Annotated in this window: 60 protein-coding genes and 1 tRNA gene (2 of these 61 cut by a window edge); 34 read left to right on the top strand and 27 right to left on the bottom strand. The window is 69.1% G+C overall.

Annotated features, from left to right (window positions below):
- From AC52GN_RS15725 to AC52GN_RS15715, 3 genes are all read left to right on the top strand, one after another.
- Window positions 1-514, top strand: the 3' portion of a protein-coding gene (locus AC52GN_RS15725; RefSeq protein WP_338577575.1) for a creatininase family protein. The gene continues 266 nt to the left of window position 1, outside the view; the window shows 514 of its 780 coding nt (coding positions 267-780); the start codon falls outside the window, past its left edge; the stop codon is at window positions 512-514.
- Between the two features lie 29 nt (window positions 515-543).
- Window positions 544-1,008 (top strand): phasin family protein, encoded by a 465-nt coding sequence (locus AC52GN_RS15720; protein WP_291780298.1) that lies wholly within the window; start codon window positions 544-546, stop codon window positions 1,006-1,008.
- A 72-nt stretch (window positions 1,009-1,080) separates the two neighbouring features.
- Window positions 1,081-1,239 carry a hypothetical protein gene (locus AC52GN_RS15715; RefSeq protein WP_496527686.1) on the top strand — a complete coding sequence of 53 codons (159 nt, stop codon included), beginning with the start codon at window positions 1,081-1,083 and terminating at the stop codon, window positions 1,237-1,239.
- A gap of 203 nt (window positions 1,240-1,442) precedes the next feature.
- On the opposite strand, the gene AC52GN_RS15710 is transcribed toward AC52GN_RS15715, so the two are convergent.
- The 3 genes from AC52GN_RS15710 to tsaD are packed head-to-tail and all read right to left on the bottom strand — an operon-like array spanning window position 1,443 to window position 4,002.
- Window positions 1,443-1,832, bottom strand: a complete 390-nt coding sequence (locus tag AC52GN_RS15710; RefSeq protein ID WP_496527685.1) for a Rieske (2Fe-2S) protein — start codon at window positions 1,830-1,832, stop codon at window positions 1,443-1,445.
- Window positions 1,832-2,830: an NAD(P)H-dependent glycerol-3-phosphate dehydrogenase gene (locus AC52GN_RS15705; RefSeq protein WP_496527684.1), complete on the bottom strand. Its 999-nt coding sequence runs from the start codon at window positions 2,828-2,830 to the stop codon at window positions 1,832-1,834. The genes AC52GN_RS15710 and AC52GN_RS15705 overlap by 1 nt, the downstream gene beginning before the upstream one ends.
- A gap of 41 nt (window positions 2,831-2,871) precedes the next feature.
- Window positions 2,872-4,002 (bottom strand): tRNA (adenosine(37)-N6)-threonylcarbamoyltransferase complex transferase subunit TsaD, encoded by a 1,131-nt coding sequence (gene tsaD, locus AC52GN_RS15700; RefSeq protein WP_496527683.1) that lies wholly within the window; start codon window positions 4,000-4,002, stop codon window positions 2,872-2,874.
- Window positions 4,003-4,055: 53 nt separating this feature from the next.
- Between tsaD and hemC the strand changes: the two genes are divergently transcribed.
- From hemC to AC52GN_RS15685, 3 genes are all read left to right on the top strand, one after another.
- Entirely contained in the window at window positions 4,056-5,000 is a 945-nt protein-coding gene (gene hemC, locus AC52GN_RS15695; RefSeq protein ID WP_496527682.1) for a hydroxymethylbilane synthase, read from the top strand.
- 4 nt (window positions 5,001-5,004) lie between these two features.
- The gene (locus tag AC52GN_RS15690) at window positions 5,005-5,700 is read left to right on the top strand and encodes a uroporphyrinogen-III synthase (protein WP_496527681.1); all 696 of its coding nucleotides are present in this window, start codon (window positions 5,005-5,007) and stop codon (window positions 5,698-5,700) included.
- Window positions 5,701-5,747: 47 nt separating this feature from the next.
- Window positions 5,748-5,823, top strand: a tRNA-Thr gene (locus AC52GN_RS15685).
- 63 nt (window positions 5,824-5,886) lie between these two features.
- Here the strand turns inward: AC52GN_RS15685 and AC52GN_RS15680 are convergent.
- Both AC52GN_RS15680 and AC52GN_RS15675 read right to left on the bottom strand, forming a co-directional pair.
- Window positions 5,887-6,111, bottom strand: coding sequence for an oxidoreductase (locus AC52GN_RS15680; RefSeq protein WP_312219700.1), 225 nt, complete (start codon window positions 6,109-6,111; stop codon window positions 5,887-5,889).
- A 107-nt stretch (window positions 6,112-6,218) separates the two neighbouring features.
- On the bottom strand, window positions 6,219-7,481 hold the full coding sequence (locus AC52GN_RS15675; RefSeq protein ID WP_496527680.1) for a Glu/Leu/Phe/Val family dehydrogenase: 1,263 nt from the start codon (window positions 7,479-7,481) through the stop codon (window positions 6,219-6,221).
- A gap of 243 nt (window positions 7,482-7,724) precedes the next feature.
- Between AC52GN_RS15675 and metK the strand changes: the two genes are divergently transcribed.
- Both metK and AC52GN_RS15665 read left to right on the top strand, forming a co-directional pair.
- Complete coding sequence (metK, locus tag AC52GN_RS15670; RefSeq protein WP_496527679.1) at window positions 7,725-8,924, top strand: methionine adenosyltransferase; 1,200 nt, start codon at window positions 7,725-7,727, stop codon at window positions 8,922-8,924.
- Between the two features lie 197 nt (window positions 8,925-9,121).
- Window positions 9,122-10,351, top strand: a complete 1,230-nt coding sequence (locus AC52GN_RS15665) for an argininosuccinate synthase (protein WP_496527678.1) — start codon at window positions 9,122-9,124, stop codon at window positions 10,349-10,351.
- A gap of 22 nt (window positions 10,352-10,373) precedes the next feature.
- On the opposite strand, the gene AC52GN_RS15660 is transcribed toward AC52GN_RS15665, so the two are convergent.
- Window positions 10,374-11,702, bottom strand: a complete 1,329-nt coding sequence (locus AC52GN_RS15660) for a PQQ-dependent sugar dehydrogenase (RefSeq protein ID WP_496527677.1) — start codon at window positions 11,700-11,702, stop codon at window positions 10,374-10,376.
- A gap of 117 nt (window positions 11,703-11,819) precedes the next feature.
- On the opposite strand from AC52GN_RS15660, the gene AC52GN_RS15655 reads away from it, so the two are divergent.
- The 4 genes from AC52GN_RS15655 (at window position 11,820) to AC52GN_RS15640 (ending at window position 14,258) form a co-directional block, all read left to right on the top strand.
- Entirely contained in the window at window positions 11,820-12,290 is a 471-nt protein-coding gene (locus tag AC52GN_RS15655) for a translation initiation factor IF-2 (protein ID WP_343829980.1), read from the top strand.
- 92 nt (window positions 12,291-12,382) lie between these two features.
- On the top strand, window positions 12,383-12,928 hold the full coding sequence (locus AC52GN_RS15650; RefSeq protein ID WP_496527676.1) for a hypothetical protein: 546 nt from the start codon (window positions 12,383-12,385) through the stop codon (window positions 12,926-12,928).
- Window positions 12,929-12,982: 54 nt separating this feature from the next.
- Window positions 12,983-13,615 carry a LysE family translocator gene (locus tag AC52GN_RS15645; protein ID WP_312219695.1) on the top strand — a complete coding sequence of 211 codons (633 nt, stop codon included), beginning with the start codon at window positions 12,983-12,985 and terminating at the stop codon, window positions 13,613-13,615.
- Between the two features lie 88 nt (window positions 13,616-13,703).
- On the top strand, window positions 13,704-14,258 hold the full coding sequence (locus tag AC52GN_RS15640; RefSeq protein WP_343829982.1) for a CC0125/CC1285 family lipoprotein: 555 nt from the start codon (window positions 13,704-13,706) through the stop codon (window positions 14,256-14,258).
- Window positions 14,259-14,402: 144 nt separating this feature from the next.
- Here the strand turns inward: AC52GN_RS15640 and AC52GN_RS15635 are convergent, their stop codons facing one another.
- Window positions 14,403-15,143, bottom strand: coding sequence for a DUF6065 family protein (locus AC52GN_RS15635; protein ID WP_343829983.1), 741 nt, complete (start codon window positions 15,141-15,143; stop codon window positions 14,403-14,405).
- Window positions 15,144-15,233: 90 nt separating this feature from the next.
- Here AC52GN_RS15635 and AC52GN_RS15630 point away from each other — a divergent pair, with 90 nt between their 5' ends.
- The 7 genes from AC52GN_RS15630 (at window position 15,234) to AC52GN_RS15600 (ending at window position 20,978) form a co-directional block, all read left to right on the top strand.
- Window positions 15,234-15,788, top strand: coding sequence for a prolyl-tRNA synthetase associated domain-containing protein (locus AC52GN_RS15630; protein WP_496527675.1), 555 nt, complete (start codon window positions 15,234-15,236; stop codon window positions 15,786-15,788).
- A gap of 38 nt (window positions 15,789-15,826) precedes the next feature.
- Window positions 15,827-16,060, top strand: coding sequence for a ParD-like family protein (locus AC52GN_RS15625; protein WP_496527674.1), 234 nt, complete (start codon window positions 15,827-15,829; stop codon window positions 16,058-16,060).
- A complete protein-coding gene (gene map / locus AC52GN_RS15620; RefSeq protein WP_496527673.1) occupies window positions 16,057-16,827 on the top strand; it encodes a type I methionyl aminopeptidase in 771 nt (256 codons plus the stop codon). Before AC52GN_RS15625 ends, map begins: the two co-directional genes overlap by 4 nt.
- A 128-nt stretch (window positions 16,828-16,955) precedes the next feature.
- Window positions 16,956-18,722, top strand: a complete 1,767-nt coding sequence (locus AC52GN_RS15615; RefSeq protein ID WP_496527672.1) for a hypothetical protein — start codon at window positions 16,956-16,958, stop codon at window positions 18,720-18,722.
- Window positions 18,723-19,111: 389 nt separating this feature from the next.
- Window positions 19,112-20,011, top strand: a complete 900-nt coding sequence (gene trxA, locus AC52GN_RS15610; protein ID WP_496527671.1) for a thioredoxin — start codon at window positions 19,112-19,114, stop codon at window positions 20,009-20,011.
- Between the two features lie 10 nt (window positions 20,012-20,021).
- On the top strand, window positions 20,022-20,681 hold the full coding sequence (locus AC52GN_RS15605; protein WP_291780372.1) for an LON peptidase substrate-binding domain-containing protein: 660 nt from the start codon (window positions 20,022-20,024) through the stop codon (window positions 20,679-20,681).
- Window positions 20,682-20,783: 102 nt separating this feature from the next.
- Complete coding sequence (locus AC52GN_RS15600; RefSeq protein WP_003166576.1) at window positions 20,784-20,978, top strand: Trm112 family protein; 195 nt, start codon at window positions 20,784-20,786, stop codon at window positions 20,976-20,978.
- Window positions 20,979-21,063: 85 nt separating this feature from the next.
- Here the strand turns inward: AC52GN_RS15600 and AC52GN_RS15595 are convergent, their stop codons facing one another.
- Complete coding sequence (locus AC52GN_RS15595) at window positions 21,064-22,317, bottom strand: UbiH/UbiF/VisC/COQ6 family ubiquinone biosynthesis hydroxylase (RefSeq protein ID WP_496527670.1); 1,254 nt, start codon at window positions 22,315-22,317, stop codon at window positions 21,064-21,066.
- Window positions 22,318-22,590: 273 nt separating this feature from the next.
- Between AC52GN_RS15595 and AC52GN_RS15590 the strand changes: the two genes are divergently transcribed.
- From AC52GN_RS15590 to xth, 3 genes are all read left to right on the top strand, one after another.
- Window positions 22,591-24,978 (top strand): FtsK/SpoIIIE family DNA translocase, encoded by a 2,388-nt coding sequence (locus AC52GN_RS15590; protein ID WP_496527669.1) that lies wholly within the window; start codon window positions 22,591-22,593, stop codon window positions 24,976-24,978.
- 273 nt (window positions 24,979-25,251) lie between these two features.
- A complete protein-coding gene (locus AC52GN_RS15585; protein ID WP_496527668.1) occupies window positions 25,252-25,893 on the top strand; it encodes a LolA family protein in 642 nt (213 codons plus the stop codon).
- A 248-nt stretch (window positions 25,894-26,141) separates the two neighbouring features.
- Entirely contained in the window at window positions 26,142-26,939 is a 798-nt protein-coding gene (gene xth / locus AC52GN_RS15580; RefSeq protein ID WP_496527667.1) for an exodeoxyribonuclease III, read from the top strand.
- A gap of 7 nt (window positions 26,940-26,946) precedes the next feature.
- On the opposite strand, the gene AC52GN_RS15575 is transcribed toward xth, so the two are convergent.
- Window positions 26,947-28,353 carry an SLC13 family permease gene (locus tag AC52GN_RS15575; RefSeq protein ID WP_291780386.1) on the bottom strand — a complete coding sequence of 469 codons (1,407 nt, stop codon included), beginning with the start codon at window positions 28,351-28,353 and terminating at the stop codon, window positions 26,947-26,949.
- 99 nt (window positions 28,354-28,452) lie between these two features.
- Between AC52GN_RS15575 and AC52GN_RS15570 the strand changes: the two genes are divergently transcribed.
- A complete protein-coding gene (locus AC52GN_RS15570; protein WP_496527666.1) occupies window positions 28,453-29,361 on the top strand; it encodes a hypothetical protein in 909 nt (302 codons plus the stop codon).
- Between the two features lie 7 nt (window positions 29,362-29,368).
- Here AC52GN_RS15570 and AC52GN_RS15565 read toward each other — a convergent pair whose 3' ends face one another.
- The 4 genes from AC52GN_RS15565 to AC52GN_RS15550 form a co-directional block, all read right to left on the bottom strand.
- Window positions 29,369-29,491 (bottom strand): hypothetical protein, encoded by a 123-nt coding sequence (locus AC52GN_RS15565; protein WP_256375772.1) that lies wholly within the window; start codon window positions 29,489-29,491, stop codon window positions 29,369-29,371.
- 95 nt (window positions 29,492-29,586) lie between these two features.
- Window positions 29,587-30,528, bottom strand: coding sequence for a transcriptional regulator GcvA (gcvA, locus tag AC52GN_RS15560; protein WP_496527665.1), 942 nt, complete (start codon window positions 30,526-30,528; stop codon window positions 29,587-29,589).
- A gap of 7 nt (window positions 30,529-30,535) precedes the next feature.
- The gene (locus AC52GN_RS15555; RefSeq protein WP_121481813.1) at window positions 30,536-31,222 is read right to left on the bottom strand and encodes a response regulator transcription factor; all 687 of its coding nucleotides are present in this window, start codon (window positions 31,220-31,222) and stop codon (window positions 30,536-30,538) included.
- Between the two features lie 62 nt (window positions 31,223-31,284).
- Window positions 31,285-31,995 (bottom strand): YggS family pyridoxal phosphate-dependent enzyme, encoded by a 711-nt coding sequence (locus AC52GN_RS15550; RefSeq protein WP_496527664.1) that lies wholly within the window; start codon window positions 31,993-31,995, stop codon window positions 31,285-31,287.
- Between AC52GN_RS15550 and AC52GN_RS15545 the strand changes: the two genes are divergently transcribed.
- Complete coding sequence (locus AC52GN_RS15545; protein WP_496528825.1) at window positions 31,994-32,656, top strand: thiamine phosphate synthase; 663 nt, start codon at window positions 31,994-31,996, stop codon at window positions 32,654-32,656. The two genes, AC52GN_RS15550 and AC52GN_RS15545, sit on opposite strands and share 2 nt — an antisense overlap.
- Before the next feature lie 15 nt (window positions 32,657-32,671).
- Here the strand turns inward: AC52GN_RS15545 and AC52GN_RS15540 are convergent, their stop codons facing one another.
- Window positions 32,672-33,073, bottom strand: a complete 402-nt coding sequence (locus AC52GN_RS15540; RefSeq protein WP_088410783.1) for an NtrZ family periplasmic regulatory protein — start codon at window positions 33,071-33,073, stop codon at window positions 32,672-32,674.
- A gap of 348 nt (window positions 33,074-33,421) precedes the next feature.
- On the opposite strand from AC52GN_RS15540, the gene AC52GN_RS15535 reads away from it, so the two are divergent.
- The 4 genes from AC52GN_RS15535 (at window position 33,422) to holA (ending at window position 38,095) form a co-directional block, all read left to right on the top strand.
- Window positions 33,422-33,871, top strand: coding sequence for a DUF3576 domain-containing protein (locus tag AC52GN_RS15535; protein ID WP_496527663.1), 450 nt, complete (start codon window positions 33,422-33,424; stop codon window positions 33,869-33,871).
- A gap of 99 nt (window positions 33,872-33,970) precedes the next feature.
- Window positions 33,971-36,550, top strand: a complete 2,580-nt coding sequence (leuS, locus tag AC52GN_RS15530) for a leucine--tRNA ligase (protein WP_496527662.1) — start codon at window positions 33,971-33,973, stop codon at window positions 36,548-36,550.
- A complete protein-coding gene (gene lptE, locus AC52GN_RS15525) occupies window positions 36,550-37,032 on the top strand; it encodes an LPS assembly lipoprotein LptE (protein WP_291780418.1) in 483 nt (160 codons plus the stop codon). Before leuS ends, lptE begins: the two co-directional genes overlap by 1 nt.
- A 10-nt stretch (window positions 37,033-37,042) precedes the next feature.
- Complete coding sequence (gene holA / locus AC52GN_RS15520; RefSeq protein WP_343829998.1) at window positions 37,043-38,095, top strand: DNA polymerase III subunit delta; 1,053 nt, start codon at window positions 37,043-37,045, stop codon at window positions 38,093-38,095.
- Window positions 38,096-38,114: 19 nt separating this feature from the next.
- Here holA and AC52GN_RS15515 read toward each other — a convergent pair whose 3' ends face one another.
- From AC52GN_RS15515 to hemE, 11 genes are all read right to left on the bottom strand, one after another.
- Window positions 38,115-38,306, bottom strand: coding sequence for a hypothetical protein (locus AC52GN_RS15515; protein ID WP_291780425.1), 192 nt, complete (start codon window positions 38,304-38,306; stop codon window positions 38,115-38,117).
- A 259-nt stretch (window positions 38,307-38,565) separates the two neighbouring features.
- Window positions 38,566-39,408 carry a ParB/RepB/Spo0J family partition protein gene (locus AC52GN_RS15510; RefSeq protein WP_422388352.1) on the bottom strand — a complete coding sequence of 281 codons (843 nt, stop codon included), beginning with the start codon at window positions 39,406-39,408 and terminating at the stop codon, window positions 38,566-38,568.
- Window positions 39,409-39,483: 75 nt separating this feature from the next.
- Window positions 39,484-40,320 (bottom strand): ParA family protein, encoded by an 837-nt coding sequence (locus AC52GN_RS15505; RefSeq protein ID WP_291780431.1) that lies wholly within the window; start codon window positions 40,318-40,320, stop codon window positions 39,484-39,486.
- Entirely contained in the window at window positions 40,310-40,930 is a 621-nt protein-coding gene (gene rsmG / locus AC52GN_RS15500) for a 16S rRNA (guanine(527)-N(7))-methyltransferase RsmG (protein ID WP_496527661.1), read from the bottom strand. Before rsmG ends, AC52GN_RS15505 begins: the two co-directional genes overlap by 11 nt.
- A complete protein-coding gene (gene mnmG / locus AC52GN_RS15495; protein WP_496528824.1) occupies window positions 40,930-42,843 on the bottom strand; it encodes a tRNA uridine-5-carboxymethylaminomethyl(34) synthesis enzyme MnmG in 1,914 nt (637 codons plus the stop codon). The genes rsmG and mnmG overlap by 1 nt, the downstream gene beginning before the upstream one ends.
- Before the next feature lie 63 nt (window positions 42,844-42,906).
- Window positions 42,907-44,220 carry a tRNA uridine-5-carboxymethylaminomethyl(34) synthesis GTPase MnmE gene (gene mnmE / locus AC52GN_RS15490; protein ID WP_496527660.1) on the bottom strand — a complete coding sequence of 438 codons (1,314 nt, stop codon included), beginning with the start codon at window positions 44,218-44,220 and terminating at the stop codon, window positions 42,907-42,909.
- Between the two features lie 24 nt (window positions 44,221-44,244).
- Entirely contained in the window at window positions 44,245-44,484 is a 240-nt protein-coding gene (locus tag AC52GN_RS15485; RefSeq protein WP_003166554.1) for a DUF6489 family protein, read from the bottom strand.
- Between the two features lie 86 nt (window positions 44,485-44,570).
- Entirely contained in the window at window positions 44,571-46,070 is a 1,500-nt protein-coding gene (gene rho, locus AC52GN_RS15480; protein WP_338577514.1) for a transcription termination factor Rho, read from the bottom strand.
- A 251-nt stretch (window positions 46,071-46,321) separates the two neighbouring features.
- Window positions 46,322-46,789: a CopD family protein gene (locus tag AC52GN_RS15475; protein WP_496527659.1), complete on the bottom strand. Its 468-nt coding sequence runs from the start codon at window positions 46,787-46,789 to the stop codon at window positions 46,322-46,324.
- A 10-nt stretch (window positions 46,790-46,799) separates the two neighbouring features.
- Window positions 46,800-47,879 (bottom strand): ferrochelatase, encoded by a 1,080-nt coding sequence (gene hemH / locus AC52GN_RS15470; RefSeq protein ID WP_496527658.1) that lies wholly within the window; start codon window positions 47,877-47,879, stop codon window positions 46,800-46,802.
- Window positions 47,876-48,910: a uroporphyrinogen decarboxylase gene (gene hemE / locus AC52GN_RS15465; protein WP_496527657.1), complete on the bottom strand. Its 1,035-nt coding sequence runs from the start codon at window positions 48,908-48,910 to the stop codon at window positions 47,876-47,878. Before hemE ends, hemH begins: the two co-directional genes overlap by 4 nt.
- A 484-nt stretch (window positions 48,911-49,394) precedes the next feature.
- Between hemE and AC52GN_RS15460 the strand changes: the two genes are divergently transcribed.
- The 6 genes from AC52GN_RS15460 to dnaQ are packed head-to-tail and all read left to right on the top strand — an operon-like array spanning window position 49,395 to window position 53,891.
- Window positions 49,395-50,264 (top strand): pyruvate, water dikinase regulatory protein, encoded by an 870-nt coding sequence (locus AC52GN_RS15460; RefSeq protein WP_291780450.1) that lies wholly within the window; start codon window positions 49,395-49,397, stop codon window positions 50,262-50,264.
- Window positions 50,261-50,860 (top strand): Maf family protein, encoded by a 600-nt coding sequence (locus AC52GN_RS15455; protein WP_496527656.1) that lies wholly within the window; start codon window positions 50,261-50,263, stop codon window positions 50,858-50,860. The genes AC52GN_RS15460 and AC52GN_RS15455 overlap by 4 nt, the downstream gene beginning before the upstream one ends.
- Window positions 50,857-51,696, top strand: coding sequence for a shikimate dehydrogenase family protein (locus tag AC52GN_RS15450; RefSeq protein ID WP_496527655.1), 840 nt, complete (start codon window positions 50,857-50,859; stop codon window positions 51,694-51,696). Before AC52GN_RS15455 ends, AC52GN_RS15450 begins: the two co-directional genes overlap by 4 nt.
- Window positions 51,693-52,316 carry a dephospho-CoA kinase gene (gene coaE, locus AC52GN_RS15445; RefSeq protein WP_496527654.1) on the top strand — a complete coding sequence of 208 codons (624 nt, stop codon included), beginning with the start codon at window positions 51,693-51,695 and terminating at the stop codon, window positions 52,314-52,316. The genes AC52GN_RS15450 and coaE overlap by 4 nt, the downstream gene beginning before the upstream one ends.
- Window positions 52,317-52,348: 32 nt before the next feature.
- Window positions 52,349-53,128 carry an aminoglycoside phosphotransferase family protein gene (locus AC52GN_RS15440; RefSeq protein ID WP_496527653.1) on the top strand — a complete coding sequence of 260 codons (780 nt, stop codon included), beginning with the start codon at window positions 52,349-52,351 and terminating at the stop codon, window positions 53,126-53,128.
- A gap of 37 nt (window positions 53,129-53,165) precedes the next feature.
- Window positions 53,166-53,891, top strand: a complete 726-nt coding sequence (gene dnaQ, locus AC52GN_RS15435) for a DNA polymerase III subunit epsilon (RefSeq protein ID WP_291780466.1) — start codon at window positions 53,166-53,168, stop codon at window positions 53,889-53,891.
- Here dnaQ and AC52GN_RS15430 read toward each other — a convergent pair.
- Entirely contained in the window at window positions 53,849-54,190 is a 342-nt protein-coding gene (locus AC52GN_RS15430; RefSeq protein ID WP_496527652.1) for a putative quinol monooxygenase, read from the bottom strand. The two genes, dnaQ and AC52GN_RS15430, sit on opposite strands and share 43 nt — an antisense overlap.
- 105 nt (window positions 54,191-54,295) lie before the next feature.
- Window positions 54,296-54,725: the 3' portion of a protein-export chaperone SecB gene (gene secB, locus AC52GN_RS15425; RefSeq protein WP_291780472.1), read on the bottom strand. Its footprint extends 83 nt past the window's final position; only the last 430 of its 513 coding nucleotides appear in the window; its start codon lies beyond the right edge, outside the window — the gene reads right to left on this strand; it ends in the stop codon at window positions 54,296-54,298.

Genomic DNA, 54,725 nt, shown 5'->3' with positions numbered 1-54,725 from the left:
CTTCATGGCGGCGATCGCCGACTGGGTGTCGTCGCTGACGCGCCACGGCTTCGAGCGCATCTATTTCCTCAACGGCCACGGCGGCAACGTCGCCACCATCGAGGCCGCCTTCGCCGAGATCTACGCCGACTGGTCCTTCACGCCCGAGCCCTGGGCCGAGCGCCCGCCCTTCGTGCTGAAGCTGCGCAACTGGTGGGATCTGCCGGGCGTGCAGAAGCTGTGCGAGGACATCTTCCCGACGGGCCACGGCAGCCACGCCACCCCGTCCGAGATCGCCGTGACCCAGGCCGGCTATCCCGACCGGATCAAGACCGCCGCCTATGAGCCGAAGATCGCCCCCTTCGGCCCGATCCGCGACGCCAACGACTATCGCGCCCGCTTCCCCGACGGCCGCATCGGCTCGGACCCAGCCCAGGCCACCCCGGAAAAGGGCCAGCGCATCATCGACGCCGCCGTTCCGGCCCTGATCCGCGACCTGACCGACTTCGCGCAAGAAGTCTTGCCGGTCGCCTGAAACCAGCCCAGGGTCTGCATATGAGCCCCATGCAGAAGACGGCCCGCAGCGCCCTGCGCAACGCCCAGGCCGGTCAGGAACTGGCCCAGGCCTCGGCCGCCGTCATCTCGCGGCGGTTCGAGATCATGGGCGAGGCCCTGGCCGATCCCCTGCGCGCCGACCACGCCGAACTGAGCCGCATGGGCGCGGAGAAGGTCGAGGCCATGACGGCCTCGGCCGGGGCCGCCTGCGCCGGCGCGCTGGACCTGGCCGAACGCGCCGGGCGTCTGGCCGCGCGCGAGGGGGCAGAGGCCGCCGACTGCCTAACCAAACTGGCCCGCGCCGACACGCCCTTCGCCTTCGCCGCCGCCCAGACGGACTGGGCCATGGGCGCCTGGAGCCGGGCGATGCACGACGGCTGGTCCTTCTACGGCGCGGCGCTGAAAGCGCAGGGGCGCGCCCTGGCCCCCGTCCACGCCACGGCCACGGCCAATGCGCGACGCCTGAAGCGCTGACCTCGCGCGGGCGTGATGGAACGCCCGGCACTGTCGCCGGATTGCCTTTGCATCCATGTGAAGGAGACGGCGATGGCCGAGAAAGACCCGAAAGAGCCCTACCCCGGCATGATGGGCGACGGCACCGAGGAGCAAAACCTCAACCAGCCCGGCACCCCCTCCAAGCGGATCACCGAGGAAGAGGTCGACGAAGCCTTCACCAAGGATCCCAAGCTGGTCCCGAAGAAATAGGCGGGACGCGGCTTCCACCCGCCGTTTCCCTGCCGTCATCCTCGGGCTTGACCCGAGGATCCAGCTTTCGGCTCTGCTTCGTTCAAGGTGGCGGCGAAGGCGTTTCAAATGGATGCCCGTCGCGCGAGGCCTCTGGATCCTCGGGTCAAGCCCGAGGATGACGGCAAGTTGGAGCGCGCGATGAGGGCGCGACCATCCCGCCCTCACGCCGTGCGGATGACCCCGCCCCTGGCCTCGACCGGCCAGGGCGTCAGCTTGCCGCCCGCGCAGGGTCCGGCGACGCAGGCGCCCGACAGGGGCTCGAACGCCGCCCCGTGCCAGCCGCACAAAATCAGCGACCCGTCCGGCGTCAGATAGCGGTCCAGCTCCACCGCGATGGGAAAGCCCGCATGCGGGCAGCGATCCACCCAGCCCGCGACCTGGCCGTCCTTCTTCACCACGAAGCCGTGGAAGAAGGCTTCGCCGATCTGCAGCACGAAGCCGCGCGAGCCGGGATCGGCGATGTCCGCCTCCAGACACAGGGCCACGTTCGGCGGCGTCTTCCAGACCCGCTTGCGCTCCTGCTTCTCGGCCGCCCGACCCTCTTGCGCCACTATTCGCGCTCGGGCTTCAGCGGGCGGCTCATCAGGCTCTCAATCGCCTGATCCACCGTCAGCTCGCCCGCCAGCACCGCCGCCGTCGCCTCGCAGATCGGCGTGTCGACGCCCAGCTTGCGCGTCAGTTCGCGCACGGCCGGCGCGCTCTCATAGCCCTCGGCCACCGAGCGCTTGCCTTCCAGCGCCTGCTCGACGCTGAGGCCCTGACCCAGAGCCAGGCCCAGGCTCATGTTGCGCGACTGCGGGCTGGAGCAGGTCAGCACCAGATCGCCCAGGCCGCACAGGCCCGCCACCGTCTCGGCCTTGCCGCCCAGGGCCGTGGCCACGCGGACGATCTCGGCGAAACCGCGGGTGATGACCGCGGCGTGGGCGCTGCGGCCCAGCTCGCGCCCTTCGACGATGCCGCAGGCGATGGCCAGGACGTTCTTCAGCGCCCCGCCCGTCTCGGCCCCGATCAGGTCGTCGGCGTAGTAGGGCCGGAACACCGGCCCCGACAGGGCGCCCGCCAGGGCCTCGGCCATGGCCGCGTCGGCGCAGGCCAGGGTCACGGCGCTGGGCAGGCCGCGCGCCACCTCGGCGGCGAAGCTCGGCCCCGACAGTACGGCGGCCGTGGCCGAGGGAATCGTCTCGGCCAGCACATCGGTCATCAGCTTCAGCGAGCCGCGCTCGATACCCTTGGAGCACAGGATGATGGGCAGACCCGGCCGGGCGTAGGGCGCGAAGGCCTGCAACGTCGCGCGCATGTGCTGGGCGGGCGGCACGGCCAGGATCAGGTCGCAGTCAGCCAGGTCCGCCAGATCCGAGGTGACGTTGATGGCCGAATCCAGCTCGACGCCGGGCAGGAAGGCGTCGTTCATCCGACGCGCGCGGATGCTCTCGATCACCTCGGGCTCGCGCGCCTGCAGGACGACGGCCAGACCCGCCGCCGCCGCGCTCTGCGCCAGGGCCGTGCCCCAGGCGCCGCCGCCAATTACGCCTGCCGTATGGAATTCCATGTCTTCTCCGGTCCCCCGACCCCCGCCGAGAGCCAGGCCGCTTAAGCCTTGGCGCCCTTGCGGCCCGTTTTCTTGTGCACAGGATCAACGCTGGCGCGCGTCTCGTCCAGAGGCCATCGCGGCCGGGCGGCGACATCGATGTCCGACGTCAGCCCTTTTTCCAGCCGCTCGGCCCCCGCCAAGGCGATCATCGCCGCATTGTCGGTGCAATAGGCCATCGGCGGCGCCAGGAAGGCGAAGCCGTGCTTCGTCGCCAGATCCTCCAGCGTCCGCCGGATCGTCTTGTTGGCGGCCACGCCTCCAGCCACCACAAAGAGGCGATGCTCATGCGCCTCGGCGTAATCCTTCATCGCCCGCTCGGAGCGTTCGGCCAGCTGGCGCGCGATCGCCTTCTGCACCGCATCGGCCAGGTCGGCCCGATCCTGCTCCGTCTCGCAGGTCTGGGCCAGTCGCGACGCCGCCGTCTTCAGCCCCGAGAAGGAGAAGTCGCAGTCCTTCCGCCCCAACAACGCTCTCGGCAGCTCAAAGCGCGACCCGTCGCCGGACGCCGCCAGCTTCTCCAGCGCAGGTCCGCCCGGATAGCCCAGGCCCATGGCCTTAGCGATCTTGTCGAAAGCCTCGCCCGCCGCGTCGTCGATGGTCGTGCCGAGCCGGCTCATGTCGCCGATGCCGCGCACCTCCAGCAGCTGGCAATGCCCGCCCGAGACCAGCAGCAGCAGGAAGGGATAGGACGTCTCCGCTCCCAGCCGCGCCGACACCGCATGGCCTTCCAGATGGTTGACGGCGATCAGCGGCAGCCCCCGCGCCAGCGCCGCCGCCTTGCCATAGGACAGGCCCACCATGACCCCGCCGACCAGGCCTGGCCCCGCCGTCGCCGCCACGCCGTCCAGCGCGCTCCAGTCCAGCCCGGCCTCGGCCATGGCCCGGCGCGTCACGCCGTCGATCATCTCCACATGGCTGCGGGCGGCGATTTCCGGCACCACCCCGCCATAGGCCGCATGGTCGTCGATCTGGCTGTGGATGACGCTGGACAGCACCTCGGCGCCCGCCGCCGACAGCCGCACCACCGAGGCGGCGGTCTCGTCGCAGCTGGTCTCCAGGCCCAGCACGGTCAAACCGTCCGACCCGCGTTCGGTTGCCCCGTCCGTCGCCCTGCTATAGTCCGCGTCCATCTTCATCGGGCGGAGTTAGCGACCCGCCCCCTCTTTCGCAACGGCGACCCGACTTGACTGAACCCCTTCTGCGCATCGGTACGCGGCGTTCGCGCCTGGCCCTGGCCCAGTCCGGCATGATGCAGCGCGCCATCGGCCGCGCCCTGGGCGTGCCCGACGCCGAGGTCGAAACCCTTGTTCCTCTGGTCGAGATCGTCACCACCGGCGACCGCATCCAGGACCGCCGCCTGCTGGAAGTCGGCGGCAAGGCCCTGTTCACCAAGGAGATCGAGGAAGCCCTGCTCGACGGCCGCGTCGACGTCGCCGTCCACTCGATGAAGGACGTCCCCGCCGAACAGCCGCCCGGCCTGGCCATCGCCGCCGTGCCCGAGCGCGAAGACCCCCGCGACGCCTTCATCAGCGACCATTACGCGACCTTCGCCGACCTGCCGCAGGGCGCCCGCTTCGGCACCGCCTCCCTGCGCCGACAGGCGCAGGCGCTGACCCTGCGCCCCGACCTGAACATCGAAATGCTGCGCGGCAACGTCGACACCCGGCTGAAGCGACTGCGCGACGGCGACTTCGACGCTATCCTGCTGGCCTGTTCGGGCCTCAACCGTCTCGGCCTCGGCGAGGTGATCCGTCAGCGCCTGCCGCTGGACGCCTTCCTGCCCGCGCCGGGCCAGGGCGCCCTGGCCCTGCAGACGCGCGAGGGCGACGTCGACGCCGCCTGGACCCGCGCCCTGAACCACGCCCCCACCGCCCTCGCCGTCGCCGCCGAGCGCGGGGCGATGGCGGCGCTGGAAGGCTCCTGCCGCACCGCCATCGGCGCCTACGCCCACATTGAGGGCGATCGCCTGCACCTCAGCACCGAAATGCTCAGCCCTGATGGCGCGAACCGCTGGACCCGCTCAGGCGATATCGCCGCAGACGCCGATGCCGCAGACGCCCGCGCCTTGGGCCTCGACCTCGGCGGTCAGGTCCAGGCCGTCGCCGGCGACCAGAAGATCGCGCTCTAGGGCCATGACGCCGATCCGCCGCGTCTGGGTCACGCGCGCCGAGCCGGGCGCCGCCCGCACGGCGGACCGGCTGACAGCGCTGGGCTTCACCCCGCTCGTCGCGCCCCTGTTGACGCTGGCGCCCCTGCCCAGCGCCCTCGACGCCGTCCCTTCGCCCGACGCCGTCGCCGTCCTCGCCCTGACCAGCCCCAACGGCGTCGAAGCCTTCGCCCCACTGATCCCGCGCTTTCGCGATCACCCCGTCTTCGCCGTCGGCGACGCCACGGCCGAGGCCGCCCGAGCGGCAGGCTTCGCCGACGTCCGCTCGGCCTCCGGCGACATCCACGCCCTGGCCCGCCTGATCGCGTCCGAAGCCCCGGCCGGCCCCCTGCTGGCGCCCGGCGCGCGCGAACCGGCGGGCGACCTGCCCGCCCTGCTGCCGGACCGCCCGGTCCAGCGCCTGCCCGTCTACGCCGCCGTGGAGACCCACGCGCCCGCGCCCGAACCCTTTGACGCCATCATGCTCCACTCGCCCCGCGCCGCCCGGGCGCTGGCCGCCGATCTGCCGCGCGCCGCCTCATCCGGCCGCATCGCCATCTGCATCTCCGAAGCCGCCGCCACGCCCCTGCATTCGTTCGATTTCGCCGAAATCCGCATCGCCGCCGCCCCCGATGAACCGGCGATGCTATCGGCTCTTGGCAAGGCCGCCGCGCCCGTATAAAGAGCCCTCCTCGCTCGCTCGCGCCTTTTCGCGTGAGCGACGCCGGAGCCGCTTTAGCTCAGCTGGTAGAGCACCTCATTCGTAATGAGGGGGTCAGGTGTTCGAGTCACCTAAGCGGCACCACTTCTCCTTACGTTTGTTTCGATCGCGCCGACGCCTCCGACGACGCCTGGCCTCGCGTGGGCGTCAGGCCGCCAGGGCGTGGATGGGCGCAGCCGTCGCCAAATCGGACGGGGCGAAACTGCGGACCTCGTGGTTGCCGCGATAGAGGTCGATGCGCTCCAGGCGCGGCCAGTCGCGCGCGACCTCGGTCAGGCCGCGCACGGCCTCGACCTCTGTGGCGCCCGGCAGGACGCACAGCTCGGGCGTGATCGCCTCGGGCGTGTGGATCAGACAATAGAAGACGTCCATGGGCGCGCTCCCAACCTTCAGTCGCCGTCCCCTTGCCGAAGACTGATGACAGGGAAGCGGTTGGAAGTGCGACGCTTTGGAGAAATCGAAGCCGGGCCGGCAACAGCCTAGCTGGCGAAGAACTGCTGGGTGCCGTGGGCCTCGATGGCGGCGGCCAGGCGCCCCAGGGCGTGGATATAGGCCGCCGTGCGCAGGGTGACGCCCTTGTCCTCGGCGATGGCCCAGACGGCGTCGCCCTCGGTCTCGATGATGGTCTTGAGGCGCGATTGGACCTCGTCCAGCGTCCAGTAGAAGCCCTGGCGGTTCTGGACCCATTCGAAATAGGACACCGTCACCCCGCCCGCGTTGGCCAGGATGTCGGGCAGGACCACCACGCCCTTGTCGGCCAGGATGCGGTCGCCCTCGGGCGTGATCGGACCATTGGCCAGCTCCAGCACCACCCTGGCCCGCACCGAGGCGGCGTTGCCGTCATGGATCATGTCCTCCATGGCCGAGGGGGCTAGGACGTCGCAGTTGACGGCGATCAGCTCTTCAGGCGGTATGGCCTTGCCTCCGTGGTCGGCCTGGACCACCGAGCGGCCGGCCGCCTTGGCCGCCAGCAAGGCGTCCAGATCCAGGCCGGAGGCGGCGTGGACGGCGCCGCCGGAATCCGACACGGCCACGATCTTGGCGCCGATGCTGCGGAACAGGCGCGCCACGTGCTGGCCGGCGTTGCCGAAGCCCTGGACGGCCACGCGCAAGCCCTCGGCCGGAAGGCCCAGCCGCTCGGTCAGGTGACAGGTCAGATAGAAGCCGCCGCGCGCCGTGGCGTCCTCGCGCCCGACCGAGCCGCCCAGGGCGATCGGCTTGCCCGTGATGACGGCGGGCGCGGCCTCGCCCTGGATGGAGGCGTATTCATCGGCCATCCAGCCCATGATCATGGCGTTGGTGTAGACGTCGGGCGCCGGGATGTCGCGATCCGGGCCGATGATGCCGGCGAAGGCCTGGACATAGGCGCGCGACAGCCGCTCCAGCTCGGCCTTGGACAGGCTCTTGGGATCGACCTGAACCGCCCCCTTGCCCCCGCCGTACGGCAGGTTGGTCACGGCGCACTTGACCGTCATCCAGAAGGCCAGGGTCTCGACCTCCTCGGCGGTCGAGGCCGGGTGGAAGCGGATGCCGCCCTTGGTCGGTCCGCGCGTGTCGTCATAGCGGCAGCGCCAGGCGAGGAAGGATTTGCGCGACCCGTCGTCCATCCGGATCAGCAGCCGGACCTTCATCGTCTCGCGCGGATATTTCAGCTTCTCCAGAACATCGCTATCGATCTGCACGTGGCGGGCGGCCTCGTCGAGACGGGTCAGGGCCGCGTCAAGGATGTTTGGATTCGGCATTATTGTTCCAAATGTCTAGGCATTGACCCGGGAGCCAGGGCGGAAACCGGTTCATTTTTCGGGGAAGAGTGGATTTTGCTGCCACACGGAATGCTGCAACGCAAGAGTCAGGGTGCGACTGCGAAGACATCGAAGAGCGCAGCAGGAGCCCCGGCCGACCCCATTCCCGCGACACAAGCCGCCTTGCACGTATAAGCATATCTTTATATGTCTGGCGGCGTTGTCGTCACGCAGGAGCCTGTCTTGGCCCGTTCGTCGTTCCTCTTCACCTCCGAGAGCGTCTCGGAAGGCCACCCCGACAAGGTCGCCGATCAGATTTCGGACGCCATCGTCGACCTGTTCCTGTCCAAGGACCCCGAGGCGCGGGTGGCCTGTGAAACCCTGACGACGACCAATCTGGTGGTGCTGGCCGGCGAAATCCGCGGCAAGGGCATCATGGATGTCGAAGGTAACTGGGCCCCCGGCGTCGAGCAGGAAATCGAGGATACGGTGCGCGGCGTGGTTCGCGACATCGGCTATGAGCAGGACGGTTTCCACTGGAAGACGCTGGAGTTCCAGAACCACCTGCACCCGCAGTCGGCCCACATCGCCCAGGGCGTCGACGCCGGCGAGGACAAGGACGAGGGCGCGGGCGATCAGGGCATCATGTTCGGCTACGCCTCGAACGAGACGCCGGAGCTGATGCCGGCCACCCTGGCCTACAGCCACAATATCCTGAAGGCCCTGGCCGAAGCCCGTCACTCGGGCAAGGAGCCGGGCCTTGAGCCTGACGCCAAGAGCCAGGTCACTCTGCACTACGAAGACGGCCGCCCGGTGCGCGCGACCTCCATCGTCGTCTCGACCCAGCACAAGGCCAACCTGAGCCAGAGCCAGGTCGCGGCCATCGTGAAGCCCTATGTCGAACAGGTGCTGCCGCAAGGCTTCATCACCGCCGAGACCGAGTGGCACATCAACCCGACCGGCACCTTCGTCATCGGCGGGCCGGACGGCGACGCCGGCCTGACCGGGCGCAAGATCATCGTCGACACCTACGGCGGCGCGGCCCCGCACGGCGGCGGCGCCTTCTCGGGCAAGGACCCGACCAAGGTCGACCGTTCAGCCGCCTATGCCTGCCGCTACCTGGCCAAGAACGTCGTCGCAGCGGGCCTGGCCGACCGCTGCACTATCCAGATCAGCTACGCCATCGGCGTGTCCAAACCCCTGTCGGTCCACGTCGACCTGCACGGCACGGGCAAGATCGACGAGGCGGTGCTGGAGCGCGAACTGCCCAGGCTGATCGGCGGCGCCTCGCCGCGCGCCATCCGCGAGCACCTGGGCCTGAACAAGCCCATCTATCGACGCAGCGCCGCCTATGGCCATTTCGGCCGCACGCCGGACGCCGACGGCGGCTTCTCCTGGGAGAAGACCGACCTGGTCGACCAGCTCAAGGCTCTGGCCGCCTGACTTCCTTAAGCGGCTGATAACACAGCTTGAAACGGGGGCGTCGCGGATCTGTTCGCGGCGCCCTCGACGCGTTCGGGAGGCGACGCCGCCATCGCGCCCTCAATCGCACACTTGCATCGCGGCGCGTCTGGTCCTTTAAGCGCGCCAAACTGCCTCCCCCGCCTTCCGACATGGCTCCTGAAAGGACTCCCCGACCGATGAGCAAGCCCGCCCCCAAGAAAGTCGTCCTCGCCTATTCGGGCGGGCTGGACACGTCGATCATCCTGAAGTGGCTTCAGACGGAATATAACGCCGAGGTGGTGACCTTCACCGCCGATCTGGGTCAGGGCGAGGAGCTGGCGCCCGCCAAGGAGAAGGCGCTGAAGCTGGGCATCAAGCCCGAGAACATCTTCATCGACGACCTGCGCGAGGAGTTCGTGCGCGACTTCGTCTTCCCGATGTTCCGCGCCAACACCGTCTATGAGGGCCAGTATCTGCTGGGCACCTCGATCGCCCGCCCGCTGATCTCCAAGCGCCAGATCGAGATCGCGCGCCAGGTCGGCGCCGACGCCGTCTGTCACGGGGCCACCGGCAAGGGCAACGACCAGGTCCGCTTCGAGCTGGGCTACTACGCCCTGGAACCCGACATCCGCGTCATCGCCCCCTGGCGCGAGTGGGACTTCAAGTCCCGCGAGGCCCTGCTGGACTTCGCCGAGAAGCACCAGATCCCCATCTCCAAGGACAAGCGCGGCGAGGCCCCCTTCTCGGTCGACGCCAACCTTCTGCACTCCTCGTCCGAGGGCAAGGTGCTGGAAGACCCGGCCGTCGAAGCGCCCGAGTTCGTGCACCAGCGCACCATCGCGCCGGAAGACGCGCCCGACACGCCGACCGTCATCACCATCACCTATGAAAAGGGCGATCCGGTCGCCATCGACGGCGAGGCCCTGTCGCCCGCCGCCCTGCTCACCAAACTGAACCAGCTGGGCCACGACAACGGCATCGGCCGTCTGGATCTGGTCGAGAACCGCTTCATCGGCATGAAGTCGCGCGGCGTCTATGAGACCCCCGGCGGCACGATCATGTTGGCCGCCCACCGCGGCATGGAGTCGATCACGCTCGATCGCGGCGCCATGCACCTGAAGGACGAGCTGATGCCGAAATACGCCTCGCTCATCTACAACGGCTTCTGGTTCAGCCCCGAGCGCGAGATGCTGCAGGCCGCCATCGACCACAGCCAGCAGAAGGTCTCGGGCGTTGTCCGCGTGAAGCTCTACAAGGGCAACGTCACCGTCATCGGCCGCGAGAGCCCCAACAGCCTCTACGACCAGGACCTGGTGACCTTCGAGGAAGGCGTCCAGGCCTACGACCACAAGGACGCGGAAGGCTTCATCAAGCTGAACGCCCTGCGCCTGCGCGTCCTGGCCAAGCGGGACGGCCAGAAGGGCTAAAACGCCCTCCTGAAACCCAAGCCTACCGGGGCCGGGCGATTCTCAGGATCGCCCGGCTTCTGTCATCCGTGACCCAGATGGAGCCGTCCGGCGCCGTCGCCATCGTCACCGGCGAGCCGCGCGGATGGCGCCCGGCGACCTTGTCCCAGCCCGGCGTCAGCACCTTGCCGTTCACGCTGGGCGCCCCCGCCGGATAGGACAGCGACCCGCGCGGATAGACGGCGTAGCGCCCGCCGATGTCGGTCAGGGGGCGGCCGGCTTCGTCCGTCTCGACCGCCACGATGCGCCCGGCCGTGCGACGAAAGCCGTGCCAGGTCATCAGCAGCCGTCCCTGCAACTCCGGGAACATCGCCCCTTCGTAATAGATCAGGTCCAGCGGCGCGGCGTGCGGCGGCAGCAGGGCGATCGGTCGTTCGCGCTCGTTGCAGCGCGCCTGACGCGCGGGCCAGCCCGGCAGGGGCGTGGTCAGATCGACGCAATAGGGCCAGCCGTAATGGCGCCCCTGCGTCAGCACGTTGATCTCGTCATAGGGATGATCCGGCGTCTCTAGATCGACCGAGTTCTCGGCCTGAAGCATCGTGCCCGACGGGTGCCGCACCAGGGCGATGGAGTTCCTCAAGCCTGAGGCGAAGACGGTGCTGTCCTCGGCCCAGCGGCCGTTCCCCAGATAGGCGTGGCGTCGCACCTGCGCCGTCGCGGCGTCCTCGACGCAGGCCCCGCGCGCATCCGCCTTCGGCTTGCCCGCCGCGTCCAGACAGCGGTCGCTGGGCGCCCCTACATTGACCAGCAGGTCGCCGTTTCCGTCGAAGACGAAGCTGGACAGGGGGTGGCGGTTGTCGTGCAGCCGGTTGTCCGGCAGGTCGCCGATGACGGTGCGGACGCTGGCCTGCGCATCGGCGGCGTCAGGGTCCAGCGTCAGGATGCGGTTCATCTCGGACACATAGATGCGCCCGTCCGGCCCGCGCTTGACCGTGTGCGGCATGGACAGGCCGCTCGCCAGCCGTCGCCAGCGCGCCGCGCCGTCCTGCGCAAACGACAGGCGCCACACCGCCCCCTTGCCCGCCTCCCACGCCCCCAGATCGGTGACCAGCCAGTCGCCGTCCTCCAGCGGCGTCAGGCCGCGCGGCATCCGCGGCCCGTCCCGCCCCGCCCCCTGCCACACCAGCCCGAGACAGTAGCCCGGCGCCATGCGCACCCCGGTCGCGGGGCGGCCGTCGCAATCGCCCTGAACCGCATAGGCCCGCCCTCCCGCCTGGGCCCGCGCCTCGCCCGGCGTCAGGCCGGTCGATAGAGCCAGGGCGCCGACACAGGCGGCGGCGGCGACGGAAACAGCGGAAAGGTTCGATTTCATCGGTCCATGCTGACGCTTGCGCTCGGCCCATGGCAAGGCCAACCTGCGGCCATCTCCGGTCGACCGGCCGGCGTATCCTTCTTGACGGCGTCAGCCGTCGCCAGCCGGAGTTCTCCGTTGAATCGTCTTTCCCTCGCCGTCGCCGCGGCGGCGGCCCTGTTCGCCGCCCCCGCCTTCGCCGCCGTCCAGGACCCGCCCCCGCCCGCTCCGGCGGTCACCGATCAGGCGCCCGTCTCGCCTGAGGAAGCCGCCTTCCAGGTCAAGGGCGAGGCCTTCGAGGCCGAGACCGCGCGCATGGGCGCCGAGCTGGAGACGATCATGGACGACGCCAGCCTGGACGCCGCGACCAAGAAGGCCCGCACCGACGCGGTCCTGACCCAGTATGAGCCCAAGTTCGCCGCCTTCGCGGACGAGTACGGCGCCTTCCTGCGCGTCATGGCCGAGAAGCCCGAGAACGCCGAGAAGAAGGCCGACATCCTCGCCGCCGCAGACGCCGCCCCGGCCGCGCTGCGCGGCGTGCCGGGCCAGCTCCGCACCGCCATCGAGGCCGCCCTGGCCGCTCCGCCGGCCCCGCCCGCCGTCGACTGAGGCCGACGCGGGATCGCGCCTTACCGCGATTTCACTTGAGCCGAACCCTCCTTCGGCGGACCCTGCGCGGCGTCCGTCGAAGGAGCTTCGCCATGATCCGCGCCCTGCCGCTCGCCTCTCTGTCCCTGGCCGCCGCCCTGGCCCTGCTGCCGGTCTCGACCGCCGTGGCCGAGGCGCAGAAGACCCCCGCCGAGACCCGCCTTGAATCCGCCGCCGCCGTCTTCGAGCAGAAGATGGAGGAGTTCGGCGCCCGCGCCGAGCGCATCCAGGACGATCCGGAGCTGAGCGAGACCCAGAAGGGCCTGCGGATCGCGGCCCTGTGGTCCGACTATCAACCTCACGTCGCCGACTTCACCGCCGAGGCCACGCGCCAGGCGAGCCAGATCGCCGAGGCGGCCCTGGCCGAGATCGACATCGACGCCATCGTCCGCGAGGCCATAGCCGGGGTCGAACCCATGGTTCACGGTCTGGCGGCCAACGGCGCCTGGGCCCAGGCCGATCCCGAACAGATGGTCACCTACGGCCTGGTGGCCCAGTACGGCATGGATCAGGCCCTGGACGCCGTCGACGAAGTGCAGGCCGCCCTGGCTGAAACGCCTGTTCCGCCCGCCCCGCCGGCCCCGCCCGTCGAAAGCTGAGGCCGCCGGCCAGCGACGGCTTGACGCAGCCCGCCGCGCGCCCGAAAGGGCCTTATGGCCACGCTACCTGTCGACCCGCATCTGTATCTGGCGTTTCTCGGCGTCATGGCCGTGATGGCGGTGACGCCCGGCCCCGCCAACATCTTCGCCGTCGCCACGGGGATGGAGAAGGGCAAGGCCGCCGCCCTGACCGCCGTCCTGGGCATGAACTCCGCCACCCTGGTGTGGTTCGGCGCCGCCGCCCTGGGCCTGGGCGCCCTGGTGATCGCCTTCCCCCAGGTCTTTCGCGTCATCGCCGTCCTGGGCGCCCTCTATGTCGCCTGGCTGGGGATCAAGGCCCTGCGCGGGGCCTTCGCCACCGCCGCCGAACCGGCCCATATCGAGGTCAAGCGAGGGCGCAGCGCCCTGATCGACGGCTTCATGGTCCAGATCGCCAATCCCAAGGCCATTCTCTTCTTCACCGCCGTCCTGCCGCCCTTCCTGGACATCAACCGTCCGCTGGCGCCGCAGCTGGCGCTGTTCGCCGTGACCACCGTCGGCATGGACGGCCTGTCGATGTGCGGCTACGGCCTGGGCGGGGCGGCCCTGGCGCGACAGATGACCGCGCCGCGTTTCCGCAAGGGTTTCGGCATTGTGGTCGGATGCCTTCTGCTCCTGGCCGCCGTCCTCATCGTCTCGCGTCTGTGATCCGCCGGGAATGAGCGATCGGGAACTTGACCATTCACCCCTCGTTCAGACCGACGGGCGTTCAATGAACGCTCAAGGAGAAACTTCCATGATCAAGCTTCGCAAAACCCCGGCGCTGATCGCCCTGGCGGGCGTGCTCGCCCTGGGCGCCTGTGCGACGGCTACGCCGTATCAGCCGGCCGGCGTCAACGGCCAGCGCGGCGGCTACGCCGAGCAGCGCCTCGAGGCCAACCGCTACGCCGTCAGCTTCTCGGGCAACTCCGTCACCTCGCGCGACCAGGTCGAGATGTCGCTTCTGCTGCGCGCGGCCGAGCTGACGGTCGAGAACGGCTACGACTGGTTCGCCACCGTGACCCGCGCCACCGACCGCGACACGCGGTTCTACACGACGCCGGACCCCTTCTACTACGACCGCTACGGCCCCTATTGGGGTCCGTCCTGGCGCTTCTACCAGCGCGGCTACTGGAGCATGTGGGACCCCTACTGGGGCCGGGACCGCGACATCCGCCAGGTCGATCGCTATGAGGCCACGGCCGAGATCATCATGGGCCGCGGCTCCAAGCCCGCCGGCGACATGAACGCCTTCGACGCCCGCGAGGTCATCAACAACATCGGCCCCCGCGTCATCCGCCCGGCGTCTTGAAAGAGGGGCCGCTAACGCTCGCGACGCGGTCGCTCGCTGCTTGAGCGGCCCTGGTGAGAGCCGCTGCTCCGGCGATCCAGGCTGACACGACAACGCCCGCTTCCGACGACGGAAGCGGGCGTTCCCGCATTCAGCCCCTTCGCGTCAGCCGATGCGCGGGTTCTTCAGGCGGCGCTTGTTCGCGTGGGTCGCCGGCGCCGTGCCCAGGGCCTCGGGCACCTCGCCCTTGAAGTAGAAGCGCTGCCACGCCTCCTTGGCCGCGTCGGGATCGCCCGAGGCCAGGCGGGTGTTGAAGTCGGTGCGCGAGCGGTTCCAGGCTTCGAACTGGTCCCTCATGCCGGGATTGGACTCCAGCGAGCGGATCACCGGCTCGAACTGCTCCACCTTGCGGTGCTCGACCGGCAGGATGAAGCAGAAGGGCTCGCCCTTCTCGAACTTGATCCGGCCCGGCCGGGTGAAGATCCAGTTCATGGTGAAGGGGAAGGGCAGCCAGTCCGTCTCGATCAAGCCCGCCAGCGGCTGGATGCCGTCCTTGACGTGGTTGGGCGAGCCCTGCGCGATCAGCCCCCACCCCGGCGGCGTGCGGAACAGATACTGCGGGTGCATGGTCAGCACCCCGCGCGAGAAGTGCGAGCTGACGAAGTGGTCCATCTCCGGCTGGTGCCGGTCCGGCGTGATCTTGATGTCGTGCTGCGACGGCCCGCCGTTCCACTCGGCCGTGAAGCCGAACGGGCACAGGATCTCCCACCCCGTGGTGTTGGCCATGGTCAGCGGCAGGCAGCGATAGGGGTGGCGACTGGCGAAGGCGTCCATCCAGTTGCGCGACTGGCGCCCCGGCACCAGGTCGCACGGACGCGCATTCATCGGATAGCATTCCAGTTCCAAGACGCGGCTCCCAAGCTTGACGAACAGAGGGGTGATGACGAGGGTCTGCCCCTCCCCTATCGCCCCCGCCGCCCGCCCGACAAGACCGAGATGCCCTCCAAAATCGCCGCCGCCGCCGAAACCCCGACTTCGCCCTCGCCCGATCCCGCTTACGACCGCGCCCGCCTGCTGGCCTGGATGGCCGAGCACGGCGTCGCCCAGACCACCCACGACCACCCCGCCGTCTTCCGCGTCGAGGAGGGACTGGACCTCAAGGCCGCCCTGCCGGGCCTGCACACCAAGAACCTCTTCCTCAAGGACAAGAAGGGCCGGCTGTGGCTGATCTCGGCCGCACAGGACACGATCATCGACCTGAAGCGCGCCCACCGCGCCATGGGCTCGGACCGCCTGTCCTTCGGCAATGAGACCCTGTTGTGGGAGACCCTGGGCGTCCGTCCTGGCTCGGTCACGGCCCTGGGCCTGATCAACGACCAAGAGCGCCGCGTGACCTTCGTCCTGGACCGCCGCCTGTGGGAGGCGGCGGTCGTCAACTTCCACCCCCTGGCCAACACCGCCACCACCGCCCTGGATCAGTCTGACTTCCGTCGCGTGCTGACGTTGCTGGACCGGGAGCCGATCGTGGTGGACTTCGACGCTCTGGACTGATCTTTCCTAGAACGATATGAACCATATACGAATCGTATATGGAGCAGCCCCACATGGGCATCGTCAACATCGAGGACGAACTGCACGAACAGCTGCGCCGCGCCAGCAAGGTCTCGTGCCGCTCAATCAACGCCCAAGCCGCCTTCTGGATCAAGATCGGCATGCTGGGGGAGCTGAACCCCGGCCTGACCTTTCAGGAGCTGGCCGCGCGCGAGCTGAAGGCGGCGGGCGTCTCCGCGCCCGACTTCGCCTCCGATCAGGCCGCCGCGTGACCAAAACCCCGGCCGAGATCGAACTGATGGCCGAATCCGGCCGCCTGCTGGCCTCGGTCTTCACCTGGCTGGACGACCTGCCGATGGCGGGCATGAACACCCTGGAGATCAACGACCGGGTCGAGGCCTTCATCGTCGACAACCTGGCGGCGCGTCCCGCCAGCAAGGGACAATACGGCTACGGCTTCGTGCTGAACGTCTCGCCCAACCACGTCGTCTGCCACGGCGTGCCGTCGCGCAACGACGTGCTGAAGGACGGCGATATCGTCAACCTGGACATCACGCTGGAGAAGAACGGCTTCATCGCCGACTCCAGCAAGACCTATCTGATCGGCCCGGTCGCCGGTCCCGCCCGCCGCCTGGTCCAGACGACCTATGAGGCCATGTGGAAGGGCATCCGCGCCGTGCGCCCCGGCGCCACCCTGGGCGACGTCGGCCACGCCATCGAGCGCCATGCGACGCGGCGCGGCTATTCCATCGTGCGCGACTTCTGCGGCCACGGCATCGGCCGCGAGATGCACGAGGCGCCGCAGGTGCTGCACTTCGGCCGCCCCGGCGCGGGCCTGACCCTGCGCGAAGGCATGGTCTTCACCATAGAGCCGATGCTGAACCAGGGCCGCCGCGCCATTCGCACCGAGGACGACGGCTGGACCGTGGTCACGGCCGACGGCAAGCTGTCGGCCCAGTTCGAACACACCGTCGCCGTCACCGGCGACGGCGTCCGCGTCCTGACCCTTCGCCCCGACGAGCGACGCCTGGCCGCCTAACCTGCGCCGACACGGAAAGCTCTGTTTCCGCACTGTTTCTCGGGAGCGACGAGGCGTAAGATCAACGTTCGATCACACGCCGCGTACAAGGCGGTTCCATCGCGTCAGGCCCTGGAAGGGGACGGTGCATGAGACTGTTCTGGAAAGCCTTCGCCGTTGGCGGAGCGGGCTTGGTGCTGGCCGGGCCGATGACCGCCCTCCCCACGTCCGACGCCGGCGCCCCGCTGCGTCTTGAGCGCCTGTTCGGCGGCGTCTGCGGACCGGGTTCCGGCGGCGGCGCCCTGGCCCGCAGCCTGCTGGTCGCCTCAGCCGTCGCGGCGCCCGCCAGTCAGGCCCGGCCCATCCCTCTCTATCCCGACCTGACGACCTCGCCGTTCAAGGCGACCACCGACGACGCCGGCGCCCAGGCCTATTTCAGCCAGGGTCTGACGCTGGCCTACGGCTTCAACCACGCCGGGGCCGTGCGCTCCTTCCGCGAGGCGCAGAGCCGCGATCCCGAATGCGCCGCCTGCTGGTGGGGCGAGGCCATGGCCCTGGGCCCCAACATCAACGCCCCGATGGACGAGCGCGACCGGGCGGCGGCGCTCAAGGCCCTGAACCGCGCCCTGGTTCTGAGCGCCGGGGCCGCGCCGCACGAGCAGGCGCTGATCGACGCCCTGGGCCTGCGCTACTCCGACGATCCGACGGCCGACCGCGCCGCCCTGGACGCCGCCTATGCCGACGCCATGCTGGTCGCCGCACGTCGCTTTCCCGACAACGACGACGTCGCCGTCCTGGCCGCCGAGGCGGCGATGGACACCACGCCGTGGAACTATTGGGAGGCCGACCAGCGCACCCCCGTCGGCCGCATCGGCGACGCGATCCGCCTGATCGAGACGGTTCTGGACCGCAGCCCCGACCATCCGCAGGCGGCCCATCTCTATATTCATCTGATGGAGGCCGCCGATCCCGCGCGGGCCGAGGCGGCGGCCGACCGTCTGGCCGCCGCGCGCCCCGCCAGTGCGGGCCATCTGGTGCACATGCCCGGCCACATCTATCTGCGGCGCGGCCGCTACACCGAGGCCATGCGCCTGAACCTCGCGGCGGCGCGCGCGGACGAGGCCTTCATCCGCGACACCAACGACGAGAGCCTGGTCCGCTACGGCTACTATCCGCACAACATCCACTTCATCGTCGCCTCGGCCCAGATGGCCGGCGACATGGATACGGCCCTGCGCGAAGCGCGGCGCCTGCGCACCGTGCTGGACCCGGCGACCTCGGCCCGCATCGCCTGGGTCCAGGTCATCGACGCCGCCCCCTATCAGGCCCTGGCCCAGTTCGCCGAACCGCGCGCCGTCCTGGCCGCGCCCGCCCCTGACGCCCGCCTGCCCTACGCCGCCGCCATGCGCCACTACGCCCGCGCCGTCGCCCACGCCCAGTTGCGCGACCAGAGAAGCTTCGACCGTGAAATGGCGGCGCTCAACGCGCTGAAGGCCTCCCCCGCCCTGGCCGAGATGGTCGCCCAGGGCGTGCCCGCGCCCGATCTCCTGGCCCTGGCCGAGGCCGTGGCCTACGGGCGCATGGCCATGGCGCGCGGCCGCCCCGCCGAGGCGACGGAGCATTATCGCCGCGCCGCCGATCTGGAGGCCGCCCTGCCCTATATGGAGCCCGCCTTCTGGTACTATCCGGTGCATCAGTCGCTGGGCGCGGCCCTCTATCAGGCCGGGCGTCCGGACCTGGCCGCCGACGCCTTCCGCCTGGCCCTGGCCCAGACGCCGAACAACGGCTGGGCCCTCTACGGCCTGGCCCGCGCCGAGGCCGCCCAGGGCCGCGCCGCCGAAGCCGCCGCCGCCGACCAGGCCCTCAAGACCGCCTGGCTGGGCGACGCCCGCTGGCTGCGGATGGACCGGCTGTAGGGGCGCTACGCCCTGTTCTGACGCACCGCCCCGCTATGGCATGACGCAGCCGCCTCTCATTCTTCCTTCTCCCCTTGCGGGAGAAGGTGGCCCGACAGGGCCGGATGAGGGGTCTTGCGCCAGCCGATGAGAGCGATGAGGCAGAACGTCAGAAACCCCTCATCCGTCTCGCTCCGCGAGCCCCCTTCTCCCACAAGGGGAGAAGGGGATGCTGGAGCGCCATCCATCCTACCCAAGGAGGAGATTTCAGACGTTTCAGACGAATTGGACTCTGTTTTTTCCGCTTCGCCCGCTTTCGCCTGCGGCAAGGCGCGCTTTCGGCTTGATGCGCACGCATCCCGACGCCATCTGATCCGTTACCTTCCTTCGACCCCCATGCGGACCCGACCATGACCTTCGCCGACCCGTCCCTGACCACCCCGCCCGACCTGATCAAGGACGGGACGGACGCCACCTTCATGCAGGACGTGGTCGAGGCCTCGAAACATCAACCGGTCATCGTGGACTTCTGGGCCACCTGGTGCGGCCCGTGCCGTACGCTGGGTCCCGCTCTGGAGAAGGCCGTGCGCGCCGCCAAGGGGGCGGTGAAGATGGTCAAGATCGATGTCGACGCCAATCCGGCCTATGCCGGCCAGCTGCGGGTTCAGTCGATCCCGACCGTCTACGCCTTCGTCAACGGCCAGCCGGTCGACGGCTTCCAGGGCGCCGTGCCCGAGAGCCAGATCAAGGCCTTCATCGACAAGCTGACCGGCGGCGAAGGCGTCAACACCGATGTCGAGCAACTGCTGTCGCTGGGCGAGGAATCCCTGACCCTCAACGACCTCGGCGGCGCGGCCCAGGCCTTCGCCCATGTGCTGACCATGGAGCCCGACAACCAGAAGGCCATCGCCGGCATGGCCCGCGTCTATCTGGCCGAGGGCGACGCCGAACAGGCGGCCCAGACCATCGCCATGGCCCCGGCCGATTCCACCGAGCCGACGGTTCAGGCCGTGCGCGCCCAGCTGTCCCTGGCCTCGGCTGCGCCTGCCGGCGCGACCGCCGAACTCGAAGCCCGGCTGGCCTCGAACAAGAACGACCACGAGGCCCGCTTCGACCTGGCCCAGGCCCTGGCCTCGGCGGGCGATCTGAAGGGAGCCGTCGACCACCTGCTGGCCATCGTCCAGGCCGACCGCGAGTGGAACGAACAGGCCGCCCGCAAGCAGCTGCTGACCGTGTTCGAGGCCGCCGGCCCCGCCAGCGAAGTCGCCCGCGACGGCCGGCGGCGCCTGTCCTCCCTGCTGTTTTCCTGACGGCGCGATCATGGCTCAGGGCTACGTCAAGGCCAGCGAACTTCCCCAGGTGATCCCGGTCTTCCCCTTGCCGGGGTCCATCCTTCTGGCGCGAGGCCAGCTGCCGCTGAACGTGTTCGAGCCGCGCTATCTGAACATGGTGGACGACGCCATGGCAGGCGACCGGATGATCGGCCTGATCCAGCCGGTCGGCCCCGCCGGGGTGAACCCGCCCCTCACCCGCGTCGGCTGCGCCGGGCGGATCACCAGCTTCGCCGAGACTTCCGACGGCCGCTATCTGATCACCCTGACCGGGGTGTGCCGCTTCGCCGTGGCCGCTGAGATGCAGGTGCGCACCCCCTATCGCCAGGTGCGGGCCGACTTCCTGCCCTATGAGGCCGATCTGCGCGCCCCCGATCCCGACGAGGCCTTCGACCGCGAGCCCTTCCTGTCGGCCCTGGCGCCCTATCTGGCCGGGCGCGGGCTGGACATCGACTGGGACACGGCCCGCGCGGCGCCGCAGGAGGCCCTGGTCAACAGCCTGGCCATGGCCCTGCCCTTCGAGCCGCCCGAGAAACAGGCCCTGCTGGAGGCCCTCAGCCTGACCGACCGCGAGGCCGCCCTGACCGCCCTTCTCCGCATCGAGGCCGTCGCCCCCGACGACGACGAGCCCGGCCCGGCGATGCAGTAGTCTCAGCACGCTCGACGCGGTAAACACACGGCCAACAGAACGGGGCGCCCGGCGCCCTCAAGCAGCGAGCGCCCACGGCGCGAGCGATAGGGCACCTAAATTATGAGCGACGCCTTCAACACCCCCGTCTCGGTCGATCCCCGCCTGCTGGAGGTGCTGGTCTGCCCGGTCACGCGCGGCCGCCTGACCTATGACCGCGAGCGCAACGAACTCGTTTCGGCGGGCGCCAAGCTGGCCTTCCCCATCCGCGACGGCGTGCCGATCATGCTGGCCGAAGACGCCCGCCCGCTGGACTGAGCCGCCGCTACGCGGCGAGCAGCAGAACGCCGACAACGGCCCTCAAGCAGTGAGCCGCCGCCGCGCGGCGAACGATAGGGCCTCTTTAAAGCGCCTCGCCTCGCAAGAGGCGGGGCAGGTCCCCCGTCGCCCCGCCCGCCTCATGCATGAAGGCCCGGCGCAGGGGGGCGATGCGGTTGACCGCCGCCATGCCCAGATCGCGGGCCAGCCGCACCGGGGCGATGTCGTTGGAGAACAAGCGCACGAAGCCGTCGAAGCCCGCCGCCAGCGCCGCCGTGTCGAACCGGCGCCAGCGGGCGTAACGCTCCAGCACCAGTTCCGAGCCGATGTCCTCGCCGATGCGGGCGGCCTCGGTCAGCACCTCGGACAGGGCGGCGACGTCCTTCAGGCCCATGTTCAGCCCCTGCCCCGCCACCGGGTGCACCCCGTGGGCGGCGTCGCCGATGATGGCCATGCGCGGGGCCGTCAGCCCCTCGGCCAACTGCAGCGACAGGGGATAGACGAAGCGCGGCCCCTCGATCGTCAGCCCGCCCAGAAAGTTGCCGAACCGCCGCGTCAGATGGGCGTGGAAAGCCTCGTCCGAGGCCGAGCGCAAGGCCTCGCCCCGGCGGGTGCTTTCGGTCCAGACCAGATTGGCCCGGTTCTCCGTCAGCGGCAGGATGGCGAAGGGGCCGTCCGGCAGGAAATACTCATGGGCGACGTTGCCGTGCGGCTTCTCCATGCGGACCGTGCAGACCACGCCGCTTTGTTGATAGGTCCAGCCGAAGACGTCGATGCCCGCCGCGCGGCGCACGGTCGAGTTGCGACCCTCGGCCCCGATCACAAGCGGCGCCGACAGGGTGGAGCCGTCTTTCAGCGTCACCGTCGCCCGGCCCGGCCCGACCGCCACATCGGCCACCGCGGCGGGGGCGCGGACCTCCAGCCCCTGAGCCTTGACCAACTCGGCCAGGGCGGAGCGCAGGCGACGGTTCTCGACCATATAGCCCAGCGGCTCGCCGCCGTTGCGGTCCCCGATCTCGTCCGCGTCGAAGCGGATATAGGCGGCTGAGGGCTTGCGGCTGGCGGCGCCGGGGCGACGGCCGTCCGTCACCAGAATGCGGTCCATGCGGCAGGCGTGCGGCTCCAGCGCCTCGCCCAGTCCCAGAGCCTTCAACATCCGGAAGTTGGCGTAGGAGACGGCCGTCGCCCGCCCGTCGAAGGTCGGCGCCAGCTGGGCGGTGAACGGCTGGGGGTCCACCATGACGGGGCGCAGGCCGCCCTGCGCCGCCGCGAGCGCAAAGGTCGCCCCGACCAGCCCAGCGCCGGCGATGATGATGTCGTAGTCGTCCGATCCGCTCATGCTGTCGTTCTAAGCCCCTATCGCGCGTCACGCCACCACAAGCCCGCCTGCCTGATGGGACATAAGGGCTCATCCCCGCCCGCAAAGACCGGGCTGGTAAATGCCGCTTTAACCTTATGGGAGGCACTAAGGGGCGGAGTCTCGCTTTCAGTCCCATTTCTGGGGGTTCGCCTTCATGTCCGTCGCCCTCGCGCTCGGCCAACGCGTCTGGAGCACCGTCCGCATCGTCTGGGCGGCGCCCTTCGCCGTGCGGTTCAGGGGGTGCTGCAGGCCATGCTGGCCGCCCTTCTGCTAGTGGCCCTGATCTCGTGGAATCCGGCCGACCCCAGCTGGAACGCCGCATCGGCCCAGGCGCCGACCAACTGGCTGGGCGGCGCCGGCGCGACCTTCGCCGATCTGATCATGCAGTCGCTGGGACTGGCGGCCTGGCCCGCCGTCCTGCTGCTGATCGCCTTCGGATTGGCGGTGGCGATCGGCGACGCCCTGCAGCACCGGCTGCAGCCGACGCCGTTCAAGATCTTCTGCGCCGTCGCGGGCGTGCTGCTGCTGTCGGCGGCCCTGTCGGCCCCGGCGGCGCCTGCCAGATGGCCGCTGGCGGCGGGCCTGGGCGGGCTGTGGGGCGACGCCGTCACCGGCCTGGCCGCCAACGGCCTGGGCGCGCTGAAGGTGCCCGGCGCGCGCATCATCCTGGGCCTGCTGTTCCTGGCGCTGGCGCTGTGGAGCCTGGCCTATACCGTGGGCCTGCGCCTACGCGACTTCACCGACACCGCCGGCTGGGCCGCCCAGAAGGGCGCCGAGGCCCGCGCCGCCCGACCGGCCAAGGCCGCCAAACCGGGCAAGGCCCCGCGCGCCGTCGCCGAGGCCGCCGCCCCGGCCCGCAAGCCGCGCCATCGCCTGCCCGAGGCCGACGACATGGAGACCGACGGCCCGCTCGCCTCAACCGCCCAGGCGGCTCCAGCTCCCGCCGTCGACGCCTATGATGATGCGGACGCTGACGCGCCCGACGCCTACACCCCGCCGTGGGAGGACGCGGCCCCCGCCCCCATCGCCCCGCCCTCGGCCCGCCCCAGCCGCCCGGCCGAGCCCAAGGTCGCGGCGGTCAAGGCGCCCAAGCCCGTCCGCAGCGACACCGATCAGCAGGCTTTCGATTTCGCGGGCGAAGGCGGCTTCGAACTGCCGCCGCTGGGCATTCTGGCCAAGCCCGCCCAGCGCGGCGGCGCCGTCGACGAGGAGTCGCTGAAGGCCAACGCCAAGATGCTGGAGGGCGTGCTTCAGGAGTTCGGCGTGCGCGGCCAGATCGACCAGATCCGCCCCGGCCCCGTCGTCACCCTGTATGAATTAGTGCCCGCGCCCGGCGTGAAGCACGGTCGCGTCGTGGCGCTGGCGGACGACATCGCCCGCTCCATGTCGGCCCGCGCCTGCCGCATCAGCGTGGTTCAGGGCCGCAACGCCATCGGCATCGAACTGCCCAACGCCAAGCGCGAGACCGTCTTCCTGCGCGACCTGCTGGCGTCGGGCGAGTACGACAAGAAGAGCCATCTGCTGCCGCTGGCGCTGGGAGAAACCATCGGCGGCGAGCCTTACGTCGCTGATCTGGCGCGGATGCCCCACCTGCTGATCGCGGGCACCACCGGCTCGGGCAAGTCGGTCGGGGTCAACGCCATGATCCTGTCGATCCTGTATCGCCATTCGCCCGCCGAGTGCCGCTTCATCATGATCGACCCCAAGATGCTGGAGCTGTCGGTCTATGACGGCATTCCGCACCTGCTGGCGCCGGTCGTGACCGATCCCAAGAAGGCGGTCGTGGCCCTGAAGTGGACCGTGCGCGAGATGGAGGACCGCTATCGCCGGATGTCCAAGCTCGGCGTCCGCAACGTCGCCAGCTACAATGAGCGCGCCCGCGAGGCCCAGGAAAAGGGCGAGCATTTCGAGCGCACCGTCCAAACCGGCTTCGACGAACAGGGCCGCCCCGTCTACGAGAGCGAGAAGATCCGCCCCGAGCCCATGCCCTATCTGGTCGTGGTCATGGACGAGATGGCCGATTTGATGCTGGTGGCGGGCAAGGACGTCGAAGGCGCCGTTCAGCGTCTGGCCCAGATGGCGCGCGCGGCGGGCATCCACCTGATCATGGCCACGCAGCGCCCGTCGGTGGACGTCATCACCGGCACCATCAAGGCCAACTTCCCGACCCGGATCTCCTTCCAGGTCACGTCGAAGATCGACAGCCGCACCATTCTGGGCGAACAGGGCGGCGAGCAGCTGCTGGGTCAGGGCGACATGCTCTATATGGCGGGCGGCGGACGCATCACCCGCCTGCACGGCCCCTTCGTCGGCGACCAGGAGGTCGAAGAGGTCTGCAAACACCTGCGCGCCCAGGCCGAGCCGGAATACCTCGACCTGATCACCGACGAACCGGACGGAGACAGCGACGGCGCCATGGGCGATGAAGGCGGCGGCACCGGGGACGACCTGTATGACCGCGCCGTGGCCGTGGTCACGCGCGACCGCAAGGCCTCGACCTCCTACGTCCAGCGCCGCCTGCAGATCGGCTACAACCGCGCCGCCACCCTGATCGAACGCATGGAGCAGGAAGGCGTCGTCAGCCCTGCGAACCATGCCGGCAAGCGCGAAGTGCTGGCCGGACCGCCTCCTATGGTTTGATAGTCGGCTTCGCCGAGGCGCTACGCTCGCGACGCGGTCGCTCGCTGCTTGAGCGCCAATCGCGCGCAAGGGGAACAACATGCCCCGGCCGACGCTTAAACCCCTCACGTCCTCAAGCAGCGAGCCGCCGCGCGGCGAGCGCTAGGACACTAAATCCATGAACGCCGCTTCATCGGAGCGCCGGAATATGGTCAGGCTGGCGTCATCAGCCTGCCGGATGAAGCCCTCATCCTCATCAGGTCGAAAACCGTTCAGAACGGGAGAAGAAAAGACATGAGCATTTCCCGCCGCGCCTTCGGCCTCGGCTCCGCCGCCCTTGTCGCGCTCGCCGCCGCCCCCGCCGCCGTCTTCGCGCAAGCCGGATTGTCCGCGGACGATCAGGCCGTGCTGCGTCAGGCCCAGACCTATCTGACGGCCATGACCACGGCCCAGGGGACCTTCGTCGAGACCGGGCCGAACAATCAGCGCCGCACCGGCCGCTATTATCTGCAGCGCCCCGGCAAGATGCGGTTCGAATACACCGAACCGGCTGGCCTGCTGGTGGTGGCCGACGGCAATAACGTCAGCCGCTGGGATCCCCGGCTGAACGTCTTCCGCCAGGCCCCGCTGGGCCAGACGCCGCTGTCGACCTTCCTGGCGCGCGAGGTCCGGCTGGATCAGGGCGTGACCATCGACCGGGTGACGCGCATGGATTCGGGCGCCTTCGCCATTACCGCCCGCGACGCCAAACGGCCGAACGAGGGCTCTGTGATCCTGGCCTTCGCCGGGTCGCCTGTCCGCCTTCAGGAGTGGACCATCACCGATGCCCAAGGCTCGCGCACCAGGGTGCAGCTGACCACGCTGGAGCCCGCGCCCGGCCTGGCCGCCAGCCTGTTCCAGCTGCGCGATCCGACCCGGCGCAACCGACGCAACTGATCCCGGCGGCGCCTCGACCGCCGCTCATAATTACAAATATGACAGTTTGACCTTTTTTGTTGCCCGTGACACTTTGGGCACAGGACGGCGGCGGCCGTCCCGCCCGCCACGGATTCATCCCCGCCTGGCGGCGAGAGAGACGAACTTCATGCGCCCGGACCTCGCTCCGGGCGCCTTTTTATTAAGCCGAAGACCTTGCACGGCCGTCGGCTTAGACCCCGCGACGGCAAGCTGCTAAGCCCGGTCGCATGAGCCTTCGCATCGTCACCTGGAACATCAACTCGGTCCGCCTGCGCATCGATCAGGTCGCCCGTTTCGTCGCCGAACACGCCCCGGACGTCCTGTGCCTGCAGGAGATCAAATGCACCGAGGACCAGTTCCCGCGTCAGGCCTTCATCGACATGGGCCTGCCCCACTTGCGCGTCGGCGGCCAGAAGGGTTGGCACGGGGTGGCGATCGCCAGCCGCCTGCCCATCGCCGACAGCCCCAGGCTGGACGTCTGTCGCGAGGGCCACGCCCGCTGCGTCTCGGCCGTGGTCGAGGGGGTCGAGGTTCAGAACTTCTACATCCCGGCGGGCGGCGACCTGCCCGACCGCGAACTGAACCCTAAGTTCGACCACAAGATGGATTTCTATGAACGGCTGACCGCCGAGATGAAGACCCGCGACCGTCAGCGGCCCCTGGTCCTGGCCGGCGATTTCAACATCGCGCCCGGCGAGAACGACGTCTGGAACCACCGCTTCATGTCCAAGGTGGTCAGCCACACCCCCGGCGAGGTCGAGACCCTGTACCGGCTCCAGGACGCCGGCGGTTTCACCGATGTGGTGCGCGACCAGATCCCCGATCCGACCAAGCTGGCCAGCTGGTGGAGCTATCGCGCCAAGGACTTCCGCAAGTCGAACCGGGGCCTGCGCCTGGACCACCTGTGGACCTCGCCCGGCCTAACGCCCGCCGTGGTCAGGGGCAGCGCCCGCATTCTGGACACGGTGCGCGAATGGGAGCGACCCAGCGACCACGCCCCGGTCGTGATGGATCTGGACCTCTGACGCGGCGTCAGAACGGGAAGAAGATCGGGATGGCCACCATGGCCGCCGCCCAGGTGATCAGGTTCAGCGGCGTGCCGACGCGGACGAAGTCCATGTAGCTGTAACCGGCCATCTGATAGACGAGGACGTTGGTCTGATAGCCGAAGGGCGTGGCGAAGGCGGCCGAGGCGGCCATCATCACCGCCACCAGGAAAGGCCGCGGATCGACGCCCAGGCTCTCGGCCAGGGCGACGGCGATCGGCGTCACCAGCACCGCCACCGTGGCGTTGGACAGAAGCTCGGTCGCGAAAAGGGTCACGCCGTAGAGCACGATCAGGGCGCCCAGCGGCCCGAACGGGCGGATCACTTCGATCAACAGGCCCGCGCCCTGCGCCGCCAGCCCCGTCACCTCGATGGCCGTGCCGACCACCACCATGCCCGCGATCAACAGCAGGATGTCCGGCTTCAGGCCCGAATAGGCCTCTTCCGGCGTCAGCACGCCCAGCAGGATCAGGGCCACCGCCCCGGCGAAGGCCGCCGCCGCGATCGGGGCGATCCCCAGGCCCGCCGCCGCCACCACCAGGACGAAGACCGCCAGGGCGATCAGCGCCCGCTTCCACTGCAGGGGACGGTCGGCCGAGGCGTAGAGGTCCACGTCGCCCAGATGGGCGTCGCCCGTGCCGTCACGCTGGCTGCGGCTTTCGCCCAACTGGGCGAGGGACGGCAGGGAGAAGGGCAGACGCCACCGGCGCGACGTCTTCGCCGCCTGAGCTTCCGCCTCGAGACGTTCGCGTTCGGCCTCGGCCTCTTCCTCGGCGCAGGCGGCGCGGCCCAGCTGCCGGGCGCCGACGAAATAGAGCCACAGACCGCCGACCAGGGCGATGACCAGGCCCACAGGGGTGATCTCGAACAGACTGAACACCGGCTGACCAGCGTTGCGCGCCATGTCGTTGACCAGAAGGTTGGTCGAGGTGCCGATCAGGGTCAGCAGGCCCCCCATGACCGTCACATGGCTGAGCGGCATCAGGAATCGTTTGGGCGAGAGCTTCAGCGACCGGGCCATGTCGCGCACCACCGGGGCGGCCAGCACCACCACCGGCGTATTGTTCAGGAAGCCGCCGACCGAGCCGCACAGGCCGATCACCACCCAGATGCCCGTGGCGCCGAAACGCCGACACAGCCCCGTCGCCTTGCGGATCATCAGGCCCAGCAGGCCCGACAGTTCGATGGCGTAGGCGATGACGAACAACCCGGCCAGGGCGATGACCGCCGGACTGGCGAAGGCGCTCTGAACCTCGACCGGGCGCACCACGCCGAACAGCAGCAAGGCCGCCGCGCCGCTGAGCGCGACCACGTCGGAACGCATCCGGCCGTGGATCATCACCCCGACCACGGCGACCAGGACGATGAGAGCGATGATCTGGTCCAGCGTCACCCGCGCAAGACCCCCTTTTTCAGCCCAGCCTCGACCGCGATCACGGGTCAGATCACGGGTCGGGGCGTCAACCAGCGTTTCCCGTGTTAGGCTGGTTCCATGTCGATCACAACGACCCGTCTCGCCGCGCCGCTCGCCCTGGCGGCGGCCCTGCCGTTTCTGACGTGGTGTCAGCGGCCGCCGGAGCCTGCCGCGCCTGCGAATCCGACCCCGCCGCCGACGGTCGTGCTGGATTCCACGCTGAACCGAGCCGCCCTTCTGGCCGCACTGACCGAGGCTGGAACGGCCTTGGCCGACGGACAGACGCGCGATGCCGCCCTGACCGGCCGCACCGTGTCGGCGCGCCTGCCCTTCGGCTGCGGCGGCGAGACGAACGTCGTCGGAGAGGCGGGCGGCCTGCCCCGCCTCGCCCGCAATGAAGACGGCAGCCTGACCTTGACGGTCACGCCCGAAGATCTGAGCGCGTCGGCGCTGGTCCCCGCGACCCGCGAAGGGGCGGTCGACAAGTGGGAGGCGGTCGAGGGCTTCTGGATCGCCCGGCCATGGAGCAGCCTGGACGTCTGCCCGACGTCAGCGGCTCAGCCCGCCCCCGCGCCTGATCCCACGCCTTCGCCGGCTCAAACTGCGGACAAGACGCCCGCCGAGGGCAAGACGTTGGAGGCCAAGACTGTCGAGACCGTCGCGTCGCCGCCAGTCGTCCAGCCGGAGCGCAGCGCCGGTCTGGCCGCCGTGTTCGAAACGGGCGGCTCTCGCTTGGGCCGTCGTCAGGGCCAGGCCTATGTCCATGTCATTCGGGGAGAGAAGGGCGTCGCTCCGACGCCGGCGCCGGGCGGCTACGCCCTGCGGCTGGAAGGTCGGCTGACCGCCTTCGCGGACGGCAAGGCCGTCCATTGCGTCCAGAAGGACGCCGAAAGCCGTCCGGTCTGCGTCGCCGCGCTGCGGCTGGACCGACTGGCCTTCGAGGATGGGGCCACGGGCGCCCTTCTCAGCGAATGGCGCCCGCGTTGACTTAAGCTCAGGCCGCGCCCAGCAGCTTGGCGCCGGCCAGCACGCCCAGCAGGATCAGGGTGACGCTGCCGGTGAAGACCACGATGCCTTCGAACGAGAAGCTCGAGGCGCGGGGATGCACGAGTTTCATGACTTGCTTCCTTTCGGCTAGGGAGTTCCGAACGGTCTCAAGATAGGAAGCGCAGCCGCTGGAAACAAACCACGGTTAGGCCGCGTCGAGTGACCTCAGGTCAACTGATCCGCTTCTGCGTCCCGATCCGGCCGCGATTCGGCCACGATCCAGTTGAGGAAGCGACGCAGCTTGGGTTCGTCCGCCCGTTCCGGCAGGACCACCGCCCAATAGGCCAGGTTGTTGGTCAGGGCGTGGTCGACCGGCTGGATCAGGCGCCCTTCGCGCAGATCGTCCGCCGCCAGGGGCGCCGAGGTCAGGGCCACGCCGCGCCCCGACAGGGCCGCCTCCAGCGCCAGATGGCTGTGGCTGAAGTGCGGGCCGCGCAGGTGGTTCACGCGCGGATCATCGACGCCGGCGCTCTCGAACCAGGCCTTCCAGCCCATGCGGTCGGCGTAGGGCATGTCATGCCAGGTCTCGTGGATCAGCACCACGTCCAGCAGATCGGCGGGCTGGTTCAACCGCCGGGCGGCGGCGAAGGACGGGGCGCAGACCGGGATCAGGCGCTCATTGATCAACCGTCGCGCCGTCTGGCCCGGATAGGGGCCTTCGCCGTAACGCAGCGCCACGTCCGCCTCGCCGTTCGACAGATCGGCGAGGCGATCCTCGGCGAAGACGATCAGGTCGAGATCGGGGTTCTCCTCGCTGAAGCGATGCAGGCGCGGCGACAGCCACTTGCTGGCGAGGGACGGCAAGGCGGTGATGCGCAACTGGCGCGAGCGTCCGGGGCGGACCGCCTCCAACGCGCTTTCCAGCCGCTCGAAGGCGTCGGCGACGCCCTGGGCCAGGCGCTTGCCGTCGGCGGTCAGCCGCACCGAGCGATTGAAACGGTCGAACAGGCGCAGGCCCAGCCGCATCTCCAGCGCCTTCACATGGCGGCTGACGGCGCCGGGGGTGACGCCCAGCTCCTCGGCCGCCTCGCGGAAGCTGCTGAGGCGAGCCGCTGCGTCGAACGCCCGAAGCGCCACCAGCGGCGGGGTCGGGCGACGCTCGCTCATCCGAGGGTCAGGGCTGGAGTCGGTAGCCGCCGGCGTCGGTCAGCAGCAGCCGCGCCTGGCCCGGCTCGGCCTCGATCTTCTGACGCAGGCGATAGATGTGTGTCTCGAGCGTGTGGGTGGTGACCCCGGCGTTGTAACCCCAGACCTCGGTCAGCAGCTCTTCGCGCGAGACCGGTTTGGCCCCGGCGCGATAGAGATACTTCAGGATGTTGGTTTCCTTCTCGGTCAGCCGGACCTTCTTGCCCTTGTCGTCGACCATCAGCTTGGAGGCCGGGCGGAACTCATAGGGGCCGACCTGGAAGACGGCGTCCTCGGACTGTTCATGGCTGCGCAGATGAGCGCGGATGCGCGCCAGCAGGACCGCGAAGCGGAAGGGTTTGGTGACGTAGTCGTTGGCGCCGGAGTCGAGCCCGAGGATGGCGTCCGAATCCGACGACTGCGCCGTCAGCATGATGACCGGGGTGGACACGCCCGCCTTGCGGATCAGACGACAGGCCTCGCGGCCGTCCATGTCGGGCAGGTCGACGTCCAGAAGGATGAGGTCGGCCCGCGCCTCCTTGGCCTGACGTACGCCGTCGGTCGCCGTCGCGGCCTGGGCCGGACGGAATTCCTCGTGAAGCGCCAACTGCTCGGCCAAGGCCTCCCGCAGGTCGTCGTCGTCATCGATGATCAGAATGGTCTTGGGCGTGCGCATGGTTTCTTTAGAATGGCGAGGCTTGGGCCGAACGCCAAGGGCGCCGGGCGCGATATTGCGTCCTAAGAGGTCGCAGGGACCATATTTCGTTCCCCGAACAGCGCCGAACCGACCCGAACATGGGTCGCGCCCGCCTCGATCGCCGTCAGATAGTCGCCGCTCATGCCCATCGACAGGACGCTCAAACCGTTGCGTGCGGCGATTGCGGCCAGCAAGGCGAAGTGCGGCGCCGGATCTTCATCGGCCGGGGGAATGCACATCAACCCCTCGACCGTCAGGTCGTGGACGTCGCGCGCGGCGGCGATCAGGGCGTCGGCGTTTTCCGGCGAAACGCCCGCCTTCTGCGGCTCGGCGCCCGTATTGACCTGAACCAGCAGGCGGGGGCGGCGCCCCGTCCTGCGCACGGCGGCGGCGAGAGCGGCCGCCAGACGTTCGCGGTCCAGGGTCTCGATGACGTCGAACAGTTCGACCGCCTCCTGCGCCTTATTGGTCTGCAAGGGGCCGATCAGGCGCAGCTCCAGGTCCGGCAGGGCGGCGCGGCGGTCTTCCCAGTGCGCCCTCGCCTCCTGCACCCGGTTCTCGCCGAACACCCGCTGGCCGGTCGCGAGGGCGGCTTCCAGAGCGGCGTCGCCTTGCGTCTTGGACACCGCCGTCAGCACCACCGAAGCAGGGTCGCGGCCCGCCGTCAGGGCTGCATCATGGATGCGGCGACGCACCTCGGCGAAGCGGTCGGCGATGGACGAAACGGCGAAAGCGGGCGTAGTGGCGGTCATGATCCTGTCCGAACTCATGGCCGAGGACGCGCGCACGCTGTGGGACGCCGCTCAGGCCCTGTCCCAGTCTGTAGCCCTCACGGCGGCGCCTGTCAGCCCGCGCCCCCTGCCACCCCTGCTGTTCTTCACCGATCCGGCGCGGACGCCCCGCCCGTGGGAGACGGCGGCGCGGCTGCCGGCCGGCGCGGGGGTCGTGTATCGCGCCTTCGGCGCCGCCGATGCGGTCGAGACCGGGCTTCGACTGCGCGAGGCGACGCGGGCGGCGGGCGTCCTGCTGCTGGTCGGACTGGACGCCGCCCTGGCCGAACGGGTGGAGGCTGACGGCGTGCACCTGCCCGAGCGCGCCCTGTCGTCGGCCTACGCCCTGTCGGGACGGCGCCCGGACTGGCTGCTGACGGGCGCGGCCCATTCGGAAGCGGCTGTGCGCGGCGCGCGCGACCTGCACGCCCTGGTGCTGTCGCCGGTCTTTCCCGCAGGCGGCGCCTCGGCGGCCAAACCCGCGCTGGGGGTGAAGGCCTTCTCCGCCCTGGCGGCCCTGGCCCCCTGCCCGGTCTACGCCCTGGGCGGCGTCACGGCGCGCAACGCCCAAGCCCTCGGCGAATCAGGCGCATGCGGCCTGGCCGGCGTGGAGGCGATCCAGACGGCGTTCACCTCTCGCTGAGAGAGGCGAGCGGGATCAGAATTTGAAGATGGTCTCGAGACGCACGCGCGGGGCGGCGCGGCGATCGGCGGCGCTCTCGGGGGCGCGGGCCGGATCGACTTCAGGAGAAGCCAGATTGGCGGCGGCGCCGACCCGCAGGCGCGGGCTGAGGCGGTAGTAGGCCCCGGCCTCGACATCGCCCCAGTCGGCTTCGCGGCCGACGGGCTGGTTCAGGTTGAAGTTCAGGCCCCAGCGGCCGTTCTCGTTCCAACGCAGGCCGCGACGCTGGCCGGCCGCCGGGGTGCTGGGCGACTGGGCGGCGACGTCGGTCAGGCTGACGGCGGGAGCGCGGCCGCGCGTCTGGGCGGCGGCGTCAGTCGTCATCCCGGCCAAGGCCAGGGCGCCCACGCTTGCAGCGATGACGGCGACGAAACGCATTTCACCCACCCTATGGACCGCTCGTCTTCTGCGGCGATCCTTGTTGACGACCTCAGAGCGCGTCTGAACGAGCCGCGTCTGATCTGGGGATAAGATATGGACTGCATTCCTACGGTCAACGCAACGTAGCCCTATGGCAGAGGTTCCAGGCGACTCCGGCGCGGGCTGTGGCGCCCTTGTCACGCCAAAGGGCGAGACAGAGGCCCTTATCGGTCGCCTCTCATGCGGGATCGCCTTGTCATCGCCCCTTTTCGCCGTGTTATAGAGCGTTGCTGACGCGTGCGAGCGTGGGCGTCGTCAGGCGACGTCCTCTCCTACGTTCGTCAAACCCTTTACGGAGATCACGGAATGGCTCTTGTTCGCGGCGCTGCGTTCGCCCTGATCGCCTCGGGCCTGCTGCTCGGGGGCTGCTCCAGCCTTCCGTTCGGCGGGTCGAAGGCCAAGGCGCCCACCATGGAGGCCCAGTTGGGCATCGGCGTGAACGCCTATCTGTGGCGCGCCACCCTGGACACCCTGTCCTTCATGCCCCTGGACAGCGCCGACCCCTGGGGCGGCGTGGTGAACTATGACTGGTACGTCAATCCGCAGGCGCCGAACGAGCGCTTCAAGGCGACCGTCTTCATCCTGGACCGCCGTCTGCGCGCCGACGCCCTGCACGTCGCCATCACCAAGGAAGTCAAGGACGCCGCCGGCGCCTGGGTTTCCGCTCCGGTCGCGGCCCAGACCGAAACCGATCTGGAGAACGCCATCCTGACCAAGGCGCGCCAGCTCAACCTCGCCAACGCGGCCCGTCGCTAAGACAAAGCCGCTAAGATCGGCCGCCTAACCTTTTTCGTCTCAATGCGTCCTCAGGCCCGCCTCAAGCTTCGCGCCTGAGGCGCCGCCTCAGGATACGCCGTGGCCCGCTACGAGCCTAAGACCGCCGAACCCCGCCAGCAGGCCCGATGGGCCGCGGCCGACGCCTTTTCGGTGTCCAACGCCGACACCGGCCGCCCGAAATACTACGTCCTGGAGATGTTCCCCTATCCGTCGGGCAACATCCACATGGGCCACGCCCGCAACTATGTGATGGGCGACGTGGTGGCGCGCTGGAAGCGGGCGCAGGGGTTCGACGTCCTGCACCCGATGGGCTGGGACGCCTTCGGCATGCCCGCCGAGAACGCGGCCATGGAGCGCGGCGTCCATCCCGGCGACTGGACCTGGTCCAACATCGCGACGATGCGCGACCAGCTGAAGCTGCTGGGCCTGTCGCTGGACTGGAGCCGCGAGTTCGCCACCTGCGACCCCGAATACTATGGCAAGCAGCAGGCCTGGTTCCTGGAGCTGTTCAAGCGCGGCTTGGTCTACCGCAAGGACGGCGTGGTCAACTGGGATCCGGTCGACAACACCGTCCTGGCCAATGAGCAGGTCATCGACGGGCGCGGCTGGCGCTCGGGCGCCGTGGTCGAGAAGCGCAAGCTGAATCAGTGGTTCCTGCGTATTACTCAGTATGCGGACGACCTGATCGACGGTCTGGCCGAACTGGAAGGCCGTTGGCCCGAGAAGGTCCGCCTGATGCAGGAAAACTGGATCGGCCGGTCCAAGGGTCTGCAGATGAAATGGGCTTGGTCGGGCGCCGCCCCGGCCGGTTTCGACGACGGGCTGGAGATTTACACCACCCGCCCGGACACCCTGTTCGGCGCCAGCTTCATGGGCCTGGCCCCCGATCATCCGATCTCGAAGCAACTGGCCGAGGCCGACCCCAAGGTCGCCGCCTTCGTCGCCGAATGCCGCAAGGGCGGCGCCAGCCAGGCCGACATCGAACAGGCTGAGAAGATCGGCTGGGACACGGGGCTGAAGGTCATTCATCCCTTCACCGGCGCCGAAGTCTCGGTGTGGATCGCCAACTTCATTCTGTCCGACTACGGAACGGGCGCCATCTTCGCCTGCCCGGCGCATGACCAGCGCGACCTGGACTTCGCCCGCAAATACGACCTGCCGGTGATCCCGGTCGTCCGCCCTGAAGGCGCCGGCGACGACTTCACCGTGGCGGACGAGGCCTATACCGGCCCCGGCTCCATCTTCCATTCCGACTTCCTGAACGGTCTGGACATCGAGACCGCCAAGGCCGAGGCCATCCGCCGCATCGAGGCCGCCGGAACAGGCGAAGGCGCGACCATCTATCGCCTGCGCGACTGGGGCGTCAGCCGCCAACGCTACTGGGGCTGCCCCATCCCGGTCATCCACTGCGAGGCCTGCGGCGTCGTGCCGGTCCCGGCCGATCAGCTGCCAGTCGAACTGCCCAAGGACGTCACCTTCGACGTGCCCGGCAACCCGCTGGACCGTCACCCGACCTGGAAGCACGTCAACTGTCCGTCGTGCGGCGCCGCCGCCCGGCGTGAGACGGACACGCTCGACACCTTCGTGGACAGCTCCTGGTATTTCGCCCGCTTCGCCGACCCCAAGGCCGCCGAGCCGATCAACAAGGCCGCCGCCGCCAAATGGCTGCCGGTCGATCAATATATCGGCGGCGTCGAACACGCGGTCCTGCACCTGCTCTACGCCCGCTTCATCACCCGCGCCCTGTCGGACGCCGGCCTGATGGACGTGAAGGAGCCGTTCGCCGGCCTGTTCACCCAAGGGATGGTGGTCCACGAGACCTATTTCGACGGCCATGAAGACAGCGGCAAACCGCGCTGGGTCGAACCGTCCGACGTGCGCATTGAGACGGTGGATGGCAAACGCGTCGCCACCCGCCTGTCCACGGGCGCCGCCGTCACGATCGGCGACATCGAAAAGATGTCCAAGTCCAAGAAGAACGTGGTCGCGCCCCAGGACATCATCGCCGCCTATGGCGTGGACGCCGGGCGCCTGTTCATCCTGTCCGACAGCCCGCCCGAGCGCGACATCCAGTGGTCGACCGGCGGGGTCGAGGGCGCCGCCCGCTTCGTCCAGCGCGTCTGGGGCGAATACGCCGCCTTCGACGCCGCCGCTCCGGCCAACGCCGATGCCGACGCCGCCCTGATCCGCGAAACGCACAAGGCCATCAAGGCGGTCAGCGAAGGCGTCGAGCATTTCCGCTTCAACTCGGCCGTGGCCAAGCTCTACGCCTTCCTGGCGACCATCCGTCAGCACGACAAGGCGGGCGCCGAGGCGAGGAAGACCGCCCTGGCCGCCCTGGCGCGGCTGATGGCGCCCTTCACCCCGCACCTGGCCGAGGAGTGCTGGACCCAGCTGGGCGAAGCCGGAATGGTGCTGGACGCGCCCTGGCCCGTCTTTGACGCCGCCCTGGCCGCCGACGATCAGGTCACCCTGCCCGTCCAGATCGGCGGCAAGCGTCGCGGCGAGGTCGTCCTGCCCCGCGGGTCGGACAATGCGACGGTCGAGGCCGCCGCCCTCGCCAATCCGACGGTTCAGGCCTACCTTGCCGCCAACAACCTCAGCATCCGCAAGGTGATCGTGGTGCCTGACCGTATCGTCAATCTGGTGGCTGGCTGATGCGTCGGCTGGCCCTGCTCGGCGTCCTGGCGGGCGCAAGCCTGCTGTCCGCCTGCGGCTTCACGCCCATGTATGGCGACAGCGGGGTCAGCAGCGGCCTGTCGCGCATCGCCGTGACGACGCCCGACGATCGCCTCGGCTACCGCCTGCGCGAGCAGCTTGAGGACGCCTTCGGCCGCGACGCCGCGCAGGCGCCGCTCTATCGCCTGACGACCGAGGTCGAGCACAAGCGCCGCCCCCTGGGCCGCCGCATCGACGACACGGCCAGCCGCTATGAGCTGACGGTCAGGGCCGCCTGGTCGCTGACCCCGGTGGCGGGCGGCGAACCCCTCAAGGGCGTCCAGACGACCACGGTGACCTACGCCTCTGCGGACCAGCCCTACGCCGCCATCGCCGCCCAGCAGGACGGCGAGGACCGCGCCGCCGCCGACCTGGCCCGCCTGATCCGCCTGGACATGATGCGCGTCCTGGCGGGACGCTGAAGGCCGCCGCATGATCCTGTCCAAGCGGCCCGACGTCGACCGCTTCCTGAAGGCGCCGGACCCTGCCGTCCGCGCCGCCGTCATCCACGGCAAGGACCGTTCGGGCGTGACCGAGCGCGCCCTGACGCTGTGCCGAACGATCACGCCGGACCTGAACGATCCCTTCAACGTCACCCTGCTGACCGAAGCCGACATCGACGGCGACGCCGTGCGGCTGGAAGAGGCTTTGACGGCGCTCAGCATGATCGGCGGGCGACGCCTGGTGCGCATCCGGATGTCGGACGGCAAGGCGGGCGTGGACAAGACCGTGGCCGCCGCCCTGACGGCGCACGCCGAGGGCGCCTACAACCCCGACGCCATGCTGGTCGTCGAGGCCGGGGCGCTCGGTCGTGAATCCGCCCTGCGCAAGGCTGCGGAAAAAGCCCAGGGCGCGGTCGCCATCGCCTGCTATGAGGATGAGGTCGGCGACGTCGCCCGCATGACGCGCGAGGCCCTGGGCGCCGACAAGGTGGGCCTGAGCTCAGACGCCCTGGACCGCTTCGTCGCCCGCCTGCCCCGCGAGCGCGGCCTGATGCGCCAGGAGATCGAGCGGCTGATCCTCTACATCGGCCCCGGATCCGGCCGCACCATCGACGTCGAGGAACTGGACGCTCACCTGGGGGTCGAGCCCGACGCCTCCCTGTCCGACGCCGCGCTACAGGCGTTCGGCGGCCGCCCCGGCCCCGCCCAGGCGGGCCTGCGCCGCGCCCTGGCCGAGGGCGAGAGCGCCGTCATGGCGGTCCGCATGGCCTCGCTGCACCTTGGAAAGCTGCGCCGGATCAACGTCCTGCAGGCCAATGGCGCGGGCGCCAAGGAGGCCGCCAAGGCCGCCGGCGTCTTCTGGAAGCAGGAGGCCGAAATGCTGCGTCAGGCGCGCGGGTGGCGGCTGGAGCTGCTCGACGAGGTGCAGGACAGCGTCAACACCGCCGACGTCATGACCAAGACCACGGGCATGCCCGAGGCCCTGATCGCCGAACGCCTGCTGCTGGAGATCGCCGCGCGCGCCAAACGCATGGGGCTTTGACGCGGCCGCTCGCCTACGCTCATCCCCGCTTGGACGCACGGCGAAAGGCCGGCTTGTTCAGGGCGGCGGCCTGACGCTGCATCGAGGTTTCGGTCGTACGTCCTCCGACAGCGCCGCCGAACCCGGCGCCGTTCGAGCTCTTCGCCTGCTTCGCCGCCAGGGCGCGCTTGAGCGCTTCAGACGCGCTCGCCTTCTCAGATTTCTCGGTCATGGGCCGCATCCTAGCAGGAAGCGCCAGGAATGGGGCCTCAAACGCCTGGATCAGTCCGTCGCCTCTAGGGTCCATACGGCCTGACGATCACGTCAAACACGCGGTATTGACAGAAACGTATATAGAGGTTTTCTATGGCGAGGATCGGTCCTCGATCATCGATCGGGTCGTCCGGCGCGCTCCCACCTGCTGGCGTGTCGGCCCCGCTCTCATCCCCGACTTGCCCGTCCCGGTTCGGTCCTGGACGGGCTTTTTCGTGTCAGCCCCTCATCAGGCGGCGGCACAGGTCGTCGAGTTGTTCCAGCGTGCCGTATCGAACGGTAATCTCGCCCCTTCCGCCCTTGTCGGCCAGCGACACCTTCAAGCCCAAGGCGTCCGACAGGTCCTGTTCCAGAGCGGCGATGTCGGCAGCGCCTTCGCCGCCCGTCCCTGCCCTGACTTTGGGCGCCTTCGGTCCCTCGGCGGCGCGACGGGCCAGAGCCTCCGTCTGACGCACGTTCAGACCCTTTGAGATCACCTCCTGCGCCAACTGCTCGGCATTCGGCGCAGTGATCAGGGCGCGGGCATGACCTGCCGACAATTCGCCGCGCACCACATGCTCGCGCACCGCCTCGGGCAGTTGCAGCAGGCGAAGGGTGTTGGCGACATGGCTGCGGCTCTTGCCCACCACCCCGGCCAGGGCGTCCTGGGTGCGGCCGAAGCGCTCCATCAGGACGGCGTAGGCGTTGGCCTCCTCCATCGGATTCAGGTCGGCGCGCTGGACGTTCTCGATGACGCCGACCTCCAGCACCTCGATGTCGTCCATCTCGCGCACGACGATCGGCACCTGGGTCAGTCGGGCCGCCTGGGCCGCGCGCCAGCGACGCTCGCCGGCGATGATCTGCCAATGCCCCGGCTGGCCCGGCTGGGTCCGGACCAGAATGGGCTGCAGCACCCCCTTGTCGCGGATCGACGCCGTCAGTTCGTCCAGATCGGTCTGGGCGAAGATCTTGCGCGGCTGGTCCGGATTGGGCTTCAGCGCCTCGATCGGGGCGCGCTGAACGCCGGCCGGCGCGGGACCGGTCGCATCGACAGCGACGGGATCCTGCGCGTTTTCTCCCAGAAGCGCCGAGAGACCCCGGCCCAGACCACGCTGACGTTCAGACAAGATGCTGTTTCCGCTGCTTTACAAGTTGGATCAGGCGGCCAGGGCCTGACGACGCTGGCGCTCGCGCGCCACCAGTTCGCGGGCCAGCTTCAGATAGGCCTGGCTGCCCGCACATTTCAGATCATAGATGAGGGCCGGCTTGCCGAACGACGGCGCCTCGGACACCCGGACGTTACGGGGGATGACGCTGTCATAGACCTTGTCCCCGAAGTGGGCCCGCACATCGGCCGCCACCTGGCCCGACAGGGCGTTGCGACGGTCGTACATGGTCAGCACCAGGCCCTGAATATCCAGCGCCGGATTCAGGCTCTGGCGGACCATCTCGATGGTCCGCATCAGCTGCGTCAGGCCTTCCAAAGCGAAGAATTCGCACTGCAGCGGCACCAGAACCGCATCCGCCGCCGCCATGGCGTTCAGCGTCAGCAGGTTCAGCGACGGCGGGCAGTCGATTAGCACATAGTCATACCGGGAATGACCGTTGCCGCCCTGCTTCGCCAGGGCGTCGCGCAGACGATAGGAACGGCGATCCGACTGGCTCAGCTCAATCTCGACCCCTGACATGTCGGGATCGGCCGCGACGATGAACAAACCCGGCACGGCGGTCTCGATCGCCGCCTCGTCTACGGGGCGGCCGTCGACGATGACGTCGTAGATCGTCACCCGCCGTGTTTCACGTGGAACACCCAGCCCCGTCGAAGCATTGCCCTGCGGGTCCATATCGACGATCAGCACCTTCTCGCCGATCGCCGCCAGGGCCGTGCCCAGGTTGATGGCGGTCGTGGTCTTGCCCACCCCGCCCTTCTGGTTCGAGACCGCCAGGACGCGGGTTTCATGGGCGCGGGGCGGCTTTACGGACTCAACGGACACGGCGAAGGCTCCCCAGTGAAACGATGCGGCCGCGCGGATCGCTGCGCGAGACCGTAAGCTCGGCCTCAAACTGCCAGACCCGACGGGCCTCTTTCAACTCAGCCTCGGCCTTCTCTCCCTTGAGGAACAGGCCTTTTGCACCGCGTTGGAAGTAGGGCTGTGCATAACCCAGAAGCTTCTCCATCGCCGCCACTGCACGCGCCGTGACGATATCGACCGTGATCGCCTGCTCCTCGGCCCGCCCATTGACGACCGTGGCCGGCAGATCCAGCGCATCGACGATGGTCTGAAGAAAACGGCAGCGCTTGCCCAGGCTGTCGACCAGCGAGACATGGGCGCCGGGCCGGCCCTTCAGAAGGATGGCCAGAACGACGCCGGGAAACCCCGCCCCTGCCCCCAGATCGGCCCAGGTCTTCGCTTCCGGCGCAAGGTTCAGCAACTGGGCGCTGTCCCAGGCGTGACGGTTCCAGAAATCTGAAAGCGTGTCGGGACCGACCAGGTTCATCACCGCATTGGCCTCGGTAAGCATGGCCAGAAAAGTCTGCAGGTCGGCGATATTGGCGTCGCTGGCGCCGGTCTGGGCGCGGAAAGTCTGAATGGCGTCCGACATCAGGCGACGACCGCCGACAGGTCAGCCGCCACGCCCTTGACCTTCTTCACATGCGCCAGAAGCGCCGTCAGGGCGCCCGGCGTCATGCCTTCAATCCGCCCCGCCTGGCCCAGGGTCAGCGGGCGGATCATGGCCAGCTTCTCGCGCACCTCGTTCGACAGGGCGCCGATGGCCGCGTAGTCGAGGTCGGCCGGCAAGGCCAGCCCCTCCTCCCGCCGCAGCGCCTCCGCGTCCTGGGCCTGGCGGTCCAGATAGCCGGCGTAGACGGCGTCGATCTCGACCTGTTCGCGCACGGCGGCTGGCCAGTCGACGATCTCGGGGCGGATGGCGACGAAGTGATCCAAGGACACATCGGGGAAGGCGAGCAGGTCGCGGATCGAACGACGCTGGCCGTCGGCGTTGACGGTAATGCCGAGCGCCCCCGCCTCCTTGGGCGTGAACTGTGTTTCACGTGAAACACGGTTCGCCCGGTCCAACCGATCGGCCTTGTCCAGCCATACCTCGGCGCGTTCTGCGCCCACGATGCCCGCCTCGATGCCGATGGGCGTCAGGCGCTGATCCGCATTGTCGGCGCGCAGGGTCAGCCGATACTCGGCCCGGCTGGTGAACATGCGATAGGGCTCGGTGACGCCCCGCGTCACCAGATCATCGATCATCACGCCGATATAGGCCTGATCCCTGCCGAGGATCAGCGGGTCCGATCCCGCCGCCGCGCGGGCGGCGTTGAGCCCGGCGATCAGGCCTTGCGCCCCCGCCTCTTCATAGCCGGTCGTGCCGTTGATCTGGCCCGCCAGGTACAGGCCGGGCCGCTTCTTGACCTCCAGCGCGGGCGTCAGCTCGCGCGGGTCGACATAGTCGTACTCGATGGCGTAGCCGAAGCGGAACACCTCGACCGCTTCCAGCCCCGGCATGGTCTTGAGGAAGGCCATCTGGGTGGCGTCGGATACCGAGGTCGAGATGCCGTTCGGATAGACGCTGGGATCATCCAAACCTTCCGGCTCGAGGAAGACCTGGTGGCTGGTCTTGTCGGCGAAGCGGACCACCTTGTCCTCGATCGAGGGGCAATAACGCGGCCCCCGACCCGACAGCCGTCCGCCATAGACGGCGCTTTCGCCGAGATTGTCGGCGATGATGCGGTGGGTCTCTTCCGTCGTGTGGGTGACGCCGCAGGCGATTTGCGGCACGTCAATGCGATCGGTCAGGAAGCTGAAGGGTACGGGCTGGTCGTCCGCCGCCTGCATCTCCAGCCGCTCCCAGGCGATGGTGCGTCCGTCCAGACGGGCGGGCGTGCCGGTCTTCAGCCGGCCCATCATCAGGTCGGCGGCGTGCAGATCGCCGGCCAGTCCGGTCGAAGGGTCTTCGCCATAGCGCCCCGCCGGAATCCGCAGATCGCCGCGATGGATGACCCCGTTAAGGAAGGTGCCGGTCGTCAGCACCACGGCGCCGGCGCGGATCGTCTCCCCTGCCCCTGTCGTCACGCCGACCACGCGGTCGCCGTTCAGGATCAAGCCCTCGGCCGTGCCCGCCATCAGGGTCAGATTGGCATAGTCCGCCAGTTCGGCCTGCATGGCCTCGCGATACAGGCGCCGGTCGATCTGGCTGCGCGGGCCGCGCACAGCGGCTCCCTTGGATCGATTCAACATGCGGAATTGGATGCCCGACACATCCGCCAGGCGGCCCATGACCCCGTCGAGCGCGTCGATCTCGCGCACAAGATGCCCCTTGCCCAGGCCGCCGATGGCCGGGTTGCAGCTCATCTCGCCGATGGTCTCCAGCTTCTGGGTCAGAAGCAGGGTGCGCGCGCCTGCGCGCGCCGCGGCGGTCGCCGCCTCGCAACCGGCGTGACCGCCGCCGATGACGACGACGTCGAAGGTGTGGTCGGGGGTCGAACTCATGGCGTCCACATAGTCCATTCGAGCCGGAATCGCCACCGGCCCCACAACGGTTGTTTCACGTGAAACGGGCGAAAGCCGGGCCTATTTGCCGATGCAGAAGGAAGAGAAGACCTCGCCCAGAATGTCCTCCACCCCTATGGCTCCGGTGACGCGGGCCAGGGCGTCAGCGGCGCGACGTAGGTCGTCCCCCGCCATCTCCGGCGCCAAATCGAGCGCGCGGCGCCCCGCCTCGACCGCGGCCAGCGCCTCTGCCAGGCGGCGACGATGCCGCTCGCGCGTCACGGCCGGGAAGTCTGCGCCCGACAGGTCGCGCGCCAGGCGGGCCGCGATCCAGCCATGCAGTTCGGCCAGCCCCTGCCCTGTCGTCGTGCTCACCCTCAGGGCCTCGAGAGCGGGCGCGCCCGCCACGGCGCCGAGATCGGCCTTGTTCAGCACCTGAAGATCGGACGGACGGACGAAGGCAGAGGCCGGGCCCTCAGCCCCCTCGGTCGAAGGGGAGCGGACCCACAGGCGCAGGTCGGCGCCCTCGGCGCGCAGACGGGCGCGGCGAATGCCCTCGGCTTCGACCGGATCGTCGCTGTCGCGCAGGCCCGCCGTGTCCGACAAGGTGACGGCGTAGCCGCCGATCATGATGTCGGCGTCCAACACGTCGCGCGTCGTCCCGGCGATCGGCGTGACGATGGCGGCTTCACGCGCGACCAAGGCGTTGAACAGGGAGGACTTGCCCGCATTCGTCTCGCCGATCAGGACGATGCGATAGCCTTCGCGCACCCGTCGCCCGCGATCGGAATCGGCCAGGGCCGCGCGCAGGTCTCCGGCCAGAGCGTCCAGCACCGGCCCGGCGGTGCGCGCCAGATTGTCGGGCACTTCCTCGTCGGGGAAGTCGATCTCGGCCTCAACCAGTGACAGGGCCTTCAGCAGATCGCGGCGAAACCCGGCGTAGGCGGCGGACAGGGCGCCGTCCAGCTGGCCCAGGGCCTGAGACTTCTGGGCTTCCGTTTCGGCGTCGATCAGATCGGCGACGGCCTCGGCCTGGGCCAGGTCCATGCGGCCGTTCTGGAAGGCCCGTCGGGTGAACTCGCCGGGCTCGGCCGGACGCAGACCCAGAGCGATCAGGGCGGTGCTGGCCGCCTCCACCACGGCGCGACCGCCATGCAGATGCAGTTCGGCCGAATCCTCGCCCGTGTAGGAGCGCGGGGCGACGAAGCGCAGCACCAGGGCCTCGTCGATCAGACGGCCTTCGTGGCGCAGGCTGCGCACCGAGGCCAGGCGCGGGGTCAGCCCCCCTGCCCCCAGCGCCGTCAGCGCCGACTCCGTGGCCGCCCCGGACAGGCGCAGCACCGCGATGGCTCCCCGCCCCGGCGGGGTGGCGAGGGCGAAGATGGTGTCGCTCACGTCGTCAGGCCCACGTCGTCAGATTCAGGGCTTGGCCGCGCCCGTGACGGCGGCTTCCATCAGGCGGCGGAACTGGTCCTGGGCCTGAACGCCGAAGCTGGTCCAGGTCTTCATCAGTTCATCGGGCTGCATGGCGGCCATGTTGGCGTCCATGCGCTTCTGCATCTCGGCGACCAGATGATCGTTGAGCGGCGTCACATCCGGCAGGCCCAGAAAGGCGCGGGCCTCGGCCGGGGTGCAGTCGATCTCGATGTTCAACTTCATGACGTTCGCCTTTCAGACCGGGGCGTGTTTCACGTGAAACAGCCCTCAAGCAGCCGCCCGCCGCGCGGGCGGCGCTAGGGCCAGTATCAGGTGTTCATCGACTGGAAGAAGTCGCCGTTGTTCTTGGACTGGCGCAGCTTGTCGAGCAGGAACTCGATCGCGTCCTGCGGACCCATCGGGTTGAGGATGCGGCGCAGGACATAGGTCTTGGCCAACTGGTCCTTCGGCGTGATGAGGTCTTCCTTGCGGGTGCCGGACTTGAGCACGTCGATGGCCGGGAAGATGCGCTTGTCAGCGACCTTGCGATCCAGGACGATTTCCGAGTTGCCGGTGCCCTTGAACTCTTCGAAGATCACCTCGTCCATGCGGCTGCCGGTGTCGATCAGGGCCGTGGCGATAATGGTCAGCGAGCCGCCCTGCTCCACATTGCGCGCGGCGCCGAAGAAGCGCTTCGGACGTTGCAGGGCGTTGGCGTCGACGCCGCCGGTCAGCACCTTGCCCGACGACGGAACGGTGGCGTTGTAGGCGCGGCCCAGGCGGGTGATGGAGTCCAGCAGGATCACCACGTCCTTCTTGTGCTCGACCAGGCGCTTGGCCTTTTCGATCACCATTTCGGCGACGGCGACGTGGCGCGAGGCGGGCTCGTCGAAGGTCGAGGCGACGACCTCGCCCTTCACCGTGCGCTGCATGTCGGTGACTTCTTCCGGGCGTTCGTCGATCAGCAGGACGATCAGGAAGACTTCCGGGTGGTTGCGCTCGATCGACTTGGCGATGTTCTGCAGCATCACCGTCTTACCGACGCGCGGCGGGGCGACGATCAGGCAGCGCTGGCCCTTGCCGAGCGGGGCGACAATGTCGATGACCCGGCCCGAACGGTCCTTCAGCGTCGGGTCCTGGATTTCCATGTGCAGCCGCTCTTCGGGATAGAGCGGCGTCAGGTTGTCGAACAGGACCTTGGTCTTGACCATCTCCGGATCTTCGAAGTTGATCGTGTCGACCTTGAGCAGGGCGAAATAGCGCTCGCCCTCACGCGGGCCGCGCACGGCGCCGTGCACCGTGTCGCCCGAGCGCAGGCCGAACCGGCGGATCTGCGACGGCGAGACATAGACGTCGTCCGGACCGGGTAGATAGTTGGCGTCGGGGCTGCGCAGGAAGCCGAAGCCGTCCGGCAGGATCTCCAGCACGCCCGAGGCGATGATCTCGACCTCTTCATCGGCCAGGGTCTTGAGGATGGCGAACAGCAGGTCCTGCTTGCGCAGGTTGCCGGCGTTCTCGATGTCCAGACCCTCGGCGAAGGCGACCAGGTCTTCCGGCGTCTTCTCGTTCAATTCCTGAAGCGTGATGCGGCCGTTGGGGACGATGGGTTCGCCGTCGTCGTCCTCATCGTCGTCCTCGGCCGTGGTGTCGACGCCGTGGTCGTCGTCTTCGGCGACGGGCGCGACGACGGTTTCTTCCGGCGCGGCTTCCTCGACCGGCGCAGCAGCGCGGCTGCCGCCTAGGCTCAGGGTGCGGCGCGGCCGCTCGACAGGCGTTTCCGCCGTATTTTCAGGGACTTCGGTTTCCGGCGTCTCAGGCGTATCGGTCATGATGGCGTGCTCGTTCGCGCACCCGAACGCTGCGGGGCGCCCAGGAGCAGAAGGTCGTCGATGGCTTCAGCCGCAGGGGCTGGGAGGGAGGGCGACGGTCTCCCGCAGGTTCGAACCGGCAGGCGTCGCGAAAAGAGAGGGACCGCACTGCACGGATCGGCCGCACGGTTCACCGCAGCGGAACCACGAAAGACCCATGCGGGTCAAGGGCCCTCAAGCAGCGCGCGCCCCCGTCGCTCGCGTCAGGACTTCTAGAATGTCCACTCCATCGTCACCGACAACACCATGATGATGGCCAGGACGAAGGGAATCTCATTGGTCATCCGCCAGAAGCGACCCGAATATTTCGACGTCCCCGCCGCGATCTTCTTGCGCTGCCCAGCCAGGAAGCCGTGCCAAGCCGCCAACAAGAAGACGCCGATCAGCTTGGTCACCATCCACGGCTGATGGGTGAAGGACCAGTCGGCGCCGTCGCCGCTGCGCAGCCACAGCAGCCAGCCGCCGAAGACGAAGGCCAAGATCATCGCCGGATTGATGATGATGCGCAGCAGACGCGTCTGCCAGACCCGCAACAGGGCCTGCATCTCGCCGCGCAGGGGTTCGGGCTTGGCGTTCTGCTCGGCGTCATAGGCGAACAGACGCGGCAGGAAGAGCATTCCGGCCATCCAGGCGATCACCGCCAGAATGTGCAGCCCGCGGGCCAGGTTGTAATAGTCCATGTCGCTCCCCTCAGGCCGCCCTGGAGACCTTTGAACAGCCAGACGGACAGGCTTTCAAGTGGGCGCATGGTCCGCCCATAGAAGCCCCCTGCGGCGCGGTCCCCGGCGTCTCCAGCGCCCGCTCGACCGCTTGGGCCAGGGCGGTGATGAAGACCGGGTCCGCGCTGACCGTCGGGGCGCGTAAATAAGGGGCGCAACCGACCTTATGCGCCAGTTCGCCGTATTCCATGTCCAGTTCGACCAGGGTCTCGATGTGTTCAGAGACGAAGGCGATGGGCACGACGACGGCGCCCACGCCGTCCCGGCCCGCCTGCTCGATGGCGTCCGGCGTGGCCGGTCCCAGCCATTTCAGCGGCCCGACTCGGCTCTGATAGCAGATGGCCCAATCCGTCAGGCCCATGTGTTCGACCACGGCGGCCACGGTGGCCTCGACCTGAGCCTGATAAGGATCGCCGGCCGCGACCAGCTTCTCAGGGATGCCGTGAGCCGAGAACAGCACCCGAACCGGCTTTCCTTCGGCCTTATCAAGCGTTTGCCTGATCAGACGCGCCTGGGCCTCGATCAGCCCCTCAGCGTCCGGATAGCAGCAGACGACGTGGGTCTCGCCGGGGCCGTCGTAGCACTCGGTCCACTTCTTCAGCGAGGAGGCCGTCGTGGTGGTCGAGAACTGCGGATAGAGGGGCAGAAGGACGATCTTGTCCGGCTCGAAGGCCTTGACCGCCGCCGCCGCCTCTTCCGTCAGCGGATGCCAGTAGCGCATGGCGATGAAGACGCGGCTGTCGTCGCCCGGCGCGGCGTCGGCCAGGGCGCGCGACAGGGCTTCGGCCTGCTTCTGCGTCTCGGGCAGCAGGGGAGAGCCGCCGCCCATCAGGGCGTAGTTGGCCTGGGCCGAGGTCTCGCGACGGCTGGAGATCAGCTTCGCCAGAGGCGTGCGGAACACCCCCGGCAAGCCGATGATGGCCGGGTCGTTGAACAGGTTGAACAGGAAGGGTTTGACCGCTTCGGGGCGATCAGGACCGCCCAGATTGGTCAGAACGACCGCCACGCGCCGGTTGGGTCGTCCCTCGGGGTTTGTGGCGGCCTTGTTCATTGGGCGCCGATCCGCTTCAGCACCTGCTCGACATGGGCGATCGGCACGTCCGGCAGGATCCCGTGGCCCAGGTTGAAGATCCACGGCCCCTGGCCCCAGGCCTCCATCAGTTGGTCGACGCGGCGGTCCAGAGCGTCGCCGCCTGCGCGCAGCAGCAGGGGGTCCAGCGCGCCCTGGATGGGCTTGATGGCCTGGACGCGCTGGCCGACCTCCAGAGGACAGGCGGTGTCCAACGCCACGCCCTGCACGTCGCATTCGCGCGCATAGCGTTCAGCCAGGGCCGCCGAGCCCCTCGGGAAGCCGATCAGAGGCACGGTGACGCCCAGTTCGCGGGCGCGGGCGACCAGCTTCTGATGCGGCTTGAGCACCAGGGTTTCGAACAGATTGTCGGGCAGGCCCTCGGCCCAGCTCTCGAAGATCTTCAGGACCTGGGCGCCCGCGTCCTGCTGCATCTTCAGATAGTGGGCGGTGGCCTCCACCAGCACGTCCAGCAGGCCGTAGACGATCTCGGGCTGGGTGTAGGCGTAGGTGCGCGCCAGACCGCGCTCGCCCTTGCCCATGGTGCGGTGTTCGCCGTCCAGCATATAGGTGGCCACGGTCCACGGCGCCCCGGCGAAACCGATCAGGGCGCGTTCAGGCTCCAGTTCCGCGCGCACCAGGCTGAGCGTCTGGCCCACGGCCTTGAGGGCTTCTCCAGCCTGCTGAGCCTTGTCGGCCATCGACTGCACGGACGGCAGGGCGCCCAGACGCGGCCCCTCCCCCGCCTCGAACCACACCTTCTGGCCCAAGGCGCCGGGGATCAGCAGGATGTCGGCGAAGACGATGGCGGCGTCGAAGCCGAAACGGCGCATCGGCTGCAACGTCGCCTCCGCCGCCATCTCGGGGTTCAGACAGAAGGCGATGAAGTCCGGCGCCTTGGCTCGCAGCTCGCGGTATTCCGGCAGGTAGCGCCCGGCCTGACGCATGAACCACACGGGCGGGCGAGAAAGGGTTCGGCCCTGGAGAGCCTGGATCAGAAGGGGCGTGCTCATGTCTCGGCCTTTAGGATGCACACCCTCAAGCCTCAATCCCTATTCAGATTTAAGAATTGAAAAAATTAGAGGTTGGAAGCAGGGCCGGGGAGCGCGGGGATAAGTGTCGACAGTCCCGGTTCGACTCCCTTTTGTCCCCTATCGGCGACGGAGAAATCCGGGCGTTTACAAGGCGGGGTGTGAGTCATGGGGATAAGCCGTGAAACACCCGCGGGACTCGGCTTCCTCTCTGGGCGCCGTTGTGGGTGAATCCACGGGCGCCGTTGTTGGACAAATTGTCCGACCCCCAGAACGGGATGAATCTCCGGCGCCCAGGCGGACGACTCCGGCGCCGATCGGGGCGACGGCGCCCGCGATCCCCGCTCGCGACCGGCGTCGGGGCTTGCTAGAGGATTCGGCGCCCGGTCTTTCACGAACGGCGCCCCGGCTTTTCAACAGGGCGCGGGGATGGTCTGACCGGTTCGGAGAAGGAGACGCCGTCCTCATGAGTCCCGCCCGCCCTCCCGGCGCCTCGCGCCTGGCCACCTATTTTCACGTCCACCTGGTGTCGGACTCGACCGGCGAGACGCTGAACGCCATGGCCAAGGCGGTGATCGCCCGCTTCGACGGCGTCATTCCGATCGAGCACATCTACGCCCTGGTGCGGTCGACCAAGCAGATGGATCGCGTCCTGGAAGAGGTGGCGGCGGCCCCCGGCGTGGTGCTGCACACCCTCGTCGACCGGGACCTGCGCGAGCAGCTGGAGGAAGGCTGCCGTCGGCTGCAGATGCCGCAGATCGGGGCGCTGGACCCGCTGGTGGGGGCCTTGTCGCGCTATCTGGGGGCGGATGTTTCGGCGCGGGTCGGGGCGCAGCACGCCCTGGATACGGGCTATTTCAACCGCATGAGCGCGCTCGACTACGCCATCGCCCATGACGACGGCCAAGGCACGCTGGAGCAGTTGGAGGCGGCGGACGTGGTGCTGTGCGGCGTCAGCCGCACCTCCAAGACGCCGACCTGCATCTATCTGGCGCATCGAGGCATTCGCGCGGCCAATGTGCCCCTGGTGCCCGGCCAGGAGGACGGCGAGCGGCTGACCGGGCTGAAGAATCCCCTCGTCGTCGGCCTGACCGTGTCGCCCGATCGCCTGGTGCAGATCCGCCGCAACCGGCTGGACGGGCTCAACGCGGGCCACGCCTCGGCCTATGTCGATCATGACGCCGTGCGCGAAGAGACCATCAAGGCCCGACGCGCCTTCGAGCGGCGCGGCTGGCCGACCATTGATGTGACGCGCCGCTCGGTCGAGGAGACGGCGGCCGCCATCATCAACCTGTTGAGCGAGCGGCGCAGCCGCAAGCTGGGAGCCCCGATGTGACGACGACCGAAGGCGAACGCCTGATCCTGGCCTCCAAGAGCGCCGCGCGCCGCGCCATGCTGAGCGACGCGGGCGTACCTTTCGTCGTCCAGGTCGCCGATGTGGACGAGGACGCGCTGAAGACGCCGGGCGTCGACCCGGTCGAGCTGGCGGTCGAGCTGGCGCGGGCCAAGGCCCTGGCGGTGTCGCGCCACGACGCCGACGCCTGGGTGTTGGGCGCCGACCAGACCCTGGCCTTCGACGGGGGCCTGGTGTCCAAGGCGGCGGCGCTGGACGCCGCGCGCGAACGGTTGTCGGCCATGCGCGGCCGCACGCATCAGCTTCATTCGGGGGCCGCCCTGGCCCGCAACGGCCAGGTCGTCTGGTCCGGGGTCGATACGGTCGAGATGAAGATGCGCGACTTCTCCGACGCCTTCCTCGACGCCTATCTGGCGGCGGAGGGAGAGGGGCTGCTGTCCTGCGTCGGCTCCTACCGGCTCGAGGGGCTGGGCGCGCAGCTGTTCGAGGCGGTGGAAGGCGACTATTTCACGGTCCTGGGCCTGCCGCTGTGGCCGGTCCTGGCCGAACTGCGTCGCGCGGGGGTGATCGCATCATGAACGGCAAGCCTGTCGGCCGCATCACCGGCGCCGCCCTGCTGGGCGGCATCGTCGGATATCCGGTCAGCCATTCGCTCAGCCCGGTGATCCACAACGCCTGGCTGGAGGCGGGCGGAATCGACGCCGCCTACGCCGCTTTCGCGCCCCGGGATGCGGCGGGGTTCGAGGCTTTGGTGGCGGCGGGCCGCGCGGGGCTGATCGCCGGCGTCAACGTCACGGCGCCGTTCAAGGAACAGGCCTTCGCCCTGGCCGATGAAGCTGGGGCGGCGGCGCGCCTGACCGGCTCGGCCAACATCCTGGTCTTCGAAGAGGGCCGGGTGCGGGCCGAGAGCGCCGACGGCGCGGGCGTGCTCTACGCCCTGGCGGAACAGGCGCCGGGGCTGAAGCTGAACGGCGCCTCCGTCGTCATCCTGGGCGCGGGGGGCGCGGCGCGGGCGGGCGCGGGCGCCCTGATCGAGGCGGGCGTCGCCCTGTCCATCCTGAACCGCACGCGCGAGCGGGCCGAGGCCCTGGCCGTCGACCTGGGCCCGGCCGTTTCGGTCGCCCCGGACGCTGGCGTCCTGGAAGACGCCGATCTGGTCATCAACGCCTTGAGCGTGGCGCCGGACATCGCGTTGGAAACGCTCAAGCCGTCGGCGGTGGTCATGGACATGACCTACAAGCCTGTCGTCACGCCCCTGCTGGCGGCGGCGCGGGCGCGCGGCCTGACCGCCGTGGACGGTCTGGCCATGCTGATCGGCCAGGCGACGCCGTCGTTCGAGGCCATCTTCCGCCGCCCGCCGCCGCCGCTGGACCTGCGCGCCCTGCTTCTGGCGCATCTCGGAGAAGCGGTTTGATCGTCCTCGGCCTGACCGGCTCCATCGGCATGGGCAAGTCGACCACGGCGCGGATGTTCGCTGACGAAGGCGCCGTGGTGTGGGACGCCGACGCCGCCGTTCATCGCCTCTACGCCCCCGGCGGCGCGGCGGTCGCTCCGTTGGCGCAGGCCTTTTCCGGCGTGGTCGTGGACGGGGCTGTGGATCGGTCGCGTCTGGCCGAAGCCCTGGGTCGCGACGAGGCCGCCTTCCAGCGGCTGGAGGCCATCGTCCATCCGCTGGTCGCGGCTGACCGGGCCGAGACCTTGAAGACGGCGGCCGCGCAGGGCGCCCGGCTGGCGGTCGTGGACATCCCCCTTTTGTTCGAGACCGGCGGCGAGGCTTTCGTCGACGCCGTGATCGTGGTCACGGCGGACGCCGAGGTTCAGGCGCAGCGCGTCCTGGCCCGTCCCGGCATGACGCGCGAACGGTTCGAAGCCATCCTGGCGCGCCAGACGCCGGACGCCGAAAAGCGCGCGCGCGCCGATTTCCTGATCGACACGGGTCACGGGCTGGACGCCGCGCGCGACCAGGTGCGCGCGGTCGTGAAGACCGTTCTGTCGCCGGACTGGCGATCGCCAACGAGCGCCGCCCGAGCATGACGCCGCCCGCGGTCCCTTCCGTCTGGAAGCTGATGAAGCTGACCCTCCTGGCCGAGGGGATTGGCGGCTCGGTCTGGCGAGCCGTGGACAGCGACGGCCGCACGAGCGTGGTCAAACGTCTGAGCCCGCAGGCGGCGCCGGACGCGCCGCAGGCTCTGGCCTGGTTGCGTTGGCGTGACGGAGCCGGCGCGATCCGCCTTCTGGGCGCGGAGGGGGATTGGCAATGGCTTGAGGACGCCGGCCGCCGCACCCTGACCTCGGTGCTGGACGTCGAGGGCGACGCCGCCGCGACCCGCATCGCCGCCGATGTGCTGGGCGCGCTTCACGCGCCTTCGGATCGCCCGGCCGGAGGCCTCCAGACCATGGAGGACCGTTTCGCGGCGTTGAGGCTTGAGGCCGACAATCAGGGCGGCTTGTTCAGCGAGGCCGCAGGCCTGGCAGCGAGCCTGATGTCGGAAGGCGTGTCGATCCGGCCGCTGCACGGCGATCTTCATCACGACAACATCCTGCACGGCCCACGCGGCTGGCTGGCGATCGATCCGCACGGCGTCCTGGGCGATCCGGCCTATGATGCGGCCAATCTGCTCTACAATCCTGTGGAGCGGCAGGATCTTCGAACCGATCCCGAGCGGGCGCAGCGTCTGGCCCGGACCCTGGCGCCGGCGGTCGGACGGCCGGCACAGGCGATCCTGGCCTGGGGATTCTGTCACGCCTGCCTCTCCGCCGCCTGGCATCTGGAGGATGAGAACCGCGAGGAGGCGGCGCGCAGTCTGGAGGTCGCTCAGGCCATCCGTCGGACCCTGGAGGTCTGAGGCTTTCGTTCAGGGCCGAACCCCGGCATTAAGGGACATGGCCCGCGAAATCGTTCTCGACACTGAAACCACCGGCTTTGATCCCAAGACCGGCGACCGGCTGATCGAGGTGGGCTGCATCGAGATCGAGGACCTGCTGCCGACGGGGCGGACCTTCCATCGCTTCATCAACCCCGAGCGGCTGATCCCCCCGGACGCGATCAAGGTGCACGGCATCACCGACGACAAGGTGAAGGATGCGCCCAAATTCCATGAAGTCGTCGATGACCTGATGGAGTTCCTGGGGGACGCGCCCCTGATCGCGCACAACGCCAACTTCGACCGCAACTTCATCGACTTCGAGATCGGCCGCATCGGCCGCAAGCCGCCGCCGCAGGATCGCTGGATCGACACCCTGGCCTTGGCCCAGAAGCGGTTTCCGGGCATGGCCAACTCGCTGGACGCCCTGTGCAAACGCTACAAGATCAGCCTGGTCGAGCGCACCCTGCACGGCGCCCTGATCGACGCCCGTCTGCTGGCCGAAGTCTATCTGGAGCTGCGCGGCGGCAAGGAGCGGGCGCTGGACCTGACCTCGACGCGCAGCGGCGCGACGGAGACGGCGGAGCGCGCGGCCTACGGCGCCCGGCCGCGCCCCCTCCCCGCCCTGGTCACGGCCGAGGAAGAGGCTGCGCACCTGGCCTTCCTCAAGGCGACGCTCAAGGACTTCAGCTTGTGGGCGGGCTATGGGGTGACGGTCGAGATCGAGGCTGAAGAAGCCGCCTGATCGGCGGGGCCCGCCAGGACGGGCTTCATCAGGATATAGGTCCCCGCCCTGGTCTGATGGGCGTCGATCTGGGGGACCAGGCGCCGGAAGTGCTCGCTGGCGCAATGGGCGTCGAGCGCCGCCTGGTCGGGCCATTCCTCGATGAAGATGAAATGGCCGGGCTGTTTGCGATCCTCGAACAGATCATAGGCGCGGCACAGCGGCTCCTGCCGCGTCAGCCGCACCAGTTCGGCGTAGAGAGGCCGCACCGTCTCGACATGTTCGGGCTTGATGAAGTCCTCGGCGATGACCTTGAGCACGGACCCTCCAGCGCAAGAAAAAGGGGCGTCCGACTAGACGCCCCTCTCTCATAGATAGTCGCTCAAGCAGCGAGGCGCCGCGCGCCTCGCGTTAGCGACCCTTTTTTATGCCTGGCCGGTCTCGGCCGGGGCGCCCGCGATCTGCTGCTGACGGGCGACATAGATGGCGGCGAAGTCGATCGGGTCGACCATGAAGGGCGGGTAGAAGCCGCCGTCGGCGGTGGCCTGGGCGATGATCTGGCGCGCGAAGGGGAAGAGGTAGCGCGGGCATTCGATCAGCAGCAGGGGCTCGATGTCCTGGGGCTGGACGCCCTGCAGGGCGAAGAGGCCGCCGTAGAGCAGTTCCACGTGAAACACCGGAGTCTTGTCGTCGGCCGTGGCCTTGATCGACAGCTTCAGATCGACTTCGAACAGACCGTCGGGGCGGCCCTGGGCGTTCATTTCGACGCCCATGTCGATGGCGGGCTTGCCGTCGATGCGCAGGCTGTCCGGCGCCTTGGGGTTCTCGAACGACAGGTCGCGGACGTACTGGGCC

Source organism: Brevundimonas sp. SS2672 (assembly GCF_059579685.1).
Note: the sequence above shows the minus strand (reverse complement) of the source record. Positions and strands in the feature narration are given on the sequence as shown.

Bases quoted from the DNA above. Each gene is read 5' to 3' on its own strand.
- AC52GN_RS15555 (WP_121481813.1), bottom strand. From the start codon at position 31,222: ATGCGCACGCCCAAGACCATTCTGATCATCGATGACGACGACGACCTG.
- AC52GN_RS15515 (WP_291780425.1), bottom strand. From the start codon at position 38,306: ATGACCGAGAAATCTGAGAAGGCGAGCGCGTCTGAAGCGCTCAAGCGC.
- AC52GN_RS15440 (WP_496527653.1), top strand. From the start codon at position 52,349: ATGAAGCTGACCCTCCTGGCCGAGGGGATTGGCGGCTCGGTCTGGCGA.
- rsmG (WP_496527661.1), bottom strand. From the start codon at position 40,930: ATGTCGGACGCCATTCAGACTTTCCGCGCCCAGACCGGCGCCAGCGAC.
- AC52GN_RS15475 (WP_496527659.1), bottom strand. From the start codon at position 46,789: ATGGACTATTACAACCTGGCCCGCGGGCTGCACATTCTGGCGGTGATC.
- AC52GN_RS15585 (WP_496527668.1), top strand. From the start codon at position 25,252: ATGAGCATTTCCCGCCGCGCCTTCGGCCTCGGCTCCGCCGCCCTTGTC.
- trxA (WP_496527671.1), top strand. From the start codon at position 19,112: ATGACCTTCGCCGACCCGTCCCTGACCACCCCGCCCGACCTGATCAAG.
- hemE (WP_496527657.1), bottom strand. From the start codon at position 48,910: ATGAGCACGCCCCTTCTGATCCAGGCTCTCCAGGGCCGAACCCTTTCT.
- gcvA (WP_496527665.1), bottom strand. From the start codon at position 30,528: ATGAGCGAGCGTCGCCCGACCCCGCCGCTGGTGGCGCTTCGGGCGTTC.
- AC52GN_RS15660 (WP_496527677.1), bottom strand. From the start codon at position 11,702: ATGAAATCGAACCTTTCCGCTGTTTCCGTCGCCGCCGCCGCCTGTGTC.
- lptE (WP_291780418.1), top strand. From the start codon at position 36,550: ATGCGTCGGCTGGCCCTGCTCGGCGTCCTGGCGGGCGCAAGCCTGCTG.
- hemH (WP_496527658.1), bottom strand. From the start codon at position 47,879: ATGAACAAGGCCGCCACAAACCCCGAGGGACGACCCAACCGGCGCGTG.
- AC52GN_RS15675 (WP_496527680.1), bottom strand. From the start codon at position 7,481: ATGCCGAATCCAAACATCCTTGACGCGGCCCTGACCCGTCTCGACGAG.
- AC52GN_RS15680 (WP_312219700.1), bottom strand. From the start codon at position 6,111: ATGGACGTCTTCTATTGTCTGATCCACACGCCCGAGGCGATCACGCCC.
- AC52GN_RS15565 (WP_256375772.1), bottom strand. From the start codon at position 29,491: ATGAAACTCGTGCATCCCCGCGCCTCGAGCTTCTCGTTCGAAGGCATC.
- tsaD (WP_496527683.1), bottom strand. From the start codon at position 4,002: ATGGACGCGGACTATAGCAGGGCGACGGACGGGGCAACCGAACGCGGG.
- AC52GN_RS15650 (WP_496527676.1), top strand. From the start codon at position 12,383: ATGATCCGCGCCCTGCCGCTCGCCTCTCTGTCCCTGGCCGCCGCCCTG.
- AC52GN_RS15720 (WP_291780298.1), top strand. From the start codon at position 544: ATGCAGAAGACGGCCCGCAGCGCCCTGCGCAACGCCCAGGCCGGTCAG.
- dnaQ (WP_291780466.1), top strand. From the start codon at position 53,166: ATGGCCCGCGAAATCGTTCTCGACACTGAAACCACCGGCTTTGATCCC.
- AC52GN_RS15450 (WP_496527655.1), top strand. From the start codon at position 50,857: ATGAACGGCAAGCCTGTCGGCCGCATCACCGGCGCCGCCCTGCTGGGC.
- AC52GN_RS15715 (WP_496527686.1), top strand. From the start codon at position 1,081: ATGGCCGAGAAAGACCCGAAAGAGCCCTACCCCGGCATGATGGGCGAC.
- AC52GN_RS15640 (WP_343829982.1), top strand. From the start codon at position 13,704: ATGATCAAGCTTCGCAAAACCCCGGCGCTGATCGCCCTGGCGGGCGTG.
- AC52GN_RS15690 (WP_496527681.1), top strand. From the start codon at position 5,005: ATGACGCCGATCCGCCGCGTCTGGGTCACGCGCGCCGAGCCGGGCGCC.
- AC52GN_RS15600 (WP_003166576.1), top strand. From the start codon at position 20,784: ATGAGCGACGCCTTCAACACCCCCGTCTCGGTCGATCCCCGCCTGCTG.
- holA (WP_343829998.1), top strand. From the start codon at position 37,043: ATGATCCTGTCCAAGCGGCCCGACGTCGACCGCTTCCTGAAGGCGCCG.
- AC52GN_RS15540 (WP_088410783.1), bottom strand. From the start codon at position 33,073: ATGCGTTTCGTCGCCGTCATCGCTGCAAGCGTGGGCGCCCTGGCCTTG.
- AC52GN_RS15550 (WP_496527664.1), bottom strand. From the start codon at position 31,995: ATGACCGCCACTACGCCCGCTTTCGCCGTTTCGTCCATCGCCGACCGC.
- AC52GN_RS15605 (WP_291780372.1), top strand. From the start codon at position 20,022: ATGGCTCAGGGCTACGTCAAGGCCAGCGAACTTCCCCAGGTGATCCCG.
- AC52GN_RS15590 (WP_496527669.1), top strand. From the start codon at position 22,591: ATGCTGGCCGCCCTTCTGCTAGTGGCCCTGATCTCGTGGAATCCGGCC.
- AC52GN_RS15645 (WP_312219695.1), top strand. From the start codon at position 12,983: ATGGCCACGCTACCTGTCGACCCGCATCTGTATCTGGCGTTTCTCGGC.
- AC52GN_RS15595 (WP_496527670.1), bottom strand. From the start codon at position 22,317: ATGAGCGGATCGGACGACTACGACATCATCATCGCCGGCGCTGGGCTG.
- AC52GN_RS15535 (WP_496527663.1), top strand. From the start codon at position 33,422: ATGGCTCTTGTTCGCGGCGCTGCGTTCGCCCTGATCGCCTCGGGCCTG.
- xth (WP_496527667.1), top strand. From the start codon at position 26,142: ATGAGCCTTCGCATCGTCACCTGGAACATCAACTCGGTCCGCCTGCGC.
- rho (WP_338577514.1), bottom strand. From the start codon at position 46,070: ATGACCGATACGCCTGAGACGCCGGAAACCGAAGTCCCTGAAAATACG.
- AC52GN_RS15545 (WP_496528825.1), top strand. From the start codon at position 31,994: ATGATCCTGTCCGAACTCATGGCCGAGGACGCGCGCACGCTGTGGGAC.
- AC52GN_RS15630 (WP_496527675.1), top strand. From the start codon at position 15,234: ATGCCCTCCAAAATCGCCGCCGCCGCCGAAACCCCGACTTCGCCCTCG.
- AC52GN_RS15570 (WP_496527666.1), top strand. From the start codon at position 28,453: ATGTCGATCACAACGACCCGTCTCGCCGCGCCGCTCGCCCTGGCGGCG.
- AC52GN_RS15625 (WP_496527674.1), top strand. From the start codon at position 15,827: ATGGAGCAGCCCCACATGGGCATCGTCAACATCGAGGACGAACTGCAC.
- AC52GN_RS15665 (WP_496527678.1), top strand. From the start codon at position 9,122: ATGAGCAAGCCCGCCCCCAAGAAAGTCGTCCTCGCCTATTCGGGCGGG.
- mnmG (WP_496528824.1), bottom strand. From the start codon at position 42,843: ATGGACTATGTGGACGCCATGAGTTCGACCCCCGACCACACCTTCGAC.
- AC52GN_RS15460 (WP_291780450.1), top strand. From the start codon at position 49,395: ATGAGTCCCGCCCGCCCTCCCGGCGCCTCGCGCCTGGCCACCTATTTT.
- AC52GN_RS15485 (WP_003166554.1), bottom strand. From the start codon at position 44,484: ATGAAGTTGAACATCGAGATCGACTGCACCCCGGCCGAGGCCCGCGCC.
- AC52GN_RS15615 (WP_496527672.1), top strand. From the start codon at position 16,956: ATGAGACTGTTCTGGAAAGCCTTCGCCGTTGGCGGAGCGGGCTTGGTG.
- AC52GN_RS15705 (WP_496527684.1), bottom strand. From the start codon at position 2,830: ATGGAATTCCATACGGCAGGCGTAATTGGCGGCGGCGCCTGGGGCACG.